50 protein-coding genes (1 of these 50 running past the window's edge) are annotated in these 57671 nt (G+C 34.6%); 39 read left to right on the top strand and 11 right to left on the bottom strand.

Annotated elements, in window-relative coordinates; translation table 11 throughout:
- Window positions 1–215: 215 nt before the first annotated feature.
- The 12 genes from DRF58_RS05320 to DRF58_RS05375 all read left to right on the top strand — a co-directional run bounded on the left by DRF58_RS05320 (window position 216) and on the right by DRF58_RS05375 (window position 19026).
- On the top strand, window positions 216–3047 hold the full coding sequence (locus DRF58_RS05320) for a TonB-dependent receptor (RefSeq protein WP_116033637.1): 2832 nt from the start codon (window positions 216–218) through the stop codon (window positions 3045–3047).
- Window positions 3047–4078 carry a phytase gene (locus DRF58_RS05325; RefSeq protein WP_116033639.1) on the top strand — a complete coding sequence of 344 codons (1032 nt, stop codon included), beginning with the start codon at window positions 3047–3049 and terminating at the stop codon, window positions 4076–4078. The genes DRF58_RS05320 and DRF58_RS05325 overlap by 1 nt, the downstream gene beginning before the upstream one ends.
- A gap of 120 nt (window positions 4079–4198) precedes the next feature.
- A complete protein-coding gene (locus DRF58_RS05330) occupies window positions 4199–5209 on the top strand; it encodes an NAD-dependent epimerase/dehydratase family protein (RefSeq protein ID WP_116033641.1) in 1011 nt (336 codons plus the stop codon).
- Window positions 5210–5301: 92 nt separating this feature from the next.
- Window positions 5302–7068, top strand: a complete 1767-nt coding sequence (locus tag DRF58_RS05335; RefSeq protein ID WP_116033642.1) for an AMP-dependent synthetase/ligase — start codon at window positions 5302–5304, stop codon at window positions 7066–7068.
- A 103-nt stretch (window positions 7069–7171) separates the two neighbouring features.
- Complete coding sequence (gene gcvP, locus DRF58_RS05340; protein ID WP_116033644.1) at window positions 7172–10030, top strand: aminomethyl-transferring glycine dehydrogenase; 2859 nt, start codon at window positions 7172–7174, stop codon at window positions 10028–10030.
- Between the two features lie 357 nt (window positions 10031–10387).
- Window positions 10388–11806, top strand: a complete 1419-nt coding sequence (gene gndA / locus DRF58_RS05345; RefSeq protein WP_116033646.1) for an NADP-dependent phosphogluconate dehydrogenase — start codon at window positions 10388–10390, stop codon at window positions 11804–11806.
- Window positions 11807–11818: 12 nt separating this feature from the next.
- The gene (gene zwf / locus DRF58_RS05350; RefSeq protein WP_116033647.1) at window positions 11819–13300 is read left to right on the top strand and encodes a glucose-6-phosphate dehydrogenase; all 1482 of its coding nucleotides are present in this window, start codon (window positions 11819–11821) and stop codon (window positions 13298–13300) included.
- Window positions 13301–13315: 15 nt separating this feature from the next.
- On the top strand, window positions 13316–14026 hold the full coding sequence (pgl, locus tag DRF58_RS05355; protein WP_116033649.1) for a 6-phosphogluconolactonase: 711 nt from the start codon (window positions 13316–13318) through the stop codon (window positions 14024–14026).
- Window positions 14027–14241: 215 nt separating this feature from the next.
- A complete protein-coding gene (locus tag DRF58_RS05360) occupies window positions 14242–15672 on the top strand; it encodes a TolC family protein (protein ID WP_116033651.1) in 1431 nt (476 codons plus the stop codon).
- Between the two features lie 12 nt (window positions 15673–15684).
- Window positions 15685–16680 (top strand): HlyD family secretion protein, encoded by a 996-nt coding sequence (locus DRF58_RS05365; protein ID WP_116033653.1) that lies wholly within the window; start codon window positions 15685–15687, stop codon window positions 16678–16680.
- A 52-nt stretch (window positions 16681–16732) separates the two neighbouring features.
- Complete coding sequence (locus tag DRF58_RS05370) at window positions 16733–17878, top strand: ABC transporter permease (RefSeq protein ID WP_116033654.1); 1146 nt, start codon at window positions 16733–16735, stop codon at window positions 17876–17878.
- A complete protein-coding gene (locus DRF58_RS05375; protein ID WP_116033656.1) occupies window positions 17875–19026 on the top strand; it encodes an ABC transporter permease in 1152 nt (383 codons plus the stop codon). The genes DRF58_RS05370 and DRF58_RS05375 overlap by 4 nt, the downstream gene beginning before the upstream one ends.
- 83 nt (window positions 19027–19109) lie before the next feature.
- Here the strand turns inward: DRF58_RS05375 and DRF58_RS05380 are convergent, their stop codons facing one another.
- From DRF58_RS05380 to DRF58_RS05385, 3 genes are all read right to left on the bottom strand, one after another.
- A complete protein-coding gene (locus tag DRF58_RS05380; protein ID WP_162300299.1) occupies window positions 19110–19877 on the bottom strand; it encodes a nucleotidyltransferase in 768 nt (255 codons plus the stop codon).
- 132 nt (window positions 19878–20009) lie between these two features.
- Window positions 20010–20408, bottom strand: a complete 399-nt coding sequence (locus tag DRF58_RS18455; protein ID WP_379883776.1) for a nucleotidyltransferase domain-containing protein — start codon at window positions 20406–20408, stop codon at window positions 20010–20012.
- A 4-nt stretch (window positions 20409–20412) separates the two neighbouring features.
- On the bottom strand, window positions 20413–21795 hold the full coding sequence (locus DRF58_RS05385; protein ID WP_116033658.1) for an RtcB family protein: 1383 nt from the start codon (window positions 21793–21795) through the stop codon (window positions 20413–20415).
- 97 nt (window positions 21796–21892) lie between these two features.
- Here DRF58_RS05385 and DRF58_RS05390 point away from each other — a divergent pair, with 97 nt between their 5' ends.
- From DRF58_RS05390 to DRF58_RS05400, 4 genes are all read left to right on the top strand, one after another.
- The gene (locus DRF58_RS05390) at window positions 21893–22228 is read left to right on the top strand and encodes a HopJ type III effector protein (protein ID WP_116033660.1); all 336 of its coding nucleotides are present in this window, start codon (window positions 21893–21895) and stop codon (window positions 22226–22228) included.
- 68 nt (window positions 22229–22296) lie between these two features.
- A complete protein-coding gene (locus DRF58_RS05395) occupies window positions 22297–23307 on the top strand; it encodes a helix-turn-helix transcriptional regulator (RefSeq protein WP_116033662.1) in 1011 nt (336 codons plus the stop codon).
- Window positions 23308–23345: 38 nt separating this feature from the next.
- The gene (locus DRF58_RS18905) at window positions 23346–23468 is read left to right on the top strand and encodes a hypothetical protein (protein ID WP_262510755.1); all 123 of its coding nucleotides are present in this window, start codon (window positions 23346–23348) and stop codon (window positions 23466–23468) included.
- A gap of 129 nt (window positions 23469–23597) precedes the next feature.
- Window positions 23598–23762, top strand: a complete 165-nt coding sequence (locus DRF58_RS05400) for a phosphatidate cytidylyltransferase (protein WP_116033664.1) — start codon at window positions 23598–23600, stop codon at window positions 23760–23762.
- A 76-nt stretch (window positions 23763–23838) separates the two neighbouring features.
- Here DRF58_RS05400 and DRF58_RS05405 read toward each other — a convergent pair whose 3' ends face one another.
- Window positions 23839–24126, bottom strand: coding sequence for a rhodanese-like domain-containing protein (locus DRF58_RS05405; RefSeq protein ID WP_116033665.1), 288 nt, complete (start codon window positions 24124–24126; stop codon window positions 23839–23841).
- 130 nt (window positions 24127–24256) lie between these two features.
- On the opposite strand from DRF58_RS05405, the gene queG reads away from it, so the two are divergent.
- The 6 genes from queG (at window position 24257) to alaS (ending at window position 30073) form a co-directional block, all read left to right on the top strand.
- A complete protein-coding gene (gene queG, locus DRF58_RS05410) occupies window positions 24257–25180 on the top strand; it encodes a tRNA epoxyqueuosine(34) reductase QueG (RefSeq protein WP_116033667.1) in 924 nt (307 codons plus the stop codon).
- 236 nt (window positions 25181–25416) lie between these two features.
- Window positions 25417–26094, top strand: coding sequence for a TIGR02117 family protein (locus DRF58_RS05415; RefSeq protein WP_116033669.1), 678 nt, complete (start codon window positions 25417–25419; stop codon window positions 26092–26094).
- Between the two features lie 2 nt (window positions 26095–26096).
- Entirely contained in the window at window positions 26097–26606 is a 510-nt protein-coding gene (locus DRF58_RS05420; RefSeq protein ID WP_245955366.1) for a murein L,D-transpeptidase catalytic domain-containing protein, read from the top strand.
- On the top strand, window positions 26603–26740 hold the full coding sequence (locus DRF58_RS18690; RefSeq protein WP_245955367.1) for a hypothetical protein: 138 nt from the start codon (window positions 26603–26605) through the stop codon (window positions 26738–26740). Before DRF58_RS05420 ends, DRF58_RS18690 begins: the two co-directional genes overlap by 4 nt.
- Window positions 26737–27258 (top strand): GxxExxY protein, encoded by a 522-nt coding sequence (locus DRF58_RS05425; RefSeq protein WP_317124852.1) that lies wholly within the window; start codon window positions 26737–26739, stop codon window positions 27256–27258. Before DRF58_RS18690 ends, DRF58_RS05425 begins: the two co-directional genes overlap by 4 nt.
- A 211-nt stretch (window positions 27259–27469) precedes the next feature.
- Window positions 27470–30073, top strand: a complete 2604-nt coding sequence (gene alaS, locus DRF58_RS05430; RefSeq protein ID WP_116033671.1) for an alanine--tRNA ligase — start codon at window positions 27470–27472, stop codon at window positions 30071–30073.
- 56 nt (window positions 30074–30129) lie between these two features.
- Here the strand turns inward: alaS and DRF58_RS05435 are convergent, their stop codons facing one another.
- The 5 genes from DRF58_RS05435 to DRF58_RS05455 all read right to left on the bottom strand — a co-directional run bounded on the left by DRF58_RS05435 (window position 30130) and on the right by DRF58_RS05455 (window position 35181).
- On the bottom strand, window positions 30130–30612 hold the full coding sequence (locus DRF58_RS05435) for a SixA phosphatase family protein (protein WP_116033672.1): 483 nt from the start codon (window positions 30610–30612) through the stop codon (window positions 30130–30132).
- 145 nt (window positions 30613–30757) lie between these two features.
- The gene (locus tag DRF58_RS05440) at window positions 30758–31831 is read right to left on the bottom strand and encodes an NAD(P)H-dependent flavin oxidoreductase (protein WP_116033674.1); all 1074 of its coding nucleotides are present in this window, start codon (window positions 31829–31831) and stop codon (window positions 30758–30760) included.
- Window positions 31832–31928: 97 nt separating this feature from the next.
- Window positions 31929–32597 (bottom strand): DUF2461 domain-containing protein, encoded by a 669-nt coding sequence (locus DRF58_RS05445; RefSeq protein ID WP_116033676.1) that lies wholly within the window; start codon window positions 32595–32597, stop codon window positions 31929–31931.
- Between the two features lie 61 nt (window positions 32598–32658).
- Window positions 32659–33576, bottom strand: coding sequence for a T9SS type A sorting domain-containing protein (locus DRF58_RS05450; RefSeq protein ID WP_116033677.1), 918 nt, complete (start codon window positions 33574–33576; stop codon window positions 32659–32661).
- A gap of 243 nt (window positions 33577–33819) precedes the next feature.
- The gene (locus DRF58_RS05455; protein WP_116033679.1) at window positions 33820–35181 is read right to left on the bottom strand and encodes a M20/M25/M40 family metallo-hydrolase; all 1362 of its coding nucleotides are present in this window, start codon (window positions 35179–35181) and stop codon (window positions 33820–33822) included.
- A gap of 126 nt (window positions 35182–35307) precedes the next feature.
- Here DRF58_RS05455 and DRF58_RS05460 point away from each other — a divergent pair, with 126 nt between their 5' ends.
- Window positions 35308–36663, top strand: a complete 1356-nt coding sequence (locus tag DRF58_RS05460; RefSeq protein ID WP_116033681.1) for a deoxyguanosinetriphosphate triphosphohydrolase — start codon at window positions 35308–35310, stop codon at window positions 36661–36663.
- A gap of 74 nt (window positions 36664–36737) precedes the next feature.
- On the opposite strand, the gene lipB is transcribed toward DRF58_RS05460, so the two are convergent.
- Both lipB and DRF58_RS05470 read right to left on the bottom strand, forming a co-directional pair.
- Complete coding sequence (gene lipB, locus DRF58_RS05465) at window positions 36738–37448, bottom strand: lipoyl(octanoyl) transferase LipB (protein ID WP_116033682.1); 711 nt, start codon at window positions 37446–37448, stop codon at window positions 36738–36740.
- Window positions 37449–37715: 267 nt separating this feature from the next.
- Entirely contained in the window at window positions 37716–38504 is a 789-nt protein-coding gene (locus tag DRF58_RS05470; protein WP_157966708.1) for a T9SS type A sorting domain-containing protein, read from the bottom strand.
- Between the two features lie 106 nt (window positions 38505–38610).
- On the opposite strand from DRF58_RS05470, the gene DRF58_RS05475 reads away from it, so the two are divergent.
- The 16 genes from DRF58_RS05475 to DRF58_RS05550 form a co-directional block, all read left to right on the top strand.
- Window positions 38611–40746 carry a TonB-dependent receptor plug domain-containing protein gene (locus DRF58_RS05475; RefSeq protein ID WP_116033686.1) on the top strand — a complete coding sequence of 712 codons (2136 nt, stop codon included), beginning with the start codon at window positions 38611–38613 and terminating at the stop codon, window positions 40744–40746.
- A gap of 11 nt (window positions 40747–40757) precedes the next feature.
- Window positions 40758–41858 carry an HmuY family protein gene (locus DRF58_RS05480; protein WP_116033687.1) on the top strand — a complete coding sequence of 367 codons (1101 nt, stop codon included), beginning with the start codon at window positions 40758–40760 and terminating at the stop codon, window positions 41856–41858.
- Between the two features lie 18 nt (window positions 41859–41876).
- Window positions 41877–42758, top strand: a complete 882-nt coding sequence (locus DRF58_RS05485) for a heme/hemin ABC transporter substrate-binding protein (RefSeq protein ID WP_116033689.1) — start codon at window positions 41877–41879, stop codon at window positions 42756–42758.
- Between the two features lie 69 nt (window positions 42759–42827).
- On the top strand, window positions 42828–43868 hold the full coding sequence (locus tag DRF58_RS05490; protein ID WP_116033691.1) for a FecCD family ABC transporter permease: 1041 nt from the start codon (window positions 42828–42830) through the stop codon (window positions 43866–43868).
- Window positions 43865–44641: a heme ABC transporter ATP-binding protein gene (locus DRF58_RS05495; RefSeq protein ID WP_116033693.1), complete on the top strand. Its 777-nt coding sequence runs from the start codon at window positions 43865–43867 to the stop codon at window positions 44639–44641. Before DRF58_RS05490 ends, DRF58_RS05495 begins: the two co-directional genes overlap by 4 nt.
- Before the next feature lie 247 nt (window positions 44642–44888).
- Complete coding sequence (locus tag DRF58_RS05500; RefSeq protein WP_116033694.1) at window positions 44889–45533, top strand: class I SAM-dependent methyltransferase; 645 nt, start codon at window positions 44889–44891, stop codon at window positions 45531–45533.
- 140 nt (window positions 45534–45673) lie between these two features.
- The gene (locus DRF58_RS05505) at window positions 45674–46696 is read left to right on the top strand and encodes a hemin-degrading factor (RefSeq protein WP_116033696.1); all 1023 of its coding nucleotides are present in this window, start codon (window positions 45674–45676) and stop codon (window positions 46694–46696) included.
- 79 nt (window positions 46697–46775) lie between these two features.
- Window positions 46776–47648: a ChaN family lipoprotein gene (locus DRF58_RS05510; RefSeq protein ID WP_116033698.1), complete on the top strand. Its 873-nt coding sequence runs from the start codon at window positions 46776–46778 to the stop codon at window positions 47646–47648.
- Window positions 47649–47706: 58 nt separating this feature from the next.
- The gene (locus tag DRF58_RS05515) at window positions 47707–48384 is read left to right on the top strand and encodes a response regulator transcription factor (RefSeq protein WP_116033699.1); all 678 of its coding nucleotides are present in this window, start codon (window positions 47707–47709) and stop codon (window positions 48382–48384) included.
- Window positions 48385–48468: 84 nt separating this feature from the next.
- Window positions 48469–49833 (top strand): ATP-binding protein, encoded by a 1365-nt coding sequence (locus DRF58_RS05520; RefSeq protein ID WP_116033701.1) that lies wholly within the window; start codon window positions 48469–48471, stop codon window positions 49831–49833.
- A 209-nt stretch (window positions 49834–50042) separates the two neighbouring features.
- The gene (locus tag DRF58_RS05525; RefSeq protein ID WP_185144531.1) at window positions 50043–51290 is read left to right on the top strand and encodes a TolC family protein; all 1248 of its coding nucleotides are present in this window, start codon (window positions 50043–50045) and stop codon (window positions 51288–51290) included.
- Window positions 51290–52372 carry an efflux RND transporter periplasmic adaptor subunit gene (locus tag DRF58_RS05530; RefSeq protein WP_116033703.1) on the top strand — a complete coding sequence of 361 codons (1083 nt, stop codon included), beginning with the start codon at window positions 51290–51292 and terminating at the stop codon, window positions 52370–52372. Before DRF58_RS05525 ends, DRF58_RS05530 begins: the two co-directional genes overlap by 1 nt.
- A 224-nt stretch (window positions 52373–52596) precedes the next feature.
- Complete coding sequence (locus DRF58_RS05535) at window positions 52597–55695, top strand: efflux RND transporter permease subunit (protein WP_116033705.1); 3099 nt, start codon at window positions 52597–52599, stop codon at window positions 55693–55695.
- Window positions 55696–56131: 436 nt separating this feature from the next.
- On the top strand, window positions 56132–56755 hold the full coding sequence (locus DRF58_RS05540; protein WP_116033706.1) for a peptide deformylase: 624 nt from the start codon (window positions 56132–56134) through the stop codon (window positions 56753–56755).
- Window positions 56756–56801: 46 nt separating this feature from the next.
- Window positions 56802–57143, top strand: a complete 342-nt coding sequence (locus DRF58_RS05545; RefSeq protein WP_116033708.1) for a phage holin family protein — start codon at window positions 56802–56804, stop codon at window positions 57141–57143.
- Window positions 57144–57284: 141 nt separating this feature from the next.
- A protein-coding gene (locus DRF58_RS05550) for an EI24 domain-containing protein (protein ID WP_116033709.1) crosses the window boundary here: on the top strand, window positions 57285–57671 show its 5' portion. It continues 381 nt past the right edge of the window; the window shows 387 of its 768 coding nt (coding positions 1–387); it begins with the start codon at window positions 57285–57287; the stop codon falls past the right edge of the window.

A 57671-nucleotide genomic window follows, 5' to 3' on the forward strand; every position in this document is an offset into this window, starting at 1 on the left:
TTATTTACAAACTAAATCGAAGATATTTCGGAGACAAACTATTCGAAAGGCTCATTATTGCTAATATTACAGCAGTATGATTAAAAACGGATATACATAAAAATTATTTATTAAATCCTATTGATATTTAGTTTTAATAGAATTATTATATGATTTAAGTTGTATTAATAAGTTTAGAAGAGCGCAATCTTATTTTTGTCCGCAAATAAATCTAAATGAAAAAGCTTATTACAACTGTACTTTTTTGTGCAACAGTTTTTGTGTTTGCGCAAAAAGGTAGTATCTCTGGGATTATTAATGATAATAACCAAATTCCTTTGCCTGGTGCAAAACTAACTTTAACACCTGGTAATTATTACACAATATCTGATGCTACAGGCGATTATGTCTTCCTTAATGTTCCAGAAGGAACCTATACGCTAACCGTAGATTATATTGGTTATGGCAGTCAGCAATCAACAGTAGTTGTGAAATCCGAGAATAATACTAGCGTAGATGTTTTGTTTGATAAAAATAAGTCAACTACAATAAAAGAGGTTCGGCTTCTTGGTATTAGCAGACAAAACCAAGCTAGAGCCCTAAATACGCAGAAAAATAATTCTAATATCACCAATATTGTTTCGTCTGATCAGGTAGGGAAATTTCCGGATTCTAATATCGGAGATGCTTTAAAACGAGTACCTGGGATTACGATGCAAAATGACCAAGGTGAAGCTAGAGATATTATTATTAGAGGTTTGGCTCCAGAACTTAACTCAGTTACTCTCAATGGAAACAGAATTCCGTCAGCAGAAGGTGATAATAGACGAGTTCAGATGGATCTAATTCCTTCCGATATGATTCAACTTATCGAAGTTAACAAAACCTTAACGCCAGATATGGATGCAGACGCCATTGGAGGCTCCGTAAATCTCATCACAAGAACTGCACCTAACAAAGAAAGAATATCTCTTACTGCTGCTGGTGGTTATAATCCTATTAGAGATAAAGTATCTAGTAATACAGCTTTTATGTATGGTAACCGTTATTTTGGTAAAAAATTTGGGTTTGTTTTCAACGGTTCTTATAATAATCAAGATTATGGGTCTGATAATGTAGAAGGTGTTTGGGCGCAAGATAAATTTGGTAATGCTTACATCAGAGAGATGGATATTCGCAAATATGATGTAAGAAGAGAGCGTAAAAGTTTAGGGGCTAATTTTGATTTTAAAATTAATGATAAAAATATCATCAAAGCTGGTGCTGTTTATAACTGGCGAGACGATTGGGAAAATAGATATAGACTGAGATTTAATAAAGTTACACCTATCTACGACAAAACAGATGAAAGTCTTATTACTGGTTACAAAGCTGATCTTAGAGCACAAACCAAAGGTGGTATAGATACTGATAAAAGTAAAGCGGCAAGGCTAGAACGCCAGATTATGCAAAACTATTTTATCAATGGTGAGCATTTGTTGGGTTCTCAGCTACAATTAAATTGGTCTGGAGGTTATTCACGAGCGTCCGAAGACCGCCCTAATGAACGTTATATAGATTATCAGTCAAAGGGAGTAGCACTTTCTGGTTATGATAGTGAGAAAGAACCATTACTAACGCCAACAACAGAACCTACACTCAAATCCTTTAAATTCCGAACACTTACGGAGCAGTTTGGTCATACTTTTGAAGATGAGATTACGGGGAAAGTAGATCTTAGAATTCCGCTTAATATCATATCAGAGCAAAAAGGCAGATTGAGATTTGGAGCAAAAACAAGAATCAAACAAAAAGAAAGAGAGAACAGTTTTAATGACTATACTCCAACCGATGCCAACACTAGCTTAGCCACTATGGATAAAATTAATCCAGTCTATTGGGATGGTAAAAATTGGTCTCCAAATAGCAAGTATATCCCAGGATATTTTGCATCAAAACAATTATTAGGCAATTTGGATTTATACAATACAGGAATGTTTTCTTCAGAAAGTAATCCTGCAAAATATCTCGGGGTAAATTACAAAGCCAAAGAACAAATCTATGCTGGATATATCCGTTGGGACCAAAATATTACGGATAATTTTTCTTTCATAGCAGGTCTTCGTTTAGAAAATACCCACACAGAGTATACTGGTAATATCACCAAAACCGAAGATGATGATGTAATGTTAGAAGGTGAGAGAAAAATCAAAAACGGCTACACCAATTATTTACCAAGCATTACCTTCAAGTATACGCCAACAGATGATATGGTTCTTAGGGCTGCTTATACAACTTCTTTGGCAAGACCAGGGTATTACAATTTGTCTCCATTTGTGAATATTACACCAGGAGAGGATGCACAAATAAATGCAGGTAATCCAGATTTGAAAGCTTCTTATGCTCATAACTTCGATGTAATGGGAGAGTACTATTTCAAATCAGTGGGATTAGTATCAGTTGGTGGTTTTTACAAAAAGATTAATAAATTTATCTTTAATTACATCGATCAAAATTTTACAAGAGACAAGTTTACACAACAGTTTCCTGATCTCGCTAATGATTTGGGAGCAGATAACACCTACGTATTTTCACAAGCCAGAAACGGACAAAGTGTAGACGTTTATGGTTTTGAAGTTGCTTTGCAGAGACAACTAGATTTTCTACCTGGTTTTCTTAGTCATTTTGGGATTTATGCCAATTATACTTATACACATTCCAAAGCCAAAGGTATTGCAGGAGATGATGTACAAAGAGAAGGTCTTATGTTGCCAGGAACAGCACCACATATGTTTAACTCGTCCTTATCTTGGGAAAACAAAAGATTCTCCGCGCGTGTATCGCTTAACTATACAGCTTCTTATTTAGATGAGATTGGAGGTGTTGCTTTTGATGACCGTTACTATGATAAACAAACCTTCTTAGACGCTAACGTATCTTATGCCATCACAGAAAAAATAAGATTCTTTGTTGAAGCTAATAATCTTACCAACCAACCATTAAGATATTACCAAGGCGAAAAGAACAGAACAATGCAAATGGAATATTATAAACCAAGATACAACGTAGGACTAAAATTCGATTTTTAATGAAAAAGATATTATTGATAGCTTCGGTTTCTTTTTTGATGGTACAATGTACATCTATGAAGGTTAAACCAGTTTATAAAACACAAAAAGTTCAATTTGATACAGATGATCCAGCATTTTGGATTAATCCACAAGATGCCTCCAAAAGTTTAATTTTAGGTACAGACAAAGAAACCAATGGAGGGATTTATGTTTACGATTTAAAAGGTAAGATTGTAAATAAAGTCTTGGGAATACAACGTCCCAACAACATTGATGTAGAATATGGATTAGAAGTAGGTGGTAAAAAAATGGATATCGCTGTATTTACAGAGCGCGAAACTAACAAAATACGTGTTTTTTCGGTGCCAGATCTAAAACCAATAGATAACGGAGGGATTTCTGTTTTCGAAGATAGCGATCAAAAAAGTCCAATGGGTATTGCATTATATAAAAACCCTGCAACACAACAAATTTATGCAGTTGTTGGGAGAAAAACAGGACCTTCTGGCTCGTATTTGTATCAATATCTACTGAAAGATAATGGTAATGGACAAGTAATTGGAGAGCTCGTTCGTAAGTTTGGCGAATACTCAGGTAAAAAAGAAATAGAATCTATTGCAGTAGATGATGCTTTGGGAGTAATATATTATTCTGATGAACAATACGGGATTCATAAATATAATGCAGATCCATCAGCTTCTAATGAACAATTAGCTTTATTTGGTACCAATGATTTCAAATCAGATATCGAAGGGATTTCTATTTATCCAACAGGTGAGAAAACAGGTTATATTTTGGTCTCAGATCAGCAAGCCAATACTTTTAATGTCTATAGACGAGAAGGAGATACTAATGAAAATACATACCAAAGGATTGCTATCATACCAGTTTCTACTAAAGAAAGTGATGGATCGGATGTTAGTAATGTTAATTTTGGACCAGATTTTCCTAAAGGTATGTTTGTAGCAATGAGCAACGGAAAAGTTTTTCATATCTATGATTGGAGAGATATAGAAGCTCTTATTTTGGCACAACAAAATAAAAAATAAAAACAAGAGAATTATCCGAAATTCTTATACAAAAGCTGCATTGGTAAATAATGCAGCTTTTCTTATTTTATGTGATTAAAAATCATTTCATAAATCTACAATTTCGCTATATTTGCACATATGATTTTAGTCACAGGTGCAACAGGGATTTTAGGCAGAGTTATCGCTCTCGAATTGTTGAAACAAGGCAAAGATGTTCGTGCGACTAAAAGAAAGTCCAGCAACTTAAAAGAAGTAAGAGATTCTTACCAATTTTATACAGACCAGCCCGATTTTTATTTTGATAAAATCCAATGGATTGACACCGATTTCGAATCTATCGAGTCTCTTCAGGAGTCTCTGAAAGGTGTAGATGAGGTGTACCATTGTGCTGCAAAAGTCAGTTTCAACCCCAGAGACGATAAAGAACTTTTTAAAACCAATATAGAAGGTACCAAAAATCTGCTGTACGCTATAGACAGTACCAAGGTTAAAAAGTTCCTTTTTGTAAGTTCTATTGCGGTATTGGATGGTTATAATGAAGCTGGGATGATGGATGAAAACTCTGATTTTAATGAAAAACTAGAACATTCTTCTTATGCCATTTCCAAGCACCTTTCCGAAATGGAAGTTTGGCGCGCACATTACGAAGGTTTACCAAGCATTATCATCAATCCAGGTGTCATTATTGGAACTGGAAATTGGGGAAATAGCAGTGGTGATTTATTCAAAAAATCCTCACATTCCAGAACTTTTCCTGGTGGAACGGCTTATGTTGATGTAAGAGATGTTGCGAAAATCTCGGTCGAATTGATAGATAAAAATGCTTTTGGAGAACGCTTTATCATCATTTCCGAAAACGAAAAATTCCGTTTGGTTTCTGATAAAGTAAGAACTGCGCTTGGAAAACCAAAAGCGAAATTGGTTCCTGAGTTTATTTACAAAGTTTTACCGATTATTTCTTTTCTTTTCGGATGGCTGTTTCCGATTCTGAAATTGATGAGTAAAAATAACATCGAAACGGTAAGAACCGACTCCAAAGTTTCTAATCAAAAAATTACAGAATTCCTGAATTACCAGTTTATTCCGGTTTCTGAAAGCATAGATTTCCATCTCAAAAATTATATGGAATCTCAAAAAAAAAATAAATGATATGAAATTAAAATATAATATTCATCAATAAAACAGAATGATTGTAAGTCTATTATCTCATATCTTTTATCTTTCATCTTTAATTATCATTAATGAGCAACGTTACTAGTTTTCTTCAAAAAAACGTTAACCTATATCCAACAAAACCAGCTTTAGGTTTCAAAAAAGACCACGAATGGAAAGAGCTTGGCTGGTATCAACTCAAAAGATTAGTCTTTAAAACCGCGAATGCACTTAGAGCAAATGGCGTAAAAGAGAATGATAAAGTCTCTATCTATGCCGATAATTCTGCTGAGTGGATTATTTTTGATTTGGCAATTATGGCGATTGGCGCGGTTACGGTTCCGGTTTATTCGACGAACGGTGAAGACCAAGTTGAATATATTATTAAAGATTCTGGAGCGGAAATTATTTTAGCAGGAAATCAGGAACAATATAATGTCTGTTTAAATCTTTTGAATAAAGGTTTACCAATTAAGCAAATTATCATTACTAAAAAATATATCAAGTTAAAAGAGAATTCATCCTATTTAGAAACTTTCATCGAGTCTGCATCTGAAGATTTGGAAATTGTTGAAAGAGCAGAAGATGATTTGGCTACATTGATTTACACATCAGGAACAACTGGCGTTCCAAAAGGTGTGATGATTACACATTCTAATTTTCTAAACGCATTTGATGCGCATATGGAGTTTTTCAAATTTAAGCGATTTGAAGATGAACATTCATTGGCATTTTTACCTTTGACACACGTTTTCGAGAGAAGCTGGACATTGCTTTGTTTACATTTTGGAGCAAAAGTCAGTTTCTTGGAAAATCCAAAACTGATTGCATCTGCATTGACCGAAGTGAAACCAACAGTGATGTGCTCTGTTCCAAGATTCTATCAAAAAATCTACGCTGGACTACACGAAATGGTCAATTCCGGTTCTGATTTGAAAAAGAAGATATTCAGTTGGGCGATTGAGAACGGAAGTTTATTTTCTGAGAAAAAACGATTGAATCAAAGTATTCCTTTCGAATTGAGTATTAAAAATAAATTGGCGAATACTTTAGTTTTTAATAAAGTAAAGAAAAAACTAGGTGGAAAACTTTGGTTTATGCCTTGTGGAGGCGCTTCCATTTCAGCAGAAGTGACACAGTTTTTTGATGCAATGGGAATCCACATCACCGTTGGTTATGGGATGACGGAAACTACAGCTACAATCACCGCTTTTCCTTTTACAAAATATAAATACGGAACTGCAGGGAGATTATTAGGAGATTCTCAAATCAAAATTGGTGAGAATGATGAAATCCTAGTGAAAGGAAGCGGTCTAATGAAAGGTTATTATAACAAACCGGAAGAAACAGCGAAAGTTTTTGATGAAAATGGCTGGATGAAAACGGGTGATGCAGGCTTTATGGATGATGAAGGCAACCTTGTCATCACTGACAGAATCAAAGACCTGATGAAAACTTCCAACGGAAAATATATCGCACCACAACCGATTGAGAATATGTTTTCGAATAACAATTATATCAATCAGATAATGTTGGTGGCAGAAGACAAACCTTATGTAACGGCTATCATTGTCCCTAATTTCGAATCGATGCTGGAGAAAATAAAAAGCTTGGGTGTTACATTTACCAATTGGGTAGAAGTCGTGAAAAATGAAAAAGTGCTTTCTTTTTATCATCAATTAATAGATGACATTCAGAAGGATTTGCCTGGGTTTGAGAAAATCAAAAAGTTCGTTTTGATGCCCGCTGATTTCGAAATTCAAAGCGGAGAAATCACGCCGACCCTTAAAATCAAAAGAAACATTGTGATCCAAAAATACAAAAGTCTTATCGACTCAATGTATCATCACGAATAAGTTCAAATATAAAATCTCTGTGAAAATGGGGATTTTTTATTTTTACAAAATTCACTAAATTTACAAACCAATTTTATTAAAATCTAATTTTCTAAAGTATATAATGAACACACAGCAATTTGTAAACCGTCACATCAGTCTCAACGAAACTGATAAAGCGGAAATGCTAAACAAAATCGGGGTTAATAGTATCGATGAACTCATTTCTCAAACCATTCCGGACAGTATCAGATTAGAGAAAGACTTGGAGCTTTCTGAACCACTTTCTGAGTACGAAATGTTGCTTCATTCCAAAGATTTGGCATCTAAAAATGTCGATTTTGATACTTACATCGGATTCGGGTATAACAACACGATTCTGCCTTCTCCAATTCAAAGAAATATTCTTGAAAATCCAAGCTGGTACACGGCTTACACACCTTATCAGGCAGAGATTGCTCAAGGTAGATTGGAAGCACTTCTTAACTTCCAGACTGTGGTTTGTGACCTGACTGGTTTTGCAATGGCAAATGCTTCACTTTTGGATGAATCTACTGCCGCTGCAGAAGCAATGCATATGTTCTTCAATAACAGAACAAAAGACCAAAAGAAAAACAATGCAATTAAGTTCTTTGTTTCCGACTTAGTTTTACCACAAACGATTTCTGTTCTTAAAACAAAAGCAGAAGGTCTTGGAATTGATATTATTGTAGGTAACCACGCAACACATCAGTTCAATGATTCTTATTATGGTGTATTGTTGCAATATCCTGGTAAAAACGGAATCGTTCTGGATTATACAGAATTCATTACTTCAGTAAAAGGATTCGATTTGCAGGTTGTTGTAGCTTGTGACCCGATGTCTTTGGTTAAACTGAAATCTCCTGCTTCAATGGGTGCAGATTGTGCTGTTGGAACGACTCAGAGATTCGGTATTCCGATTGGATATGGAGGTCCTCACGCTGCATTTTTTGCTTGTAAAGACGATTATAAAAGAGATATTCCGGGAAGAATTATCGGTGTTTCTCAGGATATGTACGGGAAACGTGCATTGAGAATGGCTCTTCAAACCAGAGAACAGCATATCAAAAGAGAAAGAGCAACGTCGAATATCTGTACAGCACAGGTTCTTTTGGCTGTAATGGCTGGGATGTACGCGGTTTATCACGGCCCAAAAGGTCTTAATTTTATTGCTGACCAAATTCATTATAAAACTAATGCTTTAGCTGATGCTTTGAGAATTTTAGGTTATGATATAGTAGATGAGCCGGTTTTCGATACGGTGAAGTTCAGACTTCACGAGGAAGAGAAAACTTCTTTGAGGATGAAGATGAGAGATCAGAAAATTAATCTTAATTATTTCTCTCAAGGGATTGTAAGTATTTCTATCAATGAAACGACGACTGTTGAAAAACTAAATAGATTGGTTGAAGCTTTTGCTCAATTCAAAGCTAAACAAGGTTATAAACTGACACTTAAAGAAGAATATTCGATTCCGGCTGAATTGTTGAGAACGGATGAAATTCTTAAAGAAGAAGTTTTCAACAAATACCATACAGAAACTGAATTGATGCGTTACATCAAGCGTTTGGAAAGAAAAGATTTGTCTTTGACACATTCGATGATTTCTTTGGGTTCTTGTACAATGAAACTGAATGCTGCAACGCAGATGATTCCGTTATCTTGGGCAGAATGGGGTAGTATCCATCCATTTATCCCAACAGAACAGGCAGGAGGTTATCAAGAAATGATAAAACAGCTTGAAAAAGATTTAGCTGAAATCACAGGATTTGCAGGAACATCATTGCAGCCAAATTCTGGTGCGCAAGGAGAATATGCCGGTCTAATGGTTATCCGCGAATATCACAAAAATAGAGGAGAGGGTCATAGAAATATCGTATTGATTCCGCAGTCTGCACACGGAACTAATCCGGCTTCTGCTGCAATGGCAGGAATGAAGATTGTAGTGGTGAAGAATCTTGAAAATGGAGAAATCGATTTTGAGGATTTGAAAGCGAAGACAGAACAACATTCTGAAAATTTGTCTTGTGTGATGATTACTTATCCATCTACTTACGGATTCTTCGATGCGAATATCAAAGAAATCACCAAACTAATCCACGAACACGGCGGACAAGTCTATATGGACGGTGCGAATATGAATGCTCAGGTTGGATTTACAAGTCCAGGAAATATCGGAGCAGATGTTTGTCACCTTAATCTTCACAAGACTTTCGCCATTCCTCACGGAGGCGGTGGTCCCGGTGTTGGTCCAATCTGTGTGGCTGAACATTTGGTTCCATTCTTACCAACCAATGCTAATATCCCTGTAGGAACAAAAGATGCAATTGAAGGGATTTCTGCTGCACCTTATGGTTCCGGATTGATTCTTAATATCTCTTATGCTTATATCAAATTATTAGGAACTTCCGGTTTGAAAAAAGCTACTGAATATGCAATCCTTAATGCTAATTATTTGAAAGAATTATTGGCAGAACATTTCCCAATTCTTTACGCCAACGCGAATGGTAGAGTAGCACACGAATGTATCGTAGATTTCCGTCAGTTCAAATCTTTGGGAATTGAAGTAGCTGATGTGGCGAAAAGATTAATGGATTATGGTTTCCATGCTCCAACAGTGAGTTTCCCTGTAGCCGGAACATTGATGATTGAACCAACTGAATCTGAAAGTAAAGAAGAAATCGAGCGTTTTGCAGAAGCCTTAATCAATATCAAAAAAGAAATTGATGAAATCGCTAATGGAGAAGCAGATGCAACAAACAACGTTCTTAAAAATGCACCTCACACAGAGCAATTGGTAATCTCTGACAATTGGGATAAACCTTACGGAAGAGAGAAAGCAGCTTATCCATTGGAATGGGTGAGAACGCACAAGTTCTTCGCAACTGTTGCAAGAGTAGATGAAGCTTATGGCGACAGAAATTTGGTTTGTACCTGCGAGCCGATTGAAGCGTATATGTAATAAGTTATTAATGATGAGTTATGAATTATAATTCATTGATTATATAAAAGAAAGAGGCTGTCCTTTTGAGATAGCCTCTTTTTTATTGTGTACGAATTTGGCTATAGTTTTTTTAGCAATTATATTTTAAGTTGTCAATTAGTTTTTACTTTTCTAATTCTTTAAGAAAATTATAGTTTGCGATTTTGTATATGTAATTATCAGTTTTAGATTATTAATTAAAAGTCGTATTAATTAAAGATTTAAAGTTTATTTATGGATTAAAACTATGGAAAGAATTAAAACAATTATATAGATAATTTTTTTTCTGCCTTGCATTTCTGTAAATTTATTCCTTGAATTTAATCTAATTTAAAAATGAAAAAATATAATTACGGGGTAATTGGCCTCGGAGTAATGGGAAGAAATCTTCTTTATAATATAGCAGACAACAATTTTTCTGTTGCGGGATTTGACCTTGATGAAGAAAAAGTAAAAGAACTTCACAATGGTGCTACCGAAGGAACAACTGTTCTGGGAACAGCTTCTTTGGAAGAATTTGTATCTGTATTGGAAAGTCCGAGAAAAATAATTCTAATGGTTCCCGCAGGAAAACCTGTTGATGCGGTTTTAGGAAATATTACGCCACTTTTAGATAAAGGAGATATTGTAATTGATGCAGGTAATTCTTATTTCGCTGATACCAATAGACGTGTTGCCGATTTAGCATCGAAAAATCTACATTTTATGGGAATGGGCGTTTCCGGTGGTGAGCAAGGTGCTAGAAGAGGTCCAAGTATTATGCCTGGAGGAGATTTGGAAGCTTTCAATCTGCTTCAACCAATGTTGGAAGCGATTTCTGCAAAAGTTGATGGCGAAGCTTGTACCGCTTATATGGGAAAAGGTTCTGCCGGAAACTACGTAAAAATGGTTCACAACGGAATCGAATATGCGATTATGCAACTCATAACTGAAGCTTACGACTTGTTGAGAAAAGGAGCAAATCTTAATAATGATCAGTTATACGAAGTTTTCAAAACGTGGAATGAAGGCGAAATGAACTCATTCTTAATTGAAATCACTAGAGATATTTTCAAACAAAAAGATGATTTGACAGACGGTTATCTTGTTGATAAAATCCTAGATAAAGCCGGAGCTAAAGGAACCGGAAAATGGACTTCCGAACAAGCTATGGAAATCGGAGTTTCTATTCCAACGATTGATATTGCGGTGACTTCAAGAATTTTATCATCTTATAAAGAAGAGAGAATTAAAGCTTCTCAATTATATTCTAAAGAAGAAATATCAAAGCCGGAAAATACAGAATTATTCATCAAAGAAGTTGGTGATGCACTTTATTTATCAACTTTAATCAGTTATGCTCAAGGTTTAGCGTTGTTGGTAAAAGCTTCCGAAGAATATCAGTTTGAAATTCCATTAAAAGACGTTGTGAAAATCTGGAGAGGTGGATGTATCATCCGTTCAGTTTTATTGGAGAAGTTCTATCAGGCATATTCTAAGGAAGAGAATTTGTCTAATATTTTATTAAATGAAGGTGTTTCTGAAATCGTTAAAGACAAAATTTCTTCATTAAGAAAAACGTCTTCTTATGCTGTTTTGAATGGAATTCCGAGTTTAGGTATTCAAACTGCTTTAGGCTATTTTGATGCTTACACTACAGAATCTTTACCTGTGAATCTCCTTCAGGCACAACGTGATTATTTCGGAGCGCACACGTATCAAAGAGTTGATAGAGAAGGCGTTTTCCACACTTCTTGGAATAGTAAAAATAATTAAAATTCGGAAAAAATGAGCGAAAAAGAAACTTTGACCCCAACAACAATTGTTATTTTTGGGGCAACAGGAGATTTAGCAAAAAGAAAATTATTTCCGGCTTTTTATAATTTGTTTATAGATGACAGAATGCCTAAAGATTTTAATATTATAGCTTTGGGTAGAGCGGAGAATGATGATGAAAATTTCAGAAATTATATTAAAGAAAATCTTGAAAACTTCTCTCGGAAAAAGGTAACTTCTGAAGATTGGGAAGCTTTCCAATCGCATATTGTTTATTTCCGACATCAGTTAGATGAAGTAAATTCTTATAAAGCTTTGAATCAGAAATTAGAAGATTTTGATAAAGTTTATGAAACAAGAGCAAACAGACTTTTCTATTTGTCGATTGCACCTAATTTTGTCTCGGCTATTTCTGGTCATATGAAGAATGCTTCTATTGCTTCTGATCCAAAAAAAGACAGAATCATCATCGAGAAACCTTTTGGTCACGACAAAGCATCTGCAATTGAACTTAATAATCTGCTTTCTCAAACTTTTGAAGAAGAACAAATCTATCGCATCGACCATTATTTGGGGAAAGAAACGGTTCAGAATATTTTGGCATTCAGATTCGGAAACTCGATTTTTGAACCTTTGTGGAATCATAGACATATAGAATCTATTCAAATCACTGTTGCAGAAGAAGTTGGAGTAGAGACTAGAGCGGCTTTCTATGAGCAGACTGGAGCGCTTCGGGATATGATTCAGAATCATTTGTTGCAAATCCTTTGTATGGTTTCTATGGAAGCACCTGCCTCTTTGGAATCTAGCGAGATAAGAGACAAAAAAGTGGATGTTCTAAAATCCATTCGAAGAATTACACCAGAAAAAGTTGACCATTATGCTGTGAGAGGACAATACGGAAAAGGGAAAATCAATGGAGTTGATGCTAAAGCTTATCGAGAAGAAGAAGGCGTAGCGAGTGATTCTAATACAGAAACTTTCGCAGCAATAAAATTCTATCTAGACAATGAAAGATGGCAGAATACGCCTTTCTATGTTAGAACGGGTAAAAAAATGAAGGAAAAACATTCTTACATTACGATTCAGTTTAAAGAACTTCCGCATTCTACATTTTCTGACGGTCCGTCTCAATTATCTGCCAATAGGTTGATTATCAATATTCAGCCGTCGATGGATATTAGACTTCAATTTATGTCGAAGAAACCTGGACTTTCTTTGGAATTGAAACCTGTAGAAATGGTTTTTAATGATTTTGCTTGTCAGGAAAATAGTCCCGAAGCTTATGAAACATTACTATTGGAAGCACTTTTAGGAGATTTGACATTATTTATGCGTTCGGATCAGGTAGAAGAAGCTTGGGATGTGATGAAAACCATTCAAGAAACTTGGCAAAGTCGCAAAGATGCTTCATTCCCAAATTATAAAGCAGGAAGTTGGGGGCCAGAAGAAAGTAATGCTTTGGTTGAAAGACAAGGTCACAAATGGGTTTAATTTAAAACTATTGAAATGAATATTACAGTATTTGATAATTTAGATACATTATATAAAAAAGCAGCAGATACATTTGTTGAACTTTCTGAAAAATCTATTCAAAAGCACGATAAATTTGTTGTTGCATTAAGCGGAGGTTCTTCTCCGAAAGCCATTTTTAGTTTGCTGGCGACTCAGGAATATTCTGATAAAATAGACTGGAGCAAAGTTTATTTTTTCTGGGTCGATGAAAGATGGGTTTCTTTGGCTGACGAGAAAAGTAATTTTAAAATGACTTTAGAAGCACTTTTGGATAAAGTTCCAGTAGATGAAAATCACGTTTTTCCAATGTATAAAGATGGAGTTGAACCTGAAGATTATGCTAAAGAATATGAAGGGCAAATCCGAAAAGTTCTTGGTAATGAAGGAGTTTTCGATTTTATCCTTTTAGGAATGGGAGATGATGGACATACAGCTTCGCTTTTTCCAGGTGAAAAAATTCTTCACGAGAAAGAAAAATGGGTAGATGCTTATTATCTGAAACCTCAGGAAATGTACAGAATCACTTTGACAGAGCCAATCATTAATAAAGCTGAAAATATCTTGGTTGTAGCTTTCGGAGAATCTAAAAAGCATGCTTTGAATGAGGTCTTGAACGGAGAATATAACCCCGAACTATATCCACTTCAACTGATTGAAAGAAAAGACAGTTTTCAGTTTTTTACGGATGAGAAAGCTTTAGGTTAAAAGTGAAATTTATATTGAAATTAAGCATTTACGTTTTTGTAAATGCTTTTTGTTTTACATTCAGAAATTTAATTTTATTAATCTTGTTTTGGTAATTTTTAACTACCTTTAGAAGAATGAAAAATGATAAAGCTAACATTAATTGTGGCGCTTTATCATTAGTGTTTTTTGTAACTTGCCATAATTAAAACTGTTTTCTAGAAAATTTTAAAATTATGAGATTCAGGAAAATTGTACTTGCCTCACTTCTGATTTTTTCTTCCAAAATACATTGTCAGCAATATACATTGAAAGAATGTATAGAAAAAGGAAAACAAAATAATGTCAATATAAAGCTGGCTGAACAATCTCTGGAAACCCGTGAAAAACTTCTACAATCCAACAAAAATAATAATCTTCCTAAAGTCGATTTTCTTGGTGGTTATAATTACATCGGAGAACCTATCAAAATCAATCTTCAGCAGGTAAAAGACGGAATTGTAGAAGGTTCGGCCACTCAAAGTGCCGCTTCTGCCAATACTGTTTATCAGCAGATTACTGGAAATCCGCTTCCGCAACAGGTTCAGAATGTGATTTATCAGACTTCCAAAGATATTATCAGCGCAGTTTATCCCAATTACAATCCGGCGATTGCAAAACAAAGTTACTTCTTGGCAGGAATTCTCGTTCGTCAACCAATTTATCTTGGAGGGAAACTGAATGCAGCAAAAGAACTTTCAAAACAACAGGTAGAAAGTGGAAAAGCGAATCTAGAATCAGCTCAAAATCTTACCGCTTATAATATTTCATTGAATTATATTCAGGTGATGTATCTCAATTCGATGATTAAAAAACAGGAAAAAATTGTTGAATCTCTTGAAAATAATGAGAAATATGCACAAAGTCTTCTGAAAGCTGAAATCATTCCGCCTTACTTGAAAAACTGGTCAAATATTACGAAGCTTCAAGGCGAAACCAATCTCAAAAATCTTAAACTCGAAAAAGAAAATGCGCTTTTAACTCTAAAAGATTTAATGGGAATTTCGCTTGACGAAACAATGGAAATCAATGAAGAACTGAATGAAAATATTGAAGTTCCCAACTTCTCGTCATCAGAAAAAAATGCAGATTTAAAATTATTATTAAGCAAAAAGAAAGAAGCGGAAACGACTCATAATATTACCAAATCTCTCTCTAGACCGAACATTTTTGCCATTGGAAATTATCAGTTTTTCAGAAATGACCTTCCGCTGATTACTCCACCTTGGCTGGTTGGGATAGAAATGCAATGGACACTTTTTGACCCAGAAAGGAAATCCAAAAATCTTGCTACACAGTCTTTGATAAAAGAAGCCGACCTTTTGATTGACCAGAAACAAAAATCTGTGGATTTGGCTACCAAAATTTCTGAGAATAAATTAATCAGTTTCAAAGAACAGAGCGAGACATTTGATGCGGCAAGACAACAAACTTATACGACCACAGAAATGGTAAGGAAAAGAATGGAAAACAGCCTTTCTTCAGTCAAAGATGTGAACGATGCTTTACAACTTCAATACGAAGCCGAAAAATTGTATTACACATCGTTAGTAGCTTATCAAACTGTGATTGCAACTTATTTTTATATCACAGGAAACGTCGAAAATATTACCAATTACATTCCTTAAACTGATAACAAGATGAAAAACTTTATAAAAAATTACTGGGCAGTTTTTATTCCGATTATTGTGTTGGTCATTGCTCTAATTTATCTTTTTCGAAATAAATCCTCAGAGAATAATAAAGAAACTGTCATCGGAATGGTAGATGCAGAATTTGTGGATGTTTCCGCTTCTTTGCCTGGAAGAGTTGTTGAATTGTTGGTGAAAGAAGGCGATGAAGTGAAGGAAGGTCAGGTTGTTGCCCAAATGAAAACCTCAGAAATTGAAACCATTCAGTCGCAAATGTCGGAAGCTGTAATTGTCGCTCAGAATCAATTAGATAAAATCAATCGTGGCGTAGAACCTGAGGTTTTGAAGTCAGCGGAAAACCTCCAACAAATTGCTAAACAGCAAATGGATTTGATGAATAAAACTTACACTCGTTTTCAAAATCTTTATTCGGAAGGTGTGATTTCCGGACAGGAGAGAGATATTATTTATTTTAAATATAAAGCGGCTCAAAAAGAATTAGAAACTGCAACGCTGAATGTTCAGCTTTTGCAACGTGGAAATAATCAGGAACTTAAAAATTCTGCTCAAGCGATTCTGAATCAAGCAAAAGGTGCAGATGAATTAGCAAAAGAGATTAAAGATAATGCTTCTATAAAAGCTCCGGCTTCTGGCAAAATTTCTACAATGATTTCCAACAAAGGCGAAATGGTGAATGCTGGTTATCCGATGATGACGATTCAGAAAGATAATTCGTTTTTTGTGAAATTCAATATTCGTCAAAATCAAATGACCAAAATTGACAAAGGAAGCATTGTTAAAATGAAAATTCCTGGTTGTACACCAGAAGAAGTGAAAGGTGTGGTTTCCGAATTGGCTCCGGCTTTAGGTTATGCGGATTGGGTTCCTGAAAAACAAAATGGCGAATTTGAGCTGAGAACTTTCCAGATAAAAGTGAAACCTGAGAATGCCAATTTGATAAAAGGTCTTCGTTCGGGAATGACAGCGCAGCTTATTTTTGATTAAAGAAATTATTTAAATAAAATCAATAAAACCATTGAAAACCATCAGCCGAATTATGATTAGAGAATGGAAGCGGATTTTTTCGATTCCGAATTTCTATGTGATTTTGCTGGTCATTCCACCGATTATTTTTCTTTTTTACGGATTTATTTATCAGAAACAATTTGCGAAAGAACTTCCGATGGCGGTTTGGGACGAAGACCAATCTTCGGTTTCCCGAATGTTGACCGATATGATGGAACATAACGAGTTGATTCAATTTACTCAAACGGTTCACAGCAATGTGGAAATTGAAAAACTGATGAAGGAAGGCAAAATTTTCGGTGCAGTTCATTTTCCAAAAAATATGGAATCTGATGTCAAGAAAAATCATCAGTCCAATATTACACTTTATACCAACGGTGCTTATTTGGTTCCTGCAAAAATGATTTACAAAGGCGCTGCCGAAGTTATTATCAAAGGAGGTTTGGCGGTTGTTCTTCAAAAAGCAGAAAAGCAAGGAATGTCTGCTGAAAAGGCAAATACATTAGTTCAACCTATAAAATTGAATACGACAACATTGTATAATCCGGATTTTAATTATCAGATGTATCTCACGCCCGGATTGATTACGGTCGGACTTCAGATGGCTTTGGTTGTGGCTTCTGTTTTAATTTTAAATCTTGAGTTCAGGCGAAATACAATTGATGAACTTTTGAAAATTTCGACTTCATCTTCGCAGATTGTCATCGGGAAAATGCTGGCTCATCTTTGCATTTCGTGGATACTTTTTGTACTAGTCGCTTACGTGGTTTTTCCTGTTTATGAGTTAGGAAAACCCAAAACCGATTTCAATTTTTTCCTGATTTACACCTTGATGTCGTTGGCTTGCATCGGAATTGGGGTGATGCTTTCCGCAATTTCCAATAATCTTCTTTTTGTGACGGATGTAGCGTTGTTTTTCACTTCGCCAGCTTTTGTTTTCAGTGGGTTTACGTTTCCGAGATGGGCGATGCCTTGGTACGACCAGTTTTATGCAGACATAATGCCTTATACGCATTTTTTGGACGGATTTATAAAGCTCTATTTTATGGAACTTCCGTTGTCTTATGCAACTCCGGAAATTTTCAAATTGCTGGTTTTTATTGGAATCACATTTCCTTTAAGCATTGTGTTTTTTCAAAGAAAAGTCAATCAATATCTTAAAGAAAATCGCATATGAAAGAGATTTTCGACATATTGAAAAGAGAGCTTAAAAACGTTTCGAAAGATTCGAGTTTGTTTCTGATTTTGCTTTTGGCACCGATTCTTTACGCATTTATGTACGGAAGTATTTACCTGAACAAAGGCGAAGAGAAAGTGAAATTAGCTTTGATTGATAACGATGGAACTTCAATTTCCAGAACCTTGACGGAACAATTTGATTCGACGCCAATGATAGAAATTATTCCGAGTTCTAATATTAATGAAGCTCAGGAAAAGATGTATCAGGGAGAAGTTCAAGGCTATTTTTATATTCAGTCGGGCTTTGAGAAGGCTATTTTATCGCAAAAACAAACGAATGTAAATCTGATCTTGAATGCTTCAAGGTTTTTGCCTTCCAGCGATTTGCTCAGTACGGTTACCAAAGTTTGTCTGACGGTGGGAGCGGGTGTGAGAAAAACGTATTTCAACAAACAAGGAATGGGAGAGGACGAATCGATGAAAATGACCAATCCGATTAATATGGATTATCGTCCGCTTTACAATTCGGGGATGACTTATGGTGCGTTTCTTTTGCCCGGATTATTGGCGATTATTTTACAGCAAACACTTTTAATAGGCGTTGCTGCGGCGTTTACTTCGGAAAGAGAAGAGAATAAATTATTGAATCTTTATCAGGTTTCAAAGCAAAGTATTTCTAAAATGATTTTCGCGAAAAGTCTGCTTTATTTTTTTGCATTTATGATATTCGGATTGTTTTTCTCGATTGTTAATTTTTCCGTTTTCGGAGTTGAGATTAGAGGAAGTTATCTTGATTTAGCTGTTATTTCAGCTTTATTTATCGCAACAATTATTGTCTTCGGAATGTTGATTGGAAGTTTTTTCAAGACCAAACTTTTTGCTTTTCAGGTTTTGGTATTTTCGTCTTATCCGATTTTTTTAATCACAGGATATTCTATGCCATATCAGGCTTTACCGAAGTTTGTGCAGATGTTGTCTAATACATTACCGACTTCTCCATTTTTGAAAACATACATCTCAATTGTACAATCTGGAGGTTCGCTTGCCGATAATCTGAATTCTGTTATTCATTTGGTAATTCTGTGGATTTTTTTCGAATTTCTATTAATCTTAAGGATAAAATATTTGATTAAAACTATAACTTAAATACTTAATGAATATGCAATTTTATAGTGAAATTTAAAATACGAGTTAGCGATAAAAAAATAACACTGTCGATTTTGATAGTGTTATTTGTAAAGTTGATTTCTGATTTCTATTAGTGTATTCTCTACTTTTCTTTTATCAGGCAAATTTGGCAATAAAGAACTTTCAGCTAACAAATTTAATTTTTCAATTAATTGCTCGGCCAATAAAAGTAAATCATCATAATCCCAATTTCCAGCTTTGATATTCAAAAGTTCATCAGGATTTTTAACTCGGATTTCAATCTTATTATTCTTGAAAATATTGACTGCCGATTGCAAAAGACGAATCGTGTGCATCATATTTTTAGAATCGTAATTTTTCCCGTGCTTTTGATTGATATTGTATCGGTCTTCGTTTCTTTTCTCGACCCAATCCCAATATTCCTTATAACTTTTGCAATACGTAGAATAAGCATCTTGATTGAAAAACAGATAAGCTTTCGGCTTTTCATTTTTCGGAACAGAAGATAAACTGACTTCATTAGAATCTTCATTTTTATAAATTCCGTTGTAATTCTTATTTCCAAATTCATCATAGAACAAAGCAAAAATACCTTTTGAATTGGGCATCTTTACCAAACCACAATTTTCCTGTAAAAAGTTTTTTTCTTTCAACCAATCTTTTGCGGGAATTGAATTAGAATCTTTCAATATCACACAAAAATCCAGAATTCCTTTTCGTTCTTTTTCAACAGGATTCACAATCTTTTTATTCAATCCTCTTGCTTTCTGAATCTGAGTTGAAGCATATCCTCCAAAAGTATCTTTACAAAATTTTGACAAAAAATCTTCCTGCCGAAACTTATTCATTATCGGATTTTTATAAAGAATACAATCTTCTGGAGTTGCTAGTATTTCTAAAATATTGGGATTGTTTTTTAATAAAAGTTCTGTGAATCTTCCAATCTCATAATAAACGATATCATTAGTTTCATTTGAAACTTACGGAATATATTCTAAACCATAGAACAAATCTTTTGGCAAATAAAAAATACATAAAGGTATCATCTTTTCTAAAAAAGCGTTGTTTTTTATATAAAATATATGTGAAAACAAATGCTCCAAAAGTGGAACGTTCGATTTGTTCAACAAATGAAAAGTTTTTTTCAAATCCCAACCGGAACCATCCAGATCATCTTCTGTCATAAATTCTATCGTATCACGTTTTTCCCAAGGCGAAAGATACCAATCAACAGGATGTTTGTATATGAAACGTATGTCGTAATCGCTGTCCGGAGAAGCAAATCCCCAAGAACGGCTTCCTGATTCTATCGCGAAGAGTATTTCTATATTTTTGTCTTTTTCAAGAGTTTTTAATTTATCTATTATTTTTGTTTTCATTGTTTTATTTTCTAAATTTTTTCTTCTTTTTCCAAGGCGCATTTTTCCCAACATCACCCGCCATAATGCAACCATAAGGCATCACTTCATCCAGAACTTCACAAAGTCCATATTCTTCGATTTGCGCTCTCACGTTTTTGGCGCTTTTATAGGCACTTGGTAATTCGGAAATATCAATTTCATTGGTGAAAAATCTGATATCCAGACCTTGGGTTTCTTCAGCAAAAATTTCATCAATGGTTTTATGAGCCAAAGATTTTTTATGTTGCATCCTGCTGAAGTTTCTCCCTGCGCCGTGAGGAGCAAAACCTAAATTTCTGTCGTTGGTTGTCCCTTGAACAATCAGTACAGGTTCCGCCATATTCAGAGGAATCAGTCTTGGACCTGTAATATCGGGCAAAAATTTGTCGTCCAGTGGCGTTGCTCCTTTCGCGTGGTAGAATAAATCTCCATCTCTGAATACAAAATTATGTTCGTTCCAATATCTGTTTTGTTTTTCGATATTTAATTTTTCCAAAGTCGCCTTGTGAATGGATTCGTGGTTTTCTTTCGTCCATCTTCTTATTAATTGCAAGGCTTCCCAATATTGTTGTCCTTCCACAGTCTCATACGGAATCCAAGCATTTTCTTTCAAAGTTTCTGGCGAAAGTTCCATTCGGATACGGTTGGCGACTTTCATTCCTTTGTCATATAACTTTGCACCTGGCGCTCTGGAACCGTGATGTGTAACCAACATTGTATTTCCTGTATTTTTAGAAATCCCTACAAACAAGAAATGGTTTCCATCACCTTGAGTTCCCATATGTGAACGGGCGATGCTGATTAAATTTTCATCATTCAGGAAAAGATTTTCTCTGAAAGCATCCATCAATTCCTGTGACATCGATATTTGCTCACCTCGAGGTCTTCCGCCATAACCGAAATGAGTGATAGAATGTGCCGCATTCAAAACATCTTTCGGATTCACTTTTCCAAAATCTGTCAACATCACAGAACAGCAGATGTCTGCACTATGAAATCCCGGATGAATGGCATTTTTTGCCACCACAACTCCGCCAACAGGAATATGACCTTCTGGTCCGGTTGGACAAGCATCAGGCATAATTGCTCCCTTCGTCAAAGTTGGGGTTTTCATCAAAACATTCATTGTGTTGATGACTTTTTCCACATTGTCATTTTCGCTTTCATCTTCTGCTCTGATGTTGATGATGAATTCTGCAGGATTTTCTAATAATGAAATCGGTTCCGGAGATTTGAACTGCTCTAGATATTCTTTCATTTGAGTTTCATTAAGGTTATTTTCATTGATATATTCCAAAGCTTCAGCAAACCATTTTTTCGGTGCGAATCCTAAAGCGATTAAGTCGTTTCCTGTAATTGTTTTCATTGTTTTGTTATTTTGATGATTCAAAGTAATTGTATAAGTGCGCAATGTTTTTGCGTAGAAAAATTATTTTAAATATTTTTGATGAAATTTTATTAAAATGATTTTAGAACAACTTAAAAATTCTCCGGAAACAATCGATTTTAAAGACGTGATTGCTTTTATTGATGAGAATTATGATTTCACTCCAACGAAATTTACTAATGGAAATACTATTAACGATGCCAATCAAAATAATGGTTCTTGCAAAGTTTTCAGTTTTGCGAAATTGAATCAACTTTCGAAAGACGATACTTTAGCATTATTCGGAGATTTTTACAGAACAGATGTTTTACAAAATCTTGAAGGAACTGACCATCAGAATATCAGAAATTTTATCGAATTTGGTTGGGATGGGGTTTCTTTTGAAGGAGAAGCTTTAAGGAATAGAGATTAGAATAGAGAAGTTAGACATTAAACGTATATCAGATTTTATGACAATTCAAATTCATTTATAATTATTCTATGTCATCCAACAAAAACGCATTAATCCGTTACAAAACCTTAGACAAATGTCTGAAGAATAAATATAAACAATATACTTTGGAGGATTTGATAGACGAATGTTCCGAAGCGTTATTTGAGTTTGATGGCAAAGAATCTTTTGTGAGCAAACGGACGATTCAGTTGGATTTGCAGAATATGCGAAGTGAGAAATTCGGTTATGAAGCGCCGATTGAAGTTTATCAAAGAAGATTTTATCGTTACAGTGACCCAGATTACAGTATTCATAATATTTCGGTCAACGAAAATGATTTGAAAGCTATGAATAATGCGGTTCAGATTCTGAAACAATTTAAGGATTTTTCTATGTTTAAGGAGATGAATGGTGTGATTCAGAAATTGGAAGATTCGATTCAATCGACTAATCAAAAATCGATTATTCATCTTGACAAAAATGAACAATTGAAAGGTCTGGAACACATTGATATTCTTTACGAAAGTATTCTGAACAAAAAGGTTTTGAAGATTCTTTACAAGAGTTTCAAGGCAAGAGAATCCAATCATTATATCGTTCATCCACAATTACTGAAAGAATATAATAATCGTTGGTTTCTCATCTGTTTTCATAAAAATAACATTATGAATTTGGCTCTGGACAGAATGGAAGAAATCTCAGTTGAAGAAAAAATCGAATATATTGATAAAGATTTCAATGCGGACAGATATTTTGGAGAAGTTGTTGGAGCAACCGTTTCAGAAACGCAACGACCTCAGAATGTCATTTTTTTCGTTACAAGGAAACACGCACCTTACGTTACGACAAAACCTTTTCATCATTCGCAGGAAATTATAAAAGAAGACGAGACTGGAATAACTTTCAAAATCTGTGTTCAGTTGAACTTCGAATTAGAAAGAATGATTCTCGGAATGGGAGAGTTTATCAAAGTTTTAGGACCTAGAAAATTAAAACAAAGAATTCATAAAAGTCTGAAAGAAGCAGTTCGTAATTACAGTTCTGATGAAAATCAATAATGGCGCATTTCTTGTAATAATCTTAAAAATTTAATGTTATGAAATCAAGATTGTTAAGAATGGCTCTGACTTGGGCGGCTCCTTTTATAATTGGATATATCGTCAACAAAATAGAAGAGAGGACGAATAAAAATAAAATCAAAAAAACGATAAAAGCCTAAACAATAACCACTGATTTTCAGTGGTTTTATTTTGGTAATTTATTCAAAATGAAAATTAAAACTCCAAATTTTAATAAGAAAATATCATTTTGGCTTAAGTTTTGAATTTTCAGCACAAATAAATAAATTATGAAAAAATATATCAATATTATTCCATTATTCCTAATGTTAGGATTGTTAACAAGCTGTGAAGCAGTGGAAACTATTTTTAAAGCCGGAATGTGGTGGGGAATTATCCTCGTAGTCGGTGTTATTGGCTTAGTAATGTGGCTTCTGTCAAGGGGTAAAAACTAAAAAAGCGGGAAATATTTCCCGCTTTTCCTTTTTTATAGAATCTTATTTACTCCCTTTAGGGTTGGGGTAAAATATCTTAAAGATTTTCCAAAGTTTGGCTAAGATCATTGTAACCGCCGCCGTTATAAACATTTTCAAAACCTTGAGATTTGTAAAACTCTGTTGCTTTTCCGGAACGGTTTCCTGACCTGCAGAAGAAAATAACATTTCCGTCCAAAGCTCTGATTTCATCGATGTGAGCTTCAATATCTCCCAAAGGAATATTGTTGGCTTCTGCAATGTTTCCATCCATTTCCAATTCCAAAGGTTCACGAACATCAATCAAATGATAGTTTCCCGCTTTCAATATTTCTTCTATTGCCATAATTTTAAATTTTTACTGTTTTAATTGTAACAAAACTACAATATAAATTTCAAATTTCCACACAAAATCCCTCGTCTTAAAAATGAATTGGAACGAAATTAATTAAATGTCTTAATTTCGCAAAATATTTATGAATCCTAAAGAAAGACACACACAATTGATCAAAACCAAAGCTTCTGCTTTTGGGTTTCAGTCGTGTGGAATTTCAAAAGCGGATTTTTTGGAAGAAGAAGCTTCTCATCTGGAAAAATGGTTGAAGAACAACCATCACGGCGAGATGAAATATATGGAAAACTATTTTGATAAACGTCTTGACCCGAGATTACTTGTTGAAGGTTCCAAGTCTGTGATTTCTCTGAGTTATAATTATTTTCCGGAAGAAAAACTTCAGAACGAGAATTTCAAAATCGCGAAATATGCTTATGGAGAAGATTATCACGAGGTTATCAAAGAAAAACTGAGAACGCTGGTTGCTGAACTTCAGGAAGAAATAGGCGAGTTCTCTTTTCGTGTTTTTGTAGATTCAGCGCCGGTTTTAGAAAAAGCTTGGGCTAAGAAATCCGGAATTGGCTGGGTGGGGAAAAACTCGAATCTGATTACCAAAAAATATGGCTCTTTTTACTTTTTAGCAGAGATTATCTGTGATTTGGATTTAGTCGAAGATTCTCCCGTTACAGACCATTGCGGAAGCTGTACCAAGTGTATCGATGCGTGTCCGACTCAAGCGATTATTTCCGATAGAATTATCGACGGAAGCAAGTGTATTTCATATGCAACCATCGAACTGAAAGACCAGATTCCTGACTTTTTTAAAGACAAAATGGATGATTGGATGTTTGGATGCGATGTCTGTCAAGATGTTTGTCCTTGGAATCGTTTTTCGGCTCCTACTTTGGAAGAGAAATTTCAACCGAATTCTCAGCTCAAAAACTTTACAAAACAAGAGTGGAAAGACATTACCCAAGAAGTTTTTTCCTCGGTTTTCAGAAAATCTGCGGTTAAGCGGACAAAGTTTGCAGGTCTAAAACGGAATCTCGATTTCTTATCAGAATAAAATCCCTTTTTATCGAGTTATTTTCTTTTTTGAACTCTTTTCGGTGCAACTTTTACTCTAATTTTTAATCTTTTGTTGGATTGACGTTTTTTCGGCATATATTAGTGATTTTTCGTTATTAAATTTCAAAATAAATTTCCATAATTCCAAGAAAAATTAAAAAAAATTAACATATCTATTTTGCTTTAAAAATTTTATTATCTTTAGTGTTCTCTACGATTTGTAAAAACAACCGGATGAAAAAAATGCTGCTAATTATCATAAAAATAATCGGCTTCATAATTGGAGTCGTTTTTTTGTATATAATTTTGGGATTATTGATTCCATATATTCCCGTAAAAGCTAAAAAAACCGACGAACCAAAAACGATAGAATTGTACATCTTGACCAATGGTGTACATACAGATTTGGTGGTTCCTGTCAAAACAAAATATGTCGATTGGAGCGAGAAATTACCATTCGAAAATACAAAAGGAAAGCAGACAGATTTCAATTATATCTCTTTCGGATGGGGTGACAAAGGTTTCTATCTTGATACACCCAATTGGTCTGACCTCAAATTTTCAACAGCCTTTAAAGCTGCTTTTTGGCTAAGCGATTCTGCGATGCATTGTACTTATTACAAACAAATGAAAGTAGGAAGTGATTGTAAAAAAATGCTGCTGACAGAACAACAATATCAAAATCTTATCAAATTCATAGATGATAGATTTGATAAAGATGCTTCCGGAAAATATATCTTGATAAAAACTGATGCAGTTTACGGAAATAACGATGCTTTTTATGATGCAAAAGGCAGTTATAACTTCACTTATACTTGTAATACTTGGGCAAATAATGGTTTAAAAGCAGCAGGACAAAATGCCGCACTTTGGACTCCTACGGATTTTGGGATTTTTCAACATTATAAATAGAAATGAGACATTCTTTTTATCTATTATTTCTGATAATCATTTCTGGATGTCAAAAAGAAAACTTGAAACCCAATTTTCTGGTAACAACAGATTCCATTACTGAATCTAAACCTGTCATTAATATTTCGAAAAATGAGCAAAAAGGCAAAGAAGCATTAGAGTTTTGTAAGACCAAAGACTTCAATACAGATTTTTGTATTTTGATTGATATGAGTTTGCATTCGGGGCTCAAGCGTTTTTTTATTTATGATTTTAATAAAAATGAAATTTCTCAAAAGTATCTTGTAGGTCACGGTTGTGGAAAAAGATTTTGGAGTTTCGATTTTTCAAAAGATAATCCAAGTTTTAGTAATGAAGATAACAGTCATCTTTCTTCGTTGGGAAAATATAGATTGGGAGAAAGAGGCTATAGTAATTGGGGCGTGAATGTAAAATATCTGATGCACGGTCTAGACGAAACTAATAGCAATGCTTTGAAAAGAATTATTGTCTTCCATTCTTGGGAAAAATGAGCGACGATGAGGTTTATCCAAAAGGTTCGCCAGAAGGCTGGGGTTGTCCAACGGTTTCTAATAATGCATTCAAGGAAATAGACCCAATGTTGAAAAATTCTAAGAAGCCAATTTTGATGTGGATTTATAATTGAATTTGATTGACATTGTTCCGCTGATTTATGAAAAATTATTAAATGCAAAGTTTTTTAACGGGGTTCTTATATTTAAGGAAGCAAAGGCAGATGAATCTGCAATTATTAAGGTGGAAAATAAACAACAAGCACACAAATGTATGACAGAAAATGAATTATCGTATAAAGTTATAGGAGCTGCGATTGAAGTTCACAGAACGCTAGGGGTTGGATTACTTGAAAGTGCGTATGAATCTGCACTTCTATATGAATTACAACAGTTAGGTCTCGATGTGAAAACTCAAGTTTTTCTGTCAACAATTTATAAAGGTATCAAGATCGACAAAGCCTACAAAGTTGATATGATTGTTGAAAATAAACTTATTATAGAAAATAAGGCTGTGCGAGAGCTACATTCCATAGATTATTTTCAAACAAACACATATTTAAAATTAACAGGACTAAAGCTCGCTCTTCTAATAAATTTTAATTCACCACTTTTAAAAGACGGAATACATCGAATTGTAAACAAGCTATAAATCAAGCTTCATAAAATCAATTCATTGATTAATCTTTGCTTCCTAAATCACAAATTATCGTAATAAAATCTTTGCGTTTAAATTTACTCTTCCAAAACTATATTGAATAATACAATAACTAATATTTTAAACCAAATTTTATTAAATTTGCCAACCAAAAGTTGATATACATAAATAGCAATCAACTATCAACCAACAACCAACAACTAAAATGACTTCACAAGAGATAAGACAGCAATTTTTAGATTTTTTCAAAAGCAAAGAACACCTTATTGTTCCTTCTGCGCCCATTGTTCTAAAAGATGACCCGACACTGATGTTTTCCAACTCTGGAATGACTCAGTTTAAGGACTATTTTTTAGGTTACAAAGAACCGAAAGCTTCAAGAATTGCCGATACGCAGAAATGTTTAAGAGTTTCCGGAAAGCATAATGATTTGGATGATGTGGGTCGTGATACCTATCACCACACGATGTTTGAGATGTTGGGGAACTGGTCTTTTGGAGATTATTTCAAGAAAGAAGCTATTTCTTGGGCTTGGGAATTATTGACAGAAGTTTACGGAATTCCTAAAGAAAATCTTTACGTCACCATTTTTGAAGGGGACGAAAAAGAAAATCTTGAAAGAGACAACGAAGCTTACAATTACTGGAAAGAATTTATTGCTGAAGACAGAATCATCAACGGAAACAAGAAAGATAATTTCTGGGAAATGGGTGCCAGCGGACCTTGCGGGCCTTGTTCGGAAATTCATGTTGACTTAAGAAGTGCTGAAGAGAAAGCGAAAATTTCAGGATTGGAATTGGTAAACAATGACCATCCACAAGTTGTAGAAATCTGGAATCTCGTATTCATGCAGTTCAACAGAAAAGCTGACGGTTCTCTGGAAAATCTTCCCGCAAAACACATCGACACCGGAATGGGATTCGAGCGTCTTTGTATGGCTTTACAACAAAAAGAATCAAATTATGATACAGATGTTTTCACCCCTTTAATTGCTAAGGTTGAAGAACTTTCTGGAAAACAATATACCGGAATTTTAACGGATGAAAAAGACATCGCCATCCGTGTAATTGTTGACCACATCAGAGCGGTTTCTTTTGCGATTGCAGACGGACAGTTGCCTTCCAACGGAGGAGCAGGTTATGTGATCAGAAGAATTTTAAGAAGAGGAATTTCTTACGCTTACCGATTCTTAGACCAAAAAGAACCTTTCTTGTATCAGTTAGTTGCTGTTTTACAGGAGCAAATGGCTAAATTCTTCCCGGAATTGCAAAAGCAAGGAACTTTGGTTACGGAAGTAATTAAAAGTGAAGAAGAATCCTTCTTAAGAACCATTGAAACAGGATTAATCAGAGTTGATAAATTAATTCAGCAGACGATTTCTGAAGGTAAAAAAGTATTGCCAACAGAAGAAGTTTTCGAATTGTACGACACGTACGGTTTCCCGGATGATTTAACAAGAATTATTGCGGAAGAAAAAGGTTTAACCATTGACGAAGCTGGATTTGAAGAAGCTTTAAATCAACAGAAACAACGTTCAAAAGCAGATTCTGCCCAAAAGGTTTACGACTGGGTAACTTTGGAAGAAAAACCTGAAAACTTTGTGGGTTACGACAAAACTGAGTCTGAAACCTACATCACAAGATATAGAAAAGTAGAAAATAAAGACGGAGAATTTTATCAGGTCGTTTTAAGCGAATCGCCTTTCTATCCTGAAGGTGGTGGGCAAATCGGTGATAAAGGAATTCTTGAAAATGCTACCGAAAGCTTTAAAGTTTTAGAAACTAAAAAAGAAAATGGACTGATTATTTCTTTAATCAACGGACTTCCGAAAGATGCAGGAGCAGTTTTCTATGCTAAAGTCAATGCAACTGACAGAAAAAATTCTGAGGCAAATCACTCGGTAACACATTTGTTGCACGAAGCTTTGAGAGAAGTTTTGGGAACTCACGTAGAGCAGAAAGGTTCATTTGTTGGTCCTGATTATCTGCGTTTCGACTTCTCACATTTCAATAAAATGACGGAGGAAGAACTTACTTTGGTGGAAGATAAAGTGAATGCAAAAATAAAAGAAAACATTGCATTGCAAGAGTTTAGAAACATCCCGATTCAGGAAGCTTTAGACAGAGGTGCAATGGCTCTTTTTGGCGAAAAATATGGCGACAGCGTGAGAATGATCCAGTTTGGAAGTTCTAAAGAACTTTGCGGAGGAACTCACGTAAAAAATACTAGCGAAATCGGTCATTTCAAAATCGTTTCCGAAAGCTCTGCAGCAGCTGGAATCAGAAGAATTGAAGCCATTTCAGGAGATAAATCTGATGAATATTTCAAAGGTTTAGAAAAACAAATCGCCGAGCTTTCTCAATTGCTGAAATCCAAAGATGTTGTACGTTCTATTGAAAAATTAATCGAAGAAAATACAGCTTTAAAATCTGAAGTTGAAGCTTTCAAAAAAGAAAAAGCAAAAGGTGAAATCGGTGACTGGAAAGGCGCTTACGAACAAAAAGGAGATAAATTACTTTTGGTAAAAAGAACTTCATTGGATGCCGGTTCAATCAAAGACATCGTTTTCCAGCTGAAAAAAGAAATTCCAACTTCAATAACAATCATCCTTTCTGACGCAGATGGAAAACCAATGATTACCGTGGGAGTTTCCGATGATTTGGCAGGAATTTATCAGGCCGGAGCATTAATTAAAGATTTAGCAAAAGAAATCCAGGGCGGCGGCGGCGGAAATCCGGGCTTCGCAACAGCTGGTGGTAAAAACCTTGATGGGCTGGAAAATGCTTATCAGAAGGCTTTATTATTGTAAATTAAATTGGCAAAAATGTAAAACTCCCAAATTTTGGGAGTTTTTTTATTTAGAAATTATGGATTGAAATTCTTTGGAGAATAAAAAAATAAAAACCGTTTTTTTGCTATTTCGAAATCGCTCCAATTATCACAATCTATTTCATAGCCAACAACACCAGAAGTCGGCAGATTGACAATCTCATCAGTTAAAGAATTAGCAAAATTAGAAATCCCATTATTATGTGAGAATAGAGCAACAGACTTGATAGAATCATCTAATCCATAAATCAAATTTTCAAAATTACTTTCTCTAGGATTATATAATGTTTTGTCTGTAGAAAAAGATTTCTCAAAAACTTCCGAAAATAATTCACAAGTATGAAGAGCACGTTTCGCAGGACTTGAAATAAAGCTGTCTATCTCTACCGATTTTTCTTTTAGTAAATGAGCCATTTTAGGTGCATTTGTAATTCCCAAATCATTAAGAGGGCGGTCAAAATCTTCGACATCTACTGGCCAATCGCTCTTGGCATGTCTCACGAGTAAAAGTGTTTTCATTAATAATGAATTAATATTAAATTAAAATTAATAAAAAAAACGATACGTTGATTTTTTACTTTATAATTTTTGATATGTTATTTCTCATCAATATTTATATTATTCTGAAAAATCTACTTTTTTTAAGTTTTTTAATCTTTGAAAGTTAGCTTTGGTAAAAGTTATTCTCTGTTTCTTCAATTAATTTTTTCAGAATATAAGTTGTAGATTTTTCACTCAATTTATTAATAGATTGTCCAGTCCATAGATTGACAAATTCTGAATTGTTTTGTTCTCTCGCAACCTTACGCAATTCCCCTGTCAACTTATTCTGATAAGGATATGGAAGTATAAAATCCGAATTTTCTATAGTTTCGATAAAAGTATTCTTGATTCCGCTGGCATATCTTCCTGAAAAACTTTTGGTCAGGATAATTTCACCTTTGTTTACATTTCTTAATCTTTGTTTTTCAAAATCTTTCAAAGCACTTTCTTGTGAACCTAGTAATAGACTTCCAATTTGAAATCCGTCTGCTCCTAAAATTTTTGTTGCTAAAAGTGTTTTTGCATTGTAAATTCCGCCTGCATAGATAATCGGAACTTTTACCGTGTCACGGATTTGGGATAGAAGCGATAAACCACCAATTTGAGGGATATTTTCATTCGTAAAGCTTCCTCTGTGTCCGCCAGCTTCTATGCCTTGAGCACAAATAATATCTATCCTAGATTGTTCCAAAATCAAAGCTTCGCTTACCGAAGTGCAAGTTCCAATAAGGATTGTTCCATTGTTCTTCAATTTTTCAATACTTTGTTGGTCGAGATTTCCAAACGTGAAACTTACAATTTTACAATTTTCAGAAATAATTGTATCTACTTGTTCTTGATAGGAATTAATTTTGATTTTATCAATTTCAGGAAGGTCAACTTCGATATGATTTTCCTTAACCAATTCTTCAAAGAAACTCTTAGTTTCAGAGTACTTCTTTTTCAGTTCCTCTGTAATTTCTGGAATCTCGTGAACAAAAATATTAACAGCAAAAGCTTTATCTGTGAGTTGTTTTGTCAATCTGATTAATTCTGAACATTGTTTTGAATCTAAATCAGCCAAAGCTAAAGAACCCAAACAATCAGCTTTTGAAGTTGCAGCGACCATTTCTGGAGTTGTAACGCCAAACATGGGCGCTTGGATGATAGGATAGGAGATGTTTAATAGTTTTGTTATGCTATTGTTCCAGTTCATAATGATTGATTATTTTTTTGAAATATTTAAAAATTATAAAATAAAACAGACTTCAAGAGAGCAAATAAGACCTCTGAAGCAAAAGAATCAAATGTTTTTAACTTCCAATAGCTTCGTTGAGAAACTGATTAAAAGGATATATTTCTTTAAAAACTTTAACGGTATTCTTTACAAAGTTTGCATTCAAAACATCTTCATTAGAAAGGGGATGAAAGACCGTGAACTGCTTGAACTTGAGATAAAAGCCCATCGGATTTTCTTTATCGAAACCTTGTGGGATTTTTACTAATCGATTACCTTGTAATTCCAGAACATCTTTGAAAGTTTTTTTATTAAGGATTTTTAGGAAATCTTCGCCTTCAGAACTGATTTTTTCTCGAATAGCTTTCAAGTTTTTTGATTCGGTCATATAAACACCACCAGCAAGGAAAGATTTGCCGGGTTCTATATGAACATAATAACCTGCTTGATTCAAAGTTTTGGGTCCTTTTTCTACCAACGAAGCTCCGATATTGGTCTTATAAGGCGTCTTATCTTTGGAAAATCTTGTGTCTTTGTAGATTCTGAAAATGCAATTCTTAGCTTCCAATCGTTCTACACTTTTATCAAATTCTTCAACTTCGGAAATAATTTCATTCACAACATTTTCAACATTCTCTTTTGCTTTTAGATACAAGTTTTTATTTTCATTAAACCATTCTCTGTTATTATTAAATTCTAATGTTGAAAGGAAGTTTAATGTTTCTGGATTTATGACGTTTTTCATCGGACTAATATTTCGATTAAAATTAAATAAAAAATCCCGCTCAGTAGCAGGATTTTCAATTTTATTGTTTGATGAATTTGGAATTGTAAGTTTTGTTTTTATCAGTTTTGATGTCTATCATATAAACACCTTTTGGCAAGCTTTCTACGTTGATTTCGGTCTGTTTCGAAATCGTTTTCAGTTTTTGTCCTGCTACATTGTAGATGTTGATTTCATTAATGTTTTCGTTATCAGATAGATTAACTTTCAGAATATCTTTGACAGGATTCGGGTATAATTTGATGTTGGCTTTCGTTACATCATTTACGGCTAGTATTTGATCATTGATTTTTATATTATCAATATAAGCACTTCCACCAAAGTTATCGTGGACAAAGTTAACGCCTGTAATATTAGTTTGAGCAAAATTCGGAATTGTTTTAATTAGCACTCCATCGATGTAAAATTTGATTTCGTTGCTATTGGTTTCAGATCTTAGATGGTACCATCTGTTGGGTTCCCAAGTAAAATCGGTACTTTCATAGCCATAATCTTCATCATTTACAACTTCCAGATTACCTGTATAGTTGAAAGAGTAGATAGAAACCGGCATAAACTCGTCTGTATCTACAACTCCAAAAGTTCCAAACTCAAATGTAGAGCCTTCTAATTCTGTAATAAAAACATCAAAATCTACGATTGTATGTTGAAAATTATAAGCTCTATCAAACATTTTAGCAGCTCCATAGATTGGGAACCAGCCAAAATTTTCTGCTTCATCTACACTTATTTTCAAAGACTGAGTACCATCAAAAGCTTTTTCTGTAGAAATCGTTTGATTGTTGATAGGATTTTCATCATTATTAAGTGTAACTTCCCAACCATTTTGTGCGTTAATACTTCCAGCAGAGTAACCTTCCGAAGCTTCGAAAGAAATGGTTTGTTGTGCCAATGAAAATGACGAGATAAAGGATAGAATGAATAAGTATTTGTTCTTCATAAATTAAAAATTTGTCAATGATAAGTAAAATAAAACTTAAATCAAATCATTTTTGATAATGAAATGTTTTTAATTGTGATTTTTCGTTAAAACAAGTTTTCGTTAAAATAAATGTTGGTGGAATTGCTAAACCTTTTGGCTTTATTACCTTTTCTAGAAAAATTCAAATATTATATCGATGAAAAATAAAAGCTGAATCACTCAGAAATGATTCAGCTTTTTGATTCTTGAAAGGACTTTAGATTACCAATTTTTATCAATCATATAAATTAATTGTCCCATTGCAACTGCCCCCAAAAGCATTTCTCTACGATTTACTTTTTCAAAAGTATCTTCTGCAGTATGATGAATGTCAAAATAGCGTTGAGAATCAGGAACAAGTTCTGCCGTTGGAACATCTAATTCATTCAGAGGTTCTACATCTGTTCCCGAATATGTTTTCGTGAAATCATAAATGCCATAAGGAAAAAACAAACTTGCCCAAGATTGAATTTGTCTGCGTTTACCCTCTTTCATATCCAGTCCAAAACCTCTTGGCGTAAAACCTCCGCCATCACTTTCTATAGCAAAAAGATGCTTCTCATTATTTTTCTGAGCTTCTTCCTTATATTTTTTTCCACCTTTTACGCCGTTTTCTTCATTCGCAAAACAAACCACGCGGATTGTGTGATTATTTTGAAGATTAAGTTTCTTGAAAGTTCTTAGGATTTCGATACTTTGTACAATACCTGTTCCGTCATCAGAAGCACCTTCTCCCACATCCCAAGAATCAAGATGACCACCAACCACAATCACGCTTTGGTCTTTCTTGCCCGTGATTTCTCCAATCACAGAATGTGAAAGCTTGTCCGGTTTCATAGTACAGTTGGAATTAAGTTTCGCCAATATTTTTTCAGATTTGAGTGTTTTTTCAAGTTCATCAGCACTTTTTGGTCCTATTGCTACGGCCGGGATTTTTTCTATTCCTTCCTGATATCTCATCATTCCGGTGTGAGGCACATCATCAAAAGACGAAGAAAGCGAACGTATGATTACAGCTTTTCCGCCTTTTTTAGCAACTAAAGAAGCGGTTGTAGATCGATACTTTCCTGCATCGCCATAAGCTTGTCCGGTAGAAATAAATGTCTGATTGAATGGATAATTAAAGAAAACGATTTTACCTTTTACATCAGCTTCAGACAGTTTATTGAACTCATCAAAGGATTTTACAAGGATAATTTCTGCAGTCAGATCTTGACCTTTTGTCCCTTCTGAATTTCCTAATGACAACATATTTAGTTTTTTCCATTGTCCTTTTGCTGTTTTGATTTGTAAAGATTCTTTGCCTCGTACCCAAACCGGAACCATTACTTCCTGATACCAAACTTTGTCTGCACCTGCTTCTTTTAGTTTGTCGAATGCCCATTTTGTAGCTTTCTCATAAGATTCGGATCCGCTGAGTCGATGACCGATATTTTTGGTAAGGTCATATAAATTAGAATAGGCTTGTTCGTTGATTAGGATTTCGTCCGATATTCTTTTGAACTGAATAGAATCCTGCTTGTTTTGTGCAAATAAAATTCCGCCCAGAAGGAGCGGAAGTATTTTGATTAAGGGCTTTTTCATTTATAAAGTAGATTTTTCATTTCAAAATTAAACAATTAATATCATTATCTGGTTATATTTTGAATTTGTCCGAATCAAATGCAGGAATAGGCTTAATTTGAAAAGTAAATTATTTATTTTTGTGGAATGGATTTGAATTCAATTTTTACCAATCAACGTACAGGAAATAATCCGCATACCAAAGTTTCCAGAACCGATTTTCAAAGAGATTTTGACAGAATCATTTTCTCATCAGCTTTCCGAAGATTACAGAACAAGACTCAAGTTTTTCCACTTCCGGGAAGTGTTTTTGTACACAATCGTTTGACACATTCTTTAGAAGTTTCTTCTGTTGGTCGTAGTTTAGGAAGTGTGATTGGTGAGTTTATCCACGATAATTTCATCAATGATCTTAATGAAGATTCCAAGAATTTTTATCTTCATAATCTAGGAAATGTGATTGCAGCAGCTTGTCTTTGTCATGATATTGGGAATCCTGCTTTTGGACATTCGGGAGAAGATGCAATTGCGAGTTATTTCGATAGAAATGAAAGCGATTTAAAATCGAAATTCAATGAAAAAGAATGGGCAGATCTTATTAATTTTGAAGGAAATGCCAACGCCATCAGAGTTCTTGCGCAACAACAGCAAGGCAAAGATGCAGGCGGAATTCAATTGACTTTTGCAACATTGGCAAGTATTGCAAAATATCCTTGCGAGGCGATTGCTAAGACGAAAGGTATTATTCATCGTAAGAAGTTTGGTTTTTTTCAGGATGAGAAAGATATTTTTCTTGAGATTGCAAAGGGAACATCAATGATTCAGGAAAATGAAAATCCTTATATTTTTAAAAGACATCCGTTTGTTTGGTTGGTAGAAGCTGCTGACGATATCTGTTACAACATCATTGATATGGAAGATGCGCACAGATTGGGAATTGTTTCTACTGCGGATTGTAAAAATCTCTTCTTCGAATTGGTGAAGTCTGAAACCAATGATATCAATAGAGTAGAGCAAAAACTGAATTCTATCAGTAACGAAAATGAACAAATCTCTTATCTGAGAGCCAAAGTCATTAATGCATTAATTAATAAATCTGTAGAACTTTATAAAAGTAATTTCAATACAATTCTGGAAGGTAATCTGGACAAAGGACTTTTGGATATTTATAAATCTGAGAACAAAACTTTACAGGATATTGAAAGTTTTTCCATTGAAAAAATTTACAATCATAAAGCGGTTGTTGAAATCGAAAATGCTGGTTATAATGTAATGTATGAATTGCTGGATCATTTTATTCCTTCGATTTTGAAATCCGCTGATGAAAGAAAATCTTACGATAAAAAAGCTTTAAAGCTTCTTCCAAAACAATTCTTTTATGAAGAAGGAACAGATTATCAAAAAGTTCTCGGTGTGATTGATTTCGTTTCCGGAATGACGGATAATTTTGCAACCGATCTTTATAGAAAAATTAAAGGAATTGATATCGGAATGACGATGTAGTAAGGATTTAAATTATGAATTATAGATTTTAGATTAATTCAATTTAAAATTTACAATCTAAAATCTATAATTGTTTAAGAAAGTTCGCAGCCAAAAACATCTGCAAAATGTTTCTTGATTTTGACTTTTACTTCTTCCATATCAACTTCTTTTTCTAATTCCCGTTTCAAAGAAGTCACTTGTTTATCGGTGATTCCACAAGGAATGATATATTCGAAATAACGCATATCTGTATTTACATTCAAAGCAAATCCGTGGATCGTAACCCAACGAGAAGCTTTGACACCCATTGCGCATATTTTTCTGGCATAAGGTTTTCCAACATCCAGCCAAACGCCTGTTTCGCCATTGGAACGTTCTCCTTTCAATCCGTATTCTGCAATAGTTCGGATGATGACTTCTTCCAAATCTCGCATGTATCTGTGAATGTCAGTATAGAAATTTTCCAAATCCAAAATAGGGTAACCAACAATCTGTCCGAATCCGTGATAAGTAATATCACCACCGCGATTAACTTTAACATAAGTCGCATTGATTTCTTTCAGTTTGTTTGCATTAGCCAGAAGATTTTCTTCGTGTCCGCTTTTTCCTAAAGTATAGACGTGCGGATGTTCTACAAATAACAGGTAATTATTAGTTTCTTTCTGATCTTCAGGAATGTCTCTGTTGTACTTCTTAGTATCGAGATTTTGTTTCAGTAATTCTTCTTGATAATCCCAGCTTGGTTGATAATCTTTGATTCCTAAATCCTGAAACTTGACTTTTTTATTGATGATAGAATTCACTTCAATTGAATTAATTATACAAAATTACTTATTATTTTATCAAGTGGCAAGACGCAAAAAAACCACCCGAAGGTGGTCTTATAAAGAATAAAATCTGAAAATATGGCTTATTTCACAATAAGCTTTTTGGTTTCTGTCTGTCCTCCATATTAAAAATTAAAATATTTTATGAAATGATAAATGTCATCAGCTGATTAGATTTTGTGTAACACAAAAAAAGCCTTTTAAGTTTTCTTAAAAGGCTAGTAGTTTTAAAATAATTGTTAATTATTTTTTGATGAATTTAGATTTTACAGATTGTCCATTTTTGTTTTCAATAACGATGAAATAAACACCAGTTTTCAATCTTGTAATATCAAGTGAGTTATCAATTATTTTTCCTTCAGTTGCAATTGCTCCGGTAGCCGAATAAACTTTTGCGCTAGAAAGTTGCTCTGTAGTAGAGAATTTTAAAGAATTGTTATCTGCAGAAACAGCAAATTTCAGGTTACTTGAGTTGAAAGCACTTTCGTTAACTGCTAAGTTTGCGCCATATTTTACATTATCGATACGGATAGGTGTATGCATAGTAGCAGAAGTAGTTCTTATAACTAGATAAGTGCCTGTAGAAGCTGGGATTACCACTTTTACATTTTGAATAGACGTACTTGTAAGTTCAATTGGATTACCTACAGCTACAAAGGTTGTCATATCCGCAGGGTTACTTGCAACTCCAACTTGTACGACTCCTGTTGTACCAAGACCACCGGCTTCCATTGCTGTGTCGAAAGATAGAGTTTTGTCTCCAGCTGGTGCTACAATCTGTGGAGTGATAAGGAACATGTCCTTTGCAACATTACTTCCTGGATATGCTTGGATATATTTATCAGAACCGGCAGTAACAATCATCATAGCTGGTGGTGCTGAGGTGAATCCAGGCAAACTTACAGACCATCCATTTTGAGGGAAAGTTGTGTTACCAGATGTGAAGTTATTGAAATCTTCATTAATTGTTATTAATTGCGCATTAGCAACTACAGCTAATAAAGATGTTGCCAAAAATAATTTTGCTTTCATATTAGATATTGTTAAACTTAAATTGTTATTTAGAATTATTCCACAAAAGTATGTATTTATTTTTAATGATTCTAAATAAAGCCTTATCTTCGCAAAAATTTTTTCAATGAAGAAGCGAACGATGAGCCTTCTGTCCATAGCAGTTTTGAATTTTGCTTATGCTCAGAAAGATACTCTTAATCAAAAAAATATTGAAGAAGTAGTCATTACAGGACAATATAATGCTCAATCTATCAACAAATCTATCTATAAAGTTGAAGTAGTCAATGCTGAGCAAATCAAAAATATGGCGGTAACTAACGTTGCTGAAGTTCTAAACCAAAATCTTAATATTTTAATTACTCCAAATTCTAGTTCTGGAGATTCTCAAGCCAATATTATGGGATTGAGTGGAGAATATACAAAGGTTTTGATTGATAATATTCCTGTAGTGAGCGATCAAGGAATGGGTAATATCTTTGATCTTACCAAGATCAATGTCAATAATATCGAGCGTATAGAAATAGTAAAAGGCTCTATGGGTGTAGAATATGGTAACAATGCAATGGCAGGTGTTATTAATATTATTACCAAAAAGGATTATCAGAAGAAAATCAATATCAACGCTTCTTTGCAAGAAGAAACGGTTGGGAAAAATTATGATTGGTATAAAAAAGGAAACGGGAGACATATTCAGAGTCTTAATTTAGGATATAGAATATCAGATAATTGGACTTTTTCCGCAGATATTAATCATAATGATTTTCAAGGATTTCAAGGCATACAAAAAGGTTATAAACATTTTGATGAGAGCGTAAATGGAGAACGTGGTTATGAATGGCAACCAAAAGATCTATTAATTGCTAATGCAGCATTGCGATACGCAAAAAATAAGACGACATTGTTCTATAAAGTTAATTTTTTGACCGAAGAAATTAATTACTATGACCCTAATACTAATGTTTTACCTTTTGCTGATGGTGAAAGAACATTTACTTCAAATGATGTGGATTATTTTACAAAAAGGTGGATTCATCAGCTAAATGTCACGACTAAATTAGGCGCAAACATTAATTATACAGGAGATTTCTCTTATCAAATCCAAGAAAGACAATCTCAAGATAAACTTTATGATGTACCCAATAGGTATGTAAGATCTACAGATCCAAAACAGACCTTTTATAAATCTGAAGTTCTATATTCTAGAGGCATGTTCAGTAACTTTTTAAATAGCGATAAAATTAATTTTCAGATTGGTTATGAGCTAGATCGTACAAAAGGTTTTGCAAATTCTTCTACTTTTGAAAATCAAATTGGAGATAACGACAAAAATATAAACAGAACCATTTTCAATTACGCTAATTTTCTTTCAGCAGAATGGAATCCTTTGAATTGGTTATCCTTTCGTCCAGGTATTAGATTGGCTTTGAGTGATAAATTTGATGAACAGTACAATTACTCATTAACTACCAGATTCAGAACATCGGAAAATTCAAATATCAGAACTATTTTTGGTTCCGCCAATCGTTTTCCGAAGTATGATGAGCTCTACACTTACATTGTAGATATTAATCACGATATAAGAGGTAATGAAAATCTAAAGCCAGAAACGGGATATTCTGCAGGTGCTTTTTGGGATTATGCAACGGCTACTTCAGGCAATTGGAAACTTAATGTTGGACTTAGTGGGATGTATATGGATGTAAAAGATCGTATAGAAAGTGTAATTGTAAGTAACGTTCCACTACGATACACCTATCTGAATGTGGATAATTACAAATCAATACTATTTGGAGGAAGTTTCAGTGCAAGAAAAGATAATTTCTCATTCAATGCTGGGATTTCTACACTAGGAATTTCTCAAAACTTAAATACTGGAAATACTACTTCCGATGATAATTTTAATTATTATATGGAAATTAATGCTGCAGCAAACTATACCTTACCGGTAACTAATACTTTATTTGCATTATACTACAAATATACCGGCAAAAGCAAATTATATTCATTAGAGTTTAAAGATGCTGCAGATACAGGAACATACGTATTAGGAGATATTGGAGATTTTAGTATGTTAAATTTTACAGTTAGTCAACCATTCTTCAACAACCATTTTGAATTAGCTCTTGGTATTAAAAACATTTTTGATGTTACTAGTATTAGAAATACTGTTCAGTCTGGCACTGCGCACAATGGTCCTGCTGGTACTCAGAATTTGTTCTATGGAAGAAGCTATTTCGCAAGAGTTAATTATAATTTTTAAAAGCTGAGAAAATGAAAAAATTATTATTCATACTAATATTAATTGTTACACTACAATCTTGCCTTAAAGATAACGAAGATCCAATTGCCGTTTCTCCAATAGAGGGAGCTATTGCTAATCCAAGCGTTGCGGGACCAACACAGCCTAATCAGGTTTGGGTAGATCTAAGTGATGTTGATGCTCAAGGTAACCCCAAACAGACGCTTAATGTGCGTACAGATTGGGATTTGGCTTTCTATTCGGGTGATGAATTTAAGGTCGTTCTCAATTCTTCAATAATGATGGCGGCTGGAAAAATTCCTAAAGTTACAGATATTAATCTTGTAAAAGAATCAGATGTTGCAGAGCTTAAAACTAAAGTTCAGGTTGCTAATTTTGATCCAACCAATGTTTCTTATGTTGATGATGTAAAAGGTAATTTTCCTACTGATTATACTGCTATTTCAGAAATTGCAATTAATGATGCGGATAATGCAGTATATCTTGTTAATTTAGGAAAAGATATTTACACTGGAACTGTACCTGTAGGTTCAATAACTACCGGAGGGGATGAAAGAGGTTGGATGAAAATCCAAATAACCAGAGCAGGGACAGAAGCTTATAAAATTAAGTATGCCAATGTTGCCGATACAACTTATAAAGAATATACCATTTCAAAAAATACAGATTATAATTATACTTTTTTTAGTTTAAAGAACAATAAAGAACTTCTTATTCAGCCTCAGAAAGAAAAATGGGATCTTTGCTTTACAGTATTCACAAATGTGATAGAAGGAGCGGGAACTTACATTTATGGAGATTTTGTATTGGACAATGTAATGGGAGGAGCAGCTTCTTATCAGATAACAATTCCTTCAAATGTTAATGCTACGGAGTATTATAACAATTTCAAAGCTTCTGATATTGATATGTCAAAATTTAATTATACAGATCAAAGAACAATCGGTGCAAACTGGAGAAATCCTCTTGGAACAAACGGATTAGTAACTTATGGAGACCGATTTTACGTATTGAAGGATCCTGAAGGTTTTTATTTCAAAATTAAGTTTCTGAGAATGACAAATGACGATGGCGTTCGTGGCTATCCACAATTCGAATACAAACCACTTTAATCAAACCAAAATAAATCTATGAAAAATATCAAAATAGCTGTTCTTTCAGCGCTTCTTTTAGCCGGGTTTTCTTGCAAGAAAGAGGATTCTAAAGTTGCAAAACCCGAAGAAACAAAAACTGAAGTACCGGTTTCTAATCAAAAAATAGTAAGTATCAGTGGAGGTGTTACGGAGATTGTAGCTGCGCTTGGTCACGAGAAAGAAATCGTTGGGATTGATGTTACAAGTACGTATCCAGAAAGTTTGAAAACTACTGCAGAGGAATTAGGACACGTTCGTTCTATGACTATTGAACCGATTATGAAACTTAATCCAACTTTGATTTTAGCTTCTGATAAAGACATCAATCCGGATTTATTAGAAAAAATCAAAGCTTCTAAAATCAAAACGGAGCTATTCAATCAAGAGTTTTCTATTGATGGAACTAAAAAGTTAATTGACCAAGTTGCAAAAGCTTTAGGAAATACAAATCAGCAAGCATTATTAGAGAAAATTGATGTAGACGTAAAACAAATCCAGCCAATCGCTAAAAAACCAAAAGTCCTTTTTATCTACGCTAGAGGAAATATGATGATGGTTGGCGGAAAAAATACACCAATGGCAAGTATTATAGAAATTGCAGGAGGACAAAATGCAGCAAATGATTTCGAGGATTTCAAACCTTTGACACCGGAAGCGGTTGTACAATCAAATCCTGATGTACTGTTGTTCTTCTCAAGTGGATTGCAAAGTTCAGGTGGAATAGAAAGTGCACTTAAAATGCCAGGCGTTCCTCAAACGAATGCTGGTAAAAACAAAAAAGTAATCGCATTGGACGGCGGATTATTGTCTTCTTTCGGACCAAGAGTTGGAGAAGCTGCTTTAAGTTTAAACAGATTGTTAATCGAGTCTTCAAAATAAAACTTTGAACCTAAAAGTTCAACATTAATAGTTGTAGGTCTAACCTATGGAAAGAAATAATTAAGCGTTTTGAAATCAAAAAGTCTTACATTTTACGCCATTATCGGTATTATTTTATTAATACTGATGATGGTTTTAGCTTTAAATATTGGTGTTTACGATTTTGGTAATTCCTCTTCTTACAAAGTATTGTGGAAGTTTTTAACCAGTGATTCTTCATTATCATTAAGTGAAAAATATGTCATTTGGGATGTCCGAACTTCACGAATTGTAATGGCTGTTTTAATCGGAAGTATGTTAGCAGTTTCTGGAACAACTTTACAAGGAATGTTCAAAAACCCTTTAGCAACGGGAGAATCGATTGGTTTAACATCAGGAGCTACTTTGTTAGCGGCGATTGCAATCGTTCTCGGACATACTTTTGAATCTTATCTTCCTGAAATCATAAGAAATTCTTTAGTTGGCGTTTCTGCATTTGTCGGAGCATTTTTAGCAATGGTAATAGTTTATAGGATTTCCACAAGCGCAGGAAAAACAAATGTTGTAATGATGCTGCTTTCCGGAGTTGCAATCACATCCATTGGTTTCTCATTTGTAGGATTTTTGATTTATATATCTAAAGACGAACAGCTTAGAGATTTAACATTCTGGAATCTAGGAAGTTTAGCAGGTGCAACTTGGACAAGAAACATTATTTTATCAATTGTCTTATTATTTTCCTACATTATTATTTTACCGAAAGGAAAAGCCCTAAACGCAATGTTGCTGGGAGAAAAAGATGCACAGCATTTAGGAATTAATGTTGAGACTTTGAAAAAACAAATAGTATTGATAACTTCATTAATGATAGGAACTTGCGTCGCATTTTCGGGCACAATCGGTTTTGTCGGATTGATTGTTCCTTACATTTTGAGATTATTATTCCGTTCAGATTATCATTTCATTTTGCCGTTATCAGCGATTTGTGGAAGTATTTTGCTATTGCTTGCAGATACAATCAGTCGAACAATCGTTGCACCGTCAGAATTACCAATTGGGATTTTAACATCATTGATTGGAGGTCCAATTTTTATCGTCATTCTAATCAAATATAAAAACACATTAAGATGATAAAAGGACATGAGATAAACTATCAGAGTCAGAATGTCAGCATCTTAAAAAGTGTTGATATCAATGTTGGCTATGGCGAATTTCTGGCAATTGTTGGTCCAAATGGAGCAGGGAAGTCAAGTCTGTTAAATGTTCTTGCCAACGAAATTAAAACCGATAAAAAACAGGAAATATTTTTCAAAGACAAAATAATTTACGACTGGAAACTCGAAGAATTATCAAAACATAAAGCCAAAATTTCCCAGCATAACTCTCAGGATATTCCGCTTTTGGTAAAGGATGTTGTGATGATGGGACGTTATCCTTACTTCGGTTCTCAGCCGACTTTGGAAGATATAAAATCGACGGAAATTACTATGGTGGAAACAGAGATTATTCATTTTGGGGATAGAGATTATAATTCACTTTCCGGAGGTGAAAAGCAAAGGGTTCATTTGGCGAGAGTTCTGGCTCAATTAGATAACGATATTGCACACAGACTTTTGTTTTTGGACGAACCACTCAATAATTTGGACATCAAACACCAGCACAATACATTAGAATTAATTAAAAAATTTACTCAAAACAATAACACCGCAGTCGTTGTTTTACACGATTTGAATTTAGCTGCCAGTTTCGCAGACAAAATTCTGTTGATGGAAAAAGGAGAAGTTTTAGCTTACGGTGCTCCGGAAGAGGTTTTTACGGAGGAGAAAATCAGCCGTGCTTACAACTTTCCGTGTACCATTTGCAAACATCCGGTCAACGACAGCACAATGATTTTATTTGGTTAAAAGAATTATTTGGGCAGCTTAATCCGCCTTCCGCTCCCAATCTTTTTTGCAGACGATTTCAGTTTAAATAGAACTCAAAGTACAAGCAAAAAAGGATTTTCGCTCAAGTCGGGCTGCGAGCAATTCGCTGTTTAAGAAAGCTACGAAGTAGTGATATGTTGGTATCGAAATCAACAAAACCACAATCAAAGTGCGAAGCACCGAAATGTTATTAATTAGAAAATTTGCCTCAAAAAAAACTAAAAAAATGACAGAACAAGAACTCAAAATATTAGCAAAAAACCTCGCAAATCCTGAAGGTGAAATGGGGAAACAAATTGCTAAAATGATGAATGAAACCAATATCACCATGACCAGAGAAAGTATCAAAGCTTTGTTGCTGGAAGATGGCAATAATGTTTTAGAAATAGGACCCGGCAATGCAGGACATTTGTCTTACCTTTTAGATTTTGCAGAAAATATCACATACACAGGTCTGGAAATTTCTGAAACCATGACGTCCGAAGCTGAAAGCATCAAATCAAAATATCTTTCTCAAGCCAATTTTCAATTATACGACGGAAACAAAATTCCTTTTGATAACGAAAGTTTCGATAAGGTAATGACCGTCAATACGATTTATTTCTGGGAAAATCCTGTGGAATTCTTTAATGAAATTTACAGAGTTCTAAAAAAAGACGGAAGTTTTGTCCTCACATTTGCGAAGAAAGATTTTATGAAAAACCTGCCTTTCACAGCGGATTTCAAACTTTACAATTACGAAGATGTGGAAGAATTAGTAGCAGAGACCAATTTCAAAAGGATGATTCGTTCAGATAAAGAAGAATGGATAACCAGCAAAACTGGAACATTCGTAAAACGAGAATACAAAGTTCTAACAATCAAAAAGTAAAAAATAGTAGCTTATATTTTCAACTTTTCTAAGCGATAGCGCTTTTGTGAACCTTAAAACAGTTAGTAATAAAAAATCTTTGTGAGCTTTGTGTTAAATAAAGCAAGCATTTAAAATAAACAATAAAAAAACAAATCAATATGAGTACGTTAATCAATGATTTAAAAACAAAATGGGAAGCTCTGAAAGCAGAAAATCCACATCTTAGAATAAGAAACGCGGCGGAACAATTAGGTGTTAGCGAAGCAGAACTTTTAGCTACAAGCATCGGAAATGGTGTAACGGTACTTAAACCGGAATTTGCATCACTTTTACAGGAAGTTGTAAAGCTTGAAAAAGTAATGGCCTTGACAAGAAACGACGAATGTGTTCACGAGAGAAAAGGCGTTTATTTGAATCCTGATTTTAGCAATCCTCACGGACAGGTTTTCGTAGGAGAGGACATCGATTTAAGAATCTTTATCAACTCTTGGAAATTCGGTTTTTCTGTTGTTGAAGGCGACAGAAAAAGTTTTCAGTTCTTCGGAAAAGACGGATTGGCTCTTCATAAAATCTATTTAACCAACAAAAGTAATGAAGCAGAATTTGATGCTTTAACAGAGAAATATAAAGCTGACGAACAGTTTGCAGAAATCACAACAGAACCAATTGCTCCAAAACCAGTAGAAAAAGCAGATTCTGAAATTGATGTAGCGGGTTTCCAACAAGCTTGGAAAGATTTGAAAGACACGCACGACTTCTTTATGATGACTAAGAAATTCGGGGTTAGCAGAACTCAGGCTTTGAGATTGGCTCCGGAAGGTTTTGCTCAAAAAATTGATAATTCTAAAGTGGTAAATGTTTTGGAAGATGCTTCTGAAAAACACATTCCGATTATGGTTTTCGTTGGAAACAGAGGAATTATTCAGATTCACACAGGTGAAGTTAAAAAGACGTTTTGGCACCAGCAATGGTTCAATGTGATGGATCTGGATTTCAATTTACATCTTGATACGACTAAGATTGGGGAAACTTGGATTACAAAAAAGCCAACAGAAGATGGAGAAGTAACTTCGGTAGAAGTGTTCAACAAAGACGGTGAATTTATCGTTCAATTCTTTGGAAAAAGAAAGCCTGGAAATCCAGAACTTCAGGAGTGGAAAGATTTGATTGCCGGTTTATAAATAAGAAATAATTATGATTAATCCGAAGTCGTTTTATAGTTTTAATTTACTTTAGAACGACTTCTTTATTTTATTCTTAATGAAAAAGTTATTGTTGTTTATTGCTATAATAGGTTTAAGTAATATAAATGCACAAAATTTTGATGCTTTTAAATTCTATAACAAGAAAACAAAAGAAGTTTCTTCCAAAAATTTAATCAAAGAATTGGCGGATTATGATGTTGTATTTATTGGAAAACATCACGATAATTCTATCAATCATTGGTTGGAAAAAAGATTGACGGAAGCTATTTTTGAAAAGAAAAACGGACAGATTATTTTAGGAGCAGAAATGTTTGAGAGAGATAATCAACAGCCTTTGAATTCTTATCTCGCAGGAAAAATCGATGCTAAAAATCTGAAAGATTCTGTAAGACTTTGGAAAAATTACGAAACCGATTACAGACCTCTGGTTGATTTTGCGAAAGACAAAAAGCTCAATTTCATTGCAACGAATGTTCCTAGAAAGTACGCTTCTCAAACTTCTAAACAAGGCATTAAAAGTTTGAATGAATTACCGGAAGCTGAAAAAAAATATATTGCCAAATTGCCGATAGAAGTGACTTTGGAAACGCCTGGATACAAAGAAATGAAATCTCTGATGGGAGACCACGTTGACGAAATGAAATTAATGAATTTTGTCTCAGCTCAAGCCATAAAAGATGCGACAATGGCAGAATCGATTTTCCAAAATCTGCAGTCCGGAAAGACTTTTATCCATTATAATGGCGATTATCACAGCAAGCAATACGGCGGAATCTACTGGTATTTGAAAAAGAAAAACCCAAACTTAAAAATTGCAGTTATTTCAGTTTTTGAATCTGAAAAACCGGATTTGTCTTTACCTGAGAAAAATTTTGTTCCAACAGAATTTAATTTGGTGATTCCGAGTGATATGACGAAGACTTATTAGAATAGTTTATTTCAGTCCAATTACTTTTTCCCATATTTGTAAATTAAATCATCACAAAATGCTGGCTTTACTTTTAGAAGACGATGCGGTCTTGTCTTCAGAAATTGCACTTTTCCTAGAATCCAAATCCATCAAAACCGACAAAGCGGAAGATGGCGAAAAATTTCTCGATATATTTTCTAAGAAGCCTTACGACGTTTTTCTTTTGGACATCAATGTTCCGAAAATCAATGGATTGGATATTTGTAAAACCATTCGAGAAACCAATTCCGAAACGCCGATTATCATTATTTCGGCTTATGACGGAATCGAGGAGAAGAAAGAAGCGTTTTTGAGAGCGGCGGATGATTATTTGGTGAAACCATTTTTGTTGGAAGAATTATTATTGAGAATCAATTCTCAAATGAGAAGACTGACACCAAAAACCGAAGAAAAAGAAAAAATTGTTATCGAAGATCTAATCATTTATCCCGAAGACAGTAAGGTTTTCCGTTCCGGAGAAGAGATCAATTTGACCGTAAAAGAATTCCAATTATTGGTTTTACTAGCCAAAGCCAATGGCAGAACACTTTCTAAGCAGCATATTTCCGATGAAGTCTGGAAAAACCAGTTCCAGTCTACCAACAATGCTATCGAGGTTTACATCAACTTTCTGAGAAAGAAAATCGATAAAAATTTCAAAACAAAACTGATCCATACCAGACCAGGTTTCGGATATTATTTAAGCCCATTGTAAGAATTGGAATGTTTAGGGTTTGAGAATTACAATCCTCAAACGGAAATCAAATATCATTTATCACTCATCATTAATAATTAATTTATGTCCCTGAAACGTAAAATCGCATTTAGTCTAAGCATAGCATTTTCTCTGATTTTTGGGATCATGATGTTTGTGATTTATGTGTCATTCAATGATTTCCGGAGAGATGAGTTCAAGGAACGTTTCCAGAAACGTCTGGTTTTCACCGTTAATTTCATAGAAAAAGCCAATGATTTTGAAAGGGAAGCTCCTTTATTTTTTGATGAAAATTCCGATAACGTTTTATTGAACGAAAACATCATTATTCTCAATGCCGAAAAGGAATTGGTTTACAGCACGCTGAAGGATAAAAAAGTGACCTGGGATAATGTTTTATTGGAGAAACTCGACAAAGAAAAGACAATTTATGATGAAAAATCTCAACCTGAGATTTATGCGGCGTTGAGAACAATTAAAGGTGAAAATTACTACATTCTTACCAGCGCTCAGGATGTAACGGGAGAGTCCAAACTGGCATTCCTAGGTTATACACTGATGTTTTCATATATTATTAGTGTTTTGTTGATTTGGTTTTTCAGCTATTATTTGGTTTCCAAGTTTCTTGAACCATTAGAAATACTGAAATCGGAAATTTCAGATATCAGTGTCCATAAGTTGACAACACCGGTTGTTGTTAAAAATTCTGAGGATGAAATCGGCGTATTAGCAAAATCCTTCAACCTGATGACAGGTCGTCTAAACGATGTTTTCCAATCTCAAAAAGATTTCAATTCCAGTGCGGCTCACGAGATGCGAACCCCTTTGACAAGGATGGCTTTTCAGTTAGAGAATTTGATTCAATTAGAAAATCACTCGGATAAAACTAAAACTACTTTGCAGCAGATGTTGCAGGATGTTTATCAATTGTCAGACCTTACCAAATCCTTACTTTTACTTTCCAAATTCGATAAAGAAGGGATTGCCAGTGTTTATGAAGAAGTCAGAATTGATGAAGTAGTTTTCGATGCATTTGAGACTGTTCATCGTAATTTTCCTGAATTCAAAATGGATTTTCAGATTGATGAAGAAAGTATAGAAGACTCTATTTTAACAGTGAAAGGTGTAAAATCTTTATTAGAGATTACATTTATTAATTTGTTCAAAAACGCAGCTTTATATTCAGATAATCAGGAAGTTGATATTTCGATTAAGGAAACCGATTTTAGGATTATCGTCAAAGTATTTTCCATCGGTTCAACTATTCCGATTGAAGAAAGAGACAAACTTTTCGAAGCCTTTATGAGAGGAAGTAATTCTGAGAACAAAGCAGGTTCTGGTCTTGGTTTGCGCATCGTAAAACGTATTTTAGAATATCATAAAGCAGACATCACTTATTCTTCACTTTCGGACAGTGAGAATCTTTTTACCGTGGTTTTCAACAAGTAATTTTTTGATTTTTAGTAAATAATATTTGTCATTCCACACGAATCTCAGCGTCGTTTAGATTCCTGCGGAATTACAAACTATGCATAAAAGTCTATCATCTATCCGTCTATTTTCTTTTCTTCCAAACCACAATTAAGCTTTTTTTAAGTCCTATTTAAGTCCGTTTTAATCTCGATAAGCCACTTTTGCAAAATCAAAACGAGATAAGAATGAACAAAATAACAACATTGGTGTTATCCGTTTCGGCATTTGTTTGTCTTTCCGGGCAGAAGCAGATGTCTCTTCAGGATTGCGAACTGGCATTTCAAAAAAACAACCTCCAGCTTCTCGCCGCGCAATACAATATCAATATGGCGGATGCCGATATTATTCAGGCAAAGATTTGGGAACTACCTCAGATAGAAGGTTATGTGAATGCCGTGAATCCTCAGGACAAAAAAGTTTTTGATGTGACCAAAGCCAAAGGCGTAGAAATCACACAATTGATTTACTTAGGTGGAAAAAAGAAAAACGAAATCCAATTTGCAAAGTCTAACAAAGAGCTTTCACAATTACAGTTCAATCAATTGTTGGTTGACCTTCGTTCACAGTTGAGAAGCATTTATTACAACTTGATTTACGAGCAAAAAAAACAAATCAGTGTTGATGCTCAGTTGAAATATATGAACGAACTTTTGGCAGCGTACAAAGTTCAGACAGACAAAGGGAATATTTCGTTGAAGGATTTTGTGAGACTTCAAAGTATTGTCATTCAATTGAATAATGACAGGATTGAAATCAATAATAATATTCTTGGATTCCAGCAAACGATGAAAGTGTTGACTGGAAATCAGGAAAAAACCATTGCTAATTTCTCAAAACCCGAAGAAAACGAAATCCTGATTTCTCAACCTTTCGGAGATTTGGAAATCCTTCAGGAAAAAGCGTTGCAAAACAATGCAGATTATCTCTATAACTTAAAATTGATTGATAACAGTAAGCTTTACGCACAATGGCAGAAATCACTCAATGTCCCAGACCTAAATCTCGGCGCCGAATATGACCAAGCTTCTGGAACTTTTAATAATGAAATTAATCTAAAAGTAGGAATTCCCATTCCGCTTTGGAAAGTGAATAAAGGTAATGTTGAAAAAGCAAAATATGCGATTCAACTAAACGAGAAAAATTCAGAATATCAAAAACTGAATCTCCAAACTCAAGTAGAATCGGCTTATCAGACTTGGAAAAATCAGTACGACCAATATTTTGAATTGAAAGCAATCGATTTGGAAAATCTAGAAACAGTTTATAACGGAATCCTCAAAAACTTCCGAAACGGGAATGTAAGTTTGATAGAATTCACCGATTTTATGGAGAGTTACAGACAGACCGTTTTACAGATTTATGAGATGAAAAAGCAGATTATGATTTCTGCAGAAGACCTGAACCAATTAGTACAAATCAAAATCTTTTATTAATGCGAAAAATTATTACACCCATTATCATTTCAGCAGTTTTGCTGTCTTGTTCCAAGCAAGAAGAAGTAAAACCGGAAGAAACAAAAGGTTTTGAACTCAGCCAAACGATGTTGAAATCCACAACATTCGCGAAAGTTGAGAAGAAATTTATCGAAGACGAATACAGTTTTTACGGTAAAATCTCTGCAGATAAAAATAAATATATCGACATTTTTCCTTTGGTGGGCGGTAACGTTCTCAGCGTGAATGTAGAATTAGGAGATTATGTCACCAAAGGTCAGGTTTTGGCAACGATTAGAAGTACAGAGTTGGCAGAAGTTCAGAAAGATGTCAGCGATTCCAAAACCGATTTGATAGTTGCAGAAAACAATCTTCGTGTTGCAAAAGAATTGTACGCAGGAAAACTTAATACAGAAAAAGACGTTCTGGAAGCAGAAAGCGAAGTCAAAAAAGCTAAAGACGCATTGCGCCGTTCCAATGATGTCAGCACGGTTTATAATGTAAAAAAAGGCAATATCTACAGTGTTATTTCGCCGATTAACGGTTATATCGTTCACAAGGACATCAACAAAGATATGGAACTGAGAAGCGACAGGAGCGAGAATATTTTCGATGTTGCCAACACCAAAAATGTTTGGGCAATAATGAATGTCAACGAAGCAGACATCGATAAAATCACGTTGGGAATGAAAGCTCAGGTTTCTACTTTGTCTTATCCAGACAAGGTTTTTTATGGTCAAATCGATAAGATTTTCAAAATCATAGCCCCTGACACCAATGCGATGCAGGCTAGAGTAGTGCTGGACAATTCGCAAGGATTATTGATTCCCGACAGCAAAGCGACGATAAAAGTTTCCAAATCCGAAAACGCAACAGCCTTGGCAATCCCTTCCAAAGCCGTGATTTTTGATGACAACAGATATTTTGCTGTGGTTTACAAATCGCAGACCGATATCAAGGTCAAAGAACTTAAGATTTTGAAACAAAACTCGGAGACAACTTACGTTTCAGAGGGACTTTCCGAAGGTGAAACGGTTGTAACCAACAATCAATTATTGATTTACCGCTCTTTGAATAACTAATGAGATGAAAGATAATAGAGAAAAGATAAAAGACCTACAATATTTTTGTTTTTATCTCTAAAGATATCTTCATAATTAATATTAAAATTCATCGAAAGAATCCGAAGGATTCAATTTGAGTAGCCGTAGGTGCAACCTATGGAACAAAATTCAACATACAAATAGAACCCGAAGGGTTCAATATCAATAACCGTAGATACAATCTATGGCAAAAACAAAAACGTATGAACAAATTCATCAAAAATATCATAGCATTCTCACTCAAGAACAAAGCTTTCACTTTCATTTGGGTAGCGATTTTGGCGGTCTCGGGATTTATCAGTTTCAAAAATATGCCGATTGAAGCATTTCCAGATGTAACCAATACTCAAATCGTTATCATTACCCAATGGAACGGACGAAGTGCAGAAGAAGTAGAACGTTTCGTTACTACACCTATAGAACTGGCAATGAGTCCTGTTCAGAAAAAGACCAGCGTCCGAAGTACAACAATGTTTGGACTTTCCATTGTCAAGATTTTATTCGAGGATGGCGTCGATGATATCTTCGCTCGAAATATGGTTAATAACCAATTACGAACTGTTAGTTTACCCGAAGGAATCGACCCAGAAGTTCAGCCACCTTATGGACCAACAGGAGAGATTTTTCGATATACACTCGAAAGTAAAGATAGAAATTCAAGAGACCTTTTAACATTGCAAACTTGGGTTGTTGATAGAGCACTTCGAAGTGTTCCAGGTGTTGCGGATATTAACGTTTTCGGAGGTCAGGACAAAGTATTTGAATTAAGTATCGACCCAAGAAAATTAGACAAATACAATCTTACACCTTCCGAGGTTTTGGATGCCGTAACCAACAGCAACCTGAATGTCGGTGGCGATGTTATCGAGAAAAGTGGACAGGCTTATGTTGTTCGTGGAATAGGTTTGGTAAAATCGATTTCGGATATTGAGAATATTACCGTTCACAGTGATGGCGGAAACCCGATTTTGGTTAAGAATGTAGCAGACGTTCACGAAGGTTCTTTACCAAGAGTTGGCCAAGCTTCGTTAGATAATGAAAAAGATACGGTTGAAGGAATTGTGGTAATGCGAAAAGGCGAAAATGCGCAGGAAGTTCTTCTAGCTGTAAAAGCCAAAATCGATGAGCTGAACAACAAGATTCTTCCAAAAGATGTGAAGATGAAAACTTTCTACGACCGCCAAAATCTAATGGATTTCACCACGAAGACGGTAATGCACAACCTTTTGGAAGGAATCATTCTGGTAACGGTTATCGTTCTCATTTTTATGGCAGATTGGCGAACCACTTTGATTGTTTCGATTATCATTCCACTATCGTTGTTATTTGCATTTTTCTGTCTTAGGATGGCGGGAATGAGTGCGAACTTATTATCATTGGGAGCCGTCGATTTTGGGATTATTATAGACGGAGCCGTCGTAATGGTCGAAGGATTATTCGTAATGCTCGACCATAAAGCCCACAAATACGGAATGGAGCGCTTCAACAAAATGGCGAAAGCAGGTTGGATAAAACAAACCGGAACAGGATTAGGGAAAGCAATTTTCTTCTCAAAACTGATTATCATAACCTCACTTTTACCAATCTTTTCTTTTCAAAAAGTAGAAGGTAAAATGTTCTCTCCATTAGCATTCACATTAGGATTTGCGTTATTAGGTGCATTGATTTTCACATTGACTTTAGTTCCTGTAATGTCACATTTATTATTAAAGAAAAATGTGCGTGAAAAGAACAACCCATTTGTGAATTTCTGGGATAGAAGTGTAATGAAAGGTTTCAAATTCACTTTTAGAAATAAGAAAATAAGTCTTTTAGTTTCGACGGTAATTCTAGCTATTACACTATTCTCTGCCAAATTCCTTGGAACAGAATTCTTACCTCAATTGAATGAAGGCTCGCTTTGGATAACCGCGGAAATGCCGATGAGTTCATCACTTAAAGAATCTCTGAAAACGGCTGATGTTCTTAAAAAAGATATTATGAGCTTCTCAGAAGTGACTGGTGTTCTAGCACAGACAGGTAGAAGTAATGACGGAACAGACCCTAATGGATTTGGATTCGTGCAGTTTGCGGTAAGTCTGAAACCAAGAGAAGAATGGAAACGAAAAATCACTTATGATGAATTGGTGGAAGAAATTGATAAGAAGCTAAAGAACTATCAGGGAATTACTTTCAATTATTCTCAACCGATTTCCGATAACGTTGCCGAAGCTGTTGCTGGTTTCAAAGCAGAAAACGGAATCAAAATCTACGGAGATAACCTTCATACATTGGACAGATTAGCTGAAGAAGTTTTGGTAGCAATCAAAGATGTGGGAGGTGTAAAAGAACCGGGAATTATCAAAAATATCGGACAGCCGGAAATCAGCGTGGTTTTGGACAGAAATAAAATGGCAGCTTATGGTGTTTTGCCTGCCGATGCTCAGGCAGTTTTGGAAATGGCATTTGGTGGGAAAACAGCCTCAGAAATGTTTGATGGAGAAAGAAAATTCCCTATCAGACTGCGTTATGCTGAAGATTATAGAAAGAATGAAGAAGATATTGCTTCTCTTATGGTTCCGACTCAAGACGGTGCGAAGATTCCGTTGAAGGAAATCAGTACGATTGAGAAAGAAAATGGCGCGGCGTTTATTTATAGAGATGATATTAAACGTTACATCGGAGTTAAGTTTTCTATTCGAGATAGAGATTTGGGTGGAACGATTGCTGACGCGCAAAAAAAAGTGGATAAAATCAAATTACCAGATGGCTACAGAATCGGATGGACAGGACAATTTGAAAATCAGCAAAGAGCTACGAAACGATTAGCTCAAGTTGTTCCAATCAGTATTCTGGGGATTTTCTTCTTGTTGTTCATTTTGTTTGGAAATATGAAAGATTCTCTTTTAGTTTTGGCTAACGTTCCATTTGCATTGATTGGAGCTATCATCGCGCTTCATTTGACTCATATGAATTTTGGGATTTCTGCCGGAGTTGGAATGATTGCCTTGATTGGGATTTGTATTCAGAATGGGGTGATTTTGATTTCGGAGTTTCATCAGAATGTGAAGAATGGTTTGTCCTTAGATTCATCCATAATGGAAGGTGTGAAAGTGAGAACCAGACCAGTTGTCATGACTGCTTTGATGGCTTCGATTGGATTGCTTCCTGCGGCGCTTTCTACAGGGATTGGTTCGGAATCCCAGAAACCTTTGGCAATAGTCATCATTGGTGGATTAATTACTGCAACCGTTTTGACGCTTTTGATTTTCCCTATTATTTTCTGGATTTTCAATAGAAGCAAGAATGAAGTTATAAATTAAGAGTTAAGAATCTCAATATTAATTTGAGTTATAGTTGTTACATTTTTCTCTTTATTATTTGCGTTCCTCTAGGATTTTTCTGGAGGAACGTTTTGTTTATTTTAATGTAATCCTGAAAAACACATGTTTGTTTTGATCAAAAGATACGTGTGTTTTAATGAAAACTCTCGTGTCTTTTTTATGACTATTCCAAACATCCTGTTCATCGGACTTTACAAAGGTTATTTTTTGAACTTTTGATTAATTTAGATTTGGTTGAAAGTTGATTCGGATTGGTCAATTTCTATTAAGCGAAGCGCACCCCGACTTGAGCGGACTCTTCGAGAGCCTCAGAGTGACAAATTGGGAGCCTTTAGCCTTTCCACAAGCTCAGGATGAACTACGGAAATCATAAAAACATTATTCAAATTCTTATCTTTGATTTAAAATTAAAATTATGCGGAATTTTGCTTTAATATTATTACTATTCATAAGCTTTAACGGGTTTTCTCAGAAGTTTTCTAAAAAAGAAAAAGAATTAATCATAGCTGGCGATGTAAAAACTGCTTTACCTATTTATCAAACGGATAATGATGACCAACATAAGGTTCTGCTGGCTCAGTCCGAGGAGATTTCGCCAAAAGATAAAACCTTACCGATTTTGATTGAAAGAATGAGGTTTGCTTTGGCTGAAACAGGCGGTGGTGTTGGAATTGCTGCGCCTCAGGTTGGGATTAATAGAAGAGTGGTTCTTGTTCAGCGCTTTGATAAAACGGGTCTTCCTGTGGAATATTTTATCAATCCAACAATCGTTTGGCGTTCGGAACTATTAAATAAAGGACCAGAAGGCGATCTTTCTATTGAGAATTTTCGCGATGCTTTCTACAGAAGCCACGTTATCCGATTGGAATATTATGACCTTGAAAACAAGAAGCACGACGAAATGGTAGAAGGCTTCACTGCGGTGATTTTCCAACATGAGATAGACCATCTGTCGGGGATTTTGATTCCGGATAAATTGGAGAATGAAAAAGACTGGCAGTACAAAGAATTGAAATTTTATCAGAAATCTAAGAATTAGGTCTGCTTTTTGAATAGAAAGTTTTAATCAAATAAATCTTTAAACTATGAACTTTATTATCCGTTTGCTGATCACAGCCATTTCAGCTTTTTTACTTAGTAAATTCCTCACGGGAGTACATTTTGAATCATTTGGTTCTACCATTATTTTCGCTATTGTTCTGGGAATACTGAACATCTTTGTGAAGCCAATTCTATCAATCCTGTCTTTACCTATTACCATTCTTACATTAGGATTATTTGCGTTCGTTATCAATGCATTGATTATTCTTTTGACAGATTATTTTATGAGTAGTATGCAAGTCGATGGTTTCCTTTGGGCATTGCTTTTCAGTATTTTGCTATCACTTGTGACATCGGTTTTTACAACGATTTTTGAAAAAGATTAAGAAAAAAATTGTTGACAAAAAATGTCAAAAGAGCTGTCTTATGATTAAGATAGCTCTTTTTGTTTTTATCTGTAGGATTAAAATTATTGGGATTTTGGTACTTTAATTGATTCTTGTAATTTACAATCAAGGTTTGTATATATGAGTGAATTTTATAAGTTCTACAATAATCTAGAAGTTGATAATGGACTTCTGGTTATGTTGATGATTATGAGTGTTTTTGTTGCTATCTTTCACACCATTATTACCATTGGACTATACGAAATCAACCTAAAACCAAAATGGCTTTTCTTTGTCCTGAATCCTTTATTAATGTGGCTAAGTTCACTGTCTGACAAAAGATTGGGAGCTTTGGTTGCTATTATTCTCTTTCTTTATGTTTTTGTTCTGGGAATTATTGGGATGATTGTTTCGGCCATCAGAAGTGGTTGTCAAAGTTCAAAAGATGAAGATGCACGCCGAAGAAAAAAGGGAAAAGAAACACTTCCAGTTTGGAAAAAGATTCTTTATACACTTCCAGGATTATTG

The organism is Epilithonimonas hispanica (genome assembly GCF_003385395.1).
GTDB classification, from domain to species: Bacteria; Bacteroidota; Bacteroidia; order Flavobacteriales; family Weeksellaceae; genus Epilithonimonas; species Epilithonimonas hispanica.

Excerpts from the sequence above, each read along its gene's own strand:
- DRF58_RS05320 (WP_116033637.1), top strand. The coding sequence starts at position 216 with ATGAAAAAGCTTATTACAACTGTACTTTTTTGTGCAACAGTTTTTGTG.
- DRF58_RS05325 (WP_116033639.1), top strand. The coding sequence starts at position 3,047 with ATGAAAAAGATATTATTGATAGCTTCGGTTTCTTTTTTGATGGTACAA.
- DRF58_RS05330 (WP_116033641.1), top strand. The coding sequence starts at position 4,199 with ATGATTTTAGTCACAGGTGCAACAGGGATTTTAGGCAGAGTTATCGCT.
- DRF58_RS05335 (WP_116033642.1), top strand. The coding sequence starts at position 5,302 with ATGAGCAACGTTACTAGTTTTCTTCAAAAAAACGTTAACCTATATCCA.
- gcvP (WP_116033644.1), top strand. The coding sequence starts at position 7,172 with ATGAACACACAGCAATTTGTAAACCGTCACATCAGTCTCAACGAAACT.
- gndA (WP_116033646.1), top strand. The coding sequence starts at position 10,388 with ATGAAAAAATATAATTACGGGGTAATTGGCCTCGGAGTAATGGGAAGA.
- zwf (WP_116033647.1), top strand. The coding sequence starts at position 11,819 with ATGAGCGAAAAAGAAACTTTGACCCCAACAACAATTGTTATTTTTGGG.
- pgl (WP_116033649.1), top strand. The coding sequence starts at position 13,316 with ATGAATATTACAGTATTTGATAATTTAGATACATTATATAAAAAAGCA.
- DRF58_RS05360 (WP_116033651.1), top strand. The coding sequence starts at position 14,242 with ATGAGATTCAGGAAAATTGTACTTGCCTCACTTCTGATTTTTTCTTCC.
- DRF58_RS05365 (WP_116033653.1), top strand. The coding sequence starts at position 15,685 with ATGAAAAACTTTATAAAAAATTACTGGGCAGTTTTTATTCCGATTATT.
- DRF58_RS05370 (WP_116033654.1), top strand. The coding sequence starts at position 16,733 with ATGATTAGAGAATGGAAGCGGATTTTTTCGATTCCGAATTTCTATGTG.
- DRF58_RS05375 (WP_116033656.1), top strand. The coding sequence starts at position 17,875 with ATGAAAGAGATTTTCGACATATTGAAAAGAGAGCTTAAAAACGTTTCG.
- DRF58_RS05380 (WP_162300299.1), bottom strand. The coding sequence starts at position 19,877 with ATGAATAAGTTTCGGCAGGAAGATTTTTTGTCAAAATTTTGTAAAGAT.
- DRF58_RS18455 (WP_379883776.1), bottom strand. The coding sequence starts at position 20,408 with ATGAAAACAAAAATAATAGATAAATTAAAAACTCTTGAAAAAGACAAA.
- DRF58_RS05385 (WP_116033658.1), bottom strand. The coding sequence starts at position 21,795 with ATGAAAACAATTACAGGAAACGACTTAATCGCTTTAGGATTCGCACCG.
- DRF58_RS05390 (WP_116033660.1), top strand. The coding sequence starts at position 21,893 with ATGATTTTAGAACAACTTAAAAATTCTCCGGAAACAATCGATTTTAAA.
- DRF58_RS05395 (WP_116033662.1), top strand. The coding sequence starts at position 22,297 with ATGTCATCCAACAAAAACGCATTAATCCGTTACAAAACCTTAGACAAA.
- DRF58_RS18905 (WP_262510755.1), top strand. The coding sequence starts at position 23,346 with ATGAAATCAAGATTGTTAAGAATGGCTCTGACTTGGGCGGCTCCTTTT.
- DRF58_RS05400 (WP_116033664.1), top strand. The coding sequence starts at position 23,598 with ATGAAAAAATATATCAATATTATTCCATTATTCCTAATGTTAGGATTG.
- DRF58_RS05405 (WP_116033665.1), bottom strand. The coding sequence starts at position 24,126 with ATGGCAATAGAAGAAATATTGAAAGCGGGAAACTATCATTTGATTGAT.
- queG (WP_116033667.1), top strand. The coding sequence starts at position 24,257 with ATGAATCCTAAAGAAAGACACACACAATTGATCAAAACCAAAGCTTCT.
- DRF58_RS05415 (WP_116033669.1), top strand. The coding sequence starts at position 25,417 with ATGAAAAAAATGCTGCTAATTATCATAAAAATAATCGGCTTCATAATT.
- DRF58_RS05420 (WP_245955366.1), top strand. The coding sequence starts at position 26,097 with ATGAGACATTCTTTTTATCTATTATTTCTGATAATCATTTCTGGATGT.
- DRF58_RS18690 (WP_245955367.1), top strand. The coding sequence starts at position 26,603 with ATGAGCGACGATGAGGTTTATCCAAAAGGTTCGCCAGAAGGCTGGGGT.
- alaS (WP_116033671.1), top strand. The coding sequence starts at position 27,470 with ATGACTTCACAAGAGATAAGACAGCAATTTTTAGATTTTTTCAAAAGC.
- DRF58_RS05435 (WP_116033672.1), bottom strand. The coding sequence starts at position 30,612 with ATGAAAACACTTTTACTCGTGAGACATGCCAAGAGCGATTGGCCAGTA.
- DRF58_RS05440 (WP_116033674.1), bottom strand. The coding sequence starts at position 31,831 with ATGAACTGGAACAATAGCATAACAAAACTATTAAACATCTCCTATCCT.
- DRF58_RS05445 (WP_116033676.1), bottom strand. The coding sequence starts at position 32,597 with ATGAAAAACGTCATAAATCCAGAAACATTAAACTTCCTTTCAACATTA.
- DRF58_RS05450 (WP_116033677.1), bottom strand. The coding sequence starts at position 33,576 with ATGAAGAACAAATACTTATTCATTCTATCCTTTATCTCGTCATTTTCA.
- DRF58_RS05455 (WP_116033679.1), bottom strand. The coding sequence starts at position 35,181 with ATGAAAAAGCCCTTAATCAAAATACTTCCGCTCCTTCTGGGCGGAATT.
- DRF58_RS05460 (WP_116033681.1), top strand. The coding sequence starts at position 35,308 with ATGGATTTGAATTCAATTTTTACCAATCAACGTACAGGAAATAATCCG.
- DRF58_RS05470 (WP_157966708.1), bottom strand. The coding sequence starts at position 38,504 with ATGAAAGCAAAATTATTTTTGGCAACATCTTTATTAGCTGTAGTTGCT.
- DRF58_RS05475 (WP_116033686.1), top strand. The coding sequence starts at position 38,611 with ATGAAGAAGCGAACGATGAGCCTTCTGTCCATAGCAGTTTTGAATTTT.
- DRF58_RS05480 (WP_116033687.1), top strand. The coding sequence starts at position 40,758 with ATGAAAAAATTATTATTCATACTAATATTAATTGTTACACTACAATCT.
- DRF58_RS05485 (WP_116033689.1), top strand. The coding sequence starts at position 41,877 with ATGAAAAATATCAAAATAGCTGTTCTTTCAGCGCTTCTTTTAGCCGGG.
- DRF58_RS05495 (WP_116033693.1), top strand. The coding sequence starts at position 43,865 with ATGATAAAAGGACATGAGATAAACTATCAGAGTCAGAATGTCAGCATC.
- DRF58_RS05500 (WP_116033694.1), top strand. The coding sequence starts at position 44,889 with ATGACAGAACAAGAACTCAAAATATTAGCAAAAAACCTCGCAAATCCT.
- DRF58_RS05505 (WP_116033696.1), top strand. The coding sequence starts at position 45,674 with ATGAGTACGTTAATCAATGATTTAAAAACAAAATGGGAAGCTCTGAAA.
- DRF58_RS05510 (WP_116033698.1), top strand. The coding sequence starts at position 46,776 with ATGAAAAAGTTATTGTTGTTTATTGCTATAATAGGTTTAAGTAATATA.
- DRF58_RS05515 (WP_116033699.1), top strand. The coding sequence starts at position 47,707 with ATGCTGGCTTTACTTTTAGAAGACGATGCGGTCTTGTCTTCAGAAATT.
- DRF58_RS05520 (WP_116033701.1), top strand. The coding sequence starts at position 48,469 with ATGTCCCTGAAACGTAAAATCGCATTTAGTCTAAGCATAGCATTTTCT.
- DRF58_RS05525 (WP_185144531.1), top strand. The coding sequence starts at position 50,043 with ATGAACAAAATAACAACATTGGTGTTATCCGTTTCGGCATTTGTTTGT.
- DRF58_RS05530 (WP_116033703.1), top strand. The coding sequence starts at position 51,290 with ATGCGAAAAATTATTACACCCATTATCATTTCAGCAGTTTTGCTGTCT.
- DRF58_RS05535 (WP_116033705.1), top strand. The coding sequence starts at position 52,597 with ATGAACAAATTCATCAAAAATATCATAGCATTCTCACTCAAGAACAAA.
- DRF58_RS05540 (WP_116033706.1), top strand. The coding sequence starts at position 56,132 with ATGCGGAATTTTGCTTTAATATTATTACTATTCATAAGCTTTAACGGG.
- DRF58_RS05545 (WP_116033708.1), top strand. The coding sequence starts at position 56,802 with ATGAACTTTATTATCCGTTTGCTGATCACAGCCATTTCAGCTTTTTTA.